The 57,289-nt window shown below is 59.6% G+C and carries 50 protein-coding genes (2 of these 50 running past the window's edge); 26 read left to right on the top strand and 24 right to left on the bottom strand.

Features of this window, described 5'->3' with window-relative positions; translation table 11 throughout:
• The 6 genes from I6G83_RS19350 to I6G83_RS19325 all read left to right on the top strand — a co-directional run.
• On the top strand, positions 1-680 hold the 3' portion of the coding sequence (locus I6G83_RS19350; protein WP_054307044.1) for an arabinose ABC transporter substrate-binding protein. 304 nt of this gene lie to the left of the window's left edge; 680 of the gene's 984 nt are visible here — the last part of the coding sequence; its start codon lies beyond the left edge, outside the window; it ends in the stop codon at positions 678-680.
• 60 nt (positions 681-740) lie between these two features.
• On the top strand, positions 741-2,276 hold the full coding sequence (gene araG, locus I6G83_RS19345; protein ID WP_054307045.1) for an L-arabinose ABC transporter ATP-binding protein AraG: 1,536 nt from the start codon (positions 741-743) through the stop codon (positions 2,274-2,276).
• Between the two features lie 17 nt (positions 2,277-2,293).
• Positions 2,294-3,277 carry an L-arabinose ABC transporter permease AraH gene (araH, locus tag I6G83_RS19340; protein ID WP_054307046.1) on the top strand — a complete coding sequence of 328 codons (984 nt, stop codon included), beginning with the start codon at positions 2,294-2,296 and terminating at the stop codon, positions 3,275-3,277.
• Positions 3,278-3,345: 68 nt separating this feature from the next.
• Positions 3,346-4,275 carry an arabinose operon transcriptional regulator AraC gene (gene araC / locus I6G83_RS19335; protein ID WP_015672490.1) on the top strand — a complete coding sequence of 310 codons (930 nt, stop codon included), beginning with the start codon at positions 3,346-3,348 and terminating at the stop codon, positions 4,273-4,275.
• Between the two features lie 79 nt (positions 4,276-4,354).
• Positions 4,355-5,395 carry an oxidoreductase gene (locus tag I6G83_RS19330; protein WP_054307047.1) on the top strand — a complete coding sequence of 347 codons (1,041 nt, stop codon included), beginning with the start codon at positions 4,355-4,357 and terminating at the stop codon, positions 5,393-5,395.
• A gap of 66 nt (positions 5,396-5,461) precedes the next feature.
• Positions 5,462-6,460 carry a bile acid:sodium symporter family protein gene (locus tag I6G83_RS19325; RefSeq protein ID WP_054307048.1) on the top strand — a complete coding sequence of 333 codons (999 nt, stop codon included), beginning with the start codon at positions 5,462-5,464 and terminating at the stop codon, positions 6,458-6,460.
• Between the two features lie 21 nt (positions 6,461-6,481).
• On the opposite strand, the gene I6G83_RS19320 is transcribed toward I6G83_RS19325, so the two are convergent.
• Positions 6,482-7,441 carry a LysR family transcriptional regulator gene (locus I6G83_RS19320; protein ID WP_054307049.1) on the bottom strand — a complete coding sequence of 320 codons (960 nt, stop codon included), beginning with the start codon at positions 7,439-7,441 and terminating at the stop codon, positions 6,482-6,484.
• A 128-nt stretch (positions 7,442-7,569) separates the two neighbouring features.
• On the opposite strand from I6G83_RS19320, the gene I6G83_RS19315 reads away from it, so the two are divergent.
• Complete coding sequence (locus I6G83_RS19315) at positions 7,570-8,274, top strand: SDR family NAD(P)-dependent oxidoreductase (RefSeq protein WP_054307050.1); 705 nt, start codon at positions 7,570-7,572, stop codon at positions 8,272-8,274.
• Positions 8,275-8,314: 40 nt separating this feature from the next.
• On the opposite strand, the gene add is transcribed toward I6G83_RS19315, so the two are convergent.
• Both add and I6G83_RS19305 read right to left on the bottom strand, forming a co-directional pair.
• Complete coding sequence (add, locus tag I6G83_RS19310; protein WP_054307051.1) at positions 8,315-9,313, bottom strand: adenosine deaminase; 999 nt, start codon at positions 9,311-9,313, stop codon at positions 8,315-8,317.
• A 147-nt stretch (positions 9,314-9,460) separates the two neighbouring features.
• Positions 9,461-10,216, bottom strand: a complete 756-nt coding sequence (locus tag I6G83_RS19305; protein WP_054307052.1) for a DeoR/GlpR family DNA-binding transcription regulator — start codon at positions 10,214-10,216, stop codon at positions 9,461-9,463.
• A 100-nt stretch (positions 10,217-10,316) separates the two neighbouring features.
• Between I6G83_RS19305 and I6G83_RS19300 the strand changes: the two genes are divergently transcribed.
• Together I6G83_RS19300 and I6G83_RS19295 are read left to right on the top strand one after the other, a co-directional pair.
• Positions 10,317-10,910: an NUDIX domain-containing protein gene (locus I6G83_RS19300; protein WP_054307053.1), complete on the top strand. Its 594-nt coding sequence runs from the start codon at positions 10,317-10,319 to the stop codon at positions 10,908-10,910.
• Positions 10,910-11,275, top strand: a complete 366-nt coding sequence (locus I6G83_RS19295) for a hypothetical protein (RefSeq protein ID WP_054307060.1) — start codon at positions 10,910-10,912, stop codon at positions 11,273-11,275. Before I6G83_RS19300 ends, I6G83_RS19295 begins: the two co-directional genes overlap by 1 nt.
• A 34-nt stretch (positions 11,276-11,309) precedes the next feature.
• Here I6G83_RS19295 and I6G83_RS19290 read toward each other — a convergent pair whose 3' ends face one another.
• Together I6G83_RS19290 and malX are read right to left on the bottom strand one after the other, a co-directional pair.
• Complete coding sequence (locus tag I6G83_RS19290) at positions 11,310-12,491, bottom strand: MalY/PatB family protein (protein ID WP_054307054.1); 1,182 nt, start codon at positions 12,489-12,491, stop codon at positions 11,310-11,312.
• The gene (malX, locus tag I6G83_RS19285) at positions 12,484-14,109 is read right to left on the bottom strand and encodes a maltose/glucose-specific PTS transporter subunit IIBC (protein ID WP_054307055.1); all 1,626 of its coding nucleotides are present in this window, start codon (positions 14,107-14,109) and stop codon (positions 12,484-12,486) included. The genes I6G83_RS19290 and malX overlap by 8 nt, the downstream gene beginning before the upstream one ends.
• A 195-nt stretch (positions 14,110-14,304) precedes the next feature.
• On the opposite strand from malX, the gene malI reads away from it, so the two are divergent.
• Complete coding sequence (gene malI / locus I6G83_RS19280) at positions 14,305-15,351, top strand: Mal regulon transcriptional regulator MalI (RefSeq protein ID WP_054307056.1); 1,047 nt, start codon at positions 14,305-14,307, stop codon at positions 15,349-15,351.
• Between the two features lie 154 nt (positions 15,352-15,505).
• The gene (locus tag I6G83_RS19275; protein WP_054307057.1) at positions 15,506-16,267 is read left to right on the top strand and encodes a M15 family metallopeptidase; all 762 of its coding nucleotides are present in this window, start codon (positions 15,506-15,508) and stop codon (positions 16,265-16,267) included.
• Positions 16,268-16,371: 104 nt separating this feature from the next.
• Here I6G83_RS19275 and I6G83_RS19270 read toward each other — a convergent pair whose 3' ends face one another.
• Positions 16,372-17,289: a LysR family transcriptional regulator gene (locus I6G83_RS19270; RefSeq protein ID WP_054307058.1), complete on the bottom strand. Its 918-nt coding sequence runs from the start codon at positions 17,287-17,289 to the stop codon at positions 16,372-16,374.
• A gap of 101 nt (positions 17,290-17,390) precedes the next feature.
• On the opposite strand from I6G83_RS19270, the gene I6G83_RS19265 reads away from it, so the two are divergent.
• Entirely contained in the window at positions 17,391-18,551 is a 1,161-nt protein-coding gene (locus I6G83_RS19265; protein WP_054307059.1) for a serine hydrolase domain-containing protein, read from the top strand.
• 35 nt (positions 18,552-18,586) lie between these two features.
• On the opposite strand, the gene I6G83_RS19260 is transcribed toward I6G83_RS19265, so the two are convergent.
• Together I6G83_RS19260 and manA are read right to left on the bottom strand one after the other, a co-directional pair.
• Positions 18,587-20,152 (bottom strand): YdgA family protein, encoded by a 1,566-nt coding sequence (locus tag I6G83_RS19260; protein WP_062778916.1) that lies wholly within the window; start codon positions 20,150-20,152, stop codon positions 18,587-18,589.
• Positions 20,153-20,329: 177 nt separating this feature from the next.
• The gene (manA, locus tag I6G83_RS19255; RefSeq protein WP_054305603.1) at positions 20,330-21,508 is read right to left on the bottom strand and encodes a mannose-6-phosphate isomerase; all 1,179 of its coding nucleotides are present in this window, start codon (positions 21,506-21,508) and stop codon (positions 20,330-20,332) included.
• Positions 21,509-21,678: 170 nt separating this feature from the next.
• Here manA and fumC point away from each other — a divergent pair, with 170 nt between their 5' ends.
• Positions 21,679-23,076, top strand: a complete 1,398-nt coding sequence (gene fumC, locus I6G83_RS19250) for a class II fumarate hydratase (protein ID WP_054305604.1) — start codon at positions 21,679-21,681, stop codon at positions 23,074-23,076.
• A 128-nt stretch (positions 23,077-23,204) separates the two neighbouring features.
• On the opposite strand, the gene I6G83_RS19245 is transcribed toward fumC, so the two are convergent.
• From I6G83_RS19245 to I6G83_RS19235, 3 genes are read right to left on the bottom strand one after another with little or no spacing between them, the layout of a single operon-like run.
• On the bottom strand, positions 23,205-23,465 hold the full coding sequence (locus I6G83_RS19245) for a hypothetical protein (protein ID WP_128144815.1): 261 nt from the start codon (positions 23,463-23,465) through the stop codon (positions 23,205-23,207).
• A complete protein-coding gene (locus I6G83_RS19240; protein ID WP_072186094.1) occupies positions 23,449-23,835 on the bottom strand; it encodes a hypothetical protein in 387 nt (128 codons plus the stop codon). The genes I6G83_RS19245 and I6G83_RS19240 overlap by 17 nt, the downstream gene beginning before the upstream one ends.
• Positions 23,835-25,169: a glycosyltransferase family 2 protein gene (locus I6G83_RS19235; protein WP_054305605.1), complete on the bottom strand. Its 1,335-nt coding sequence runs from the start codon at positions 25,167-25,169 to the stop codon at positions 23,835-23,837. The genes I6G83_RS19240 and I6G83_RS19235 overlap by 1 nt, the downstream gene beginning before the upstream one ends.
• Before the next feature lie 382 nt (positions 25,170-25,551).
• On the opposite strand from I6G83_RS19235, the gene I6G83_RS19230 reads away from it, so the two are divergent.
• Genes I6G83_RS19230 through I6G83_RS19220 form a run of 3 tightly spaced genes read left to right on the top strand, consistent with a single transcriptional unit; the run spans position 25,552 to position 31,570 of the window.
• Entirely contained in the window at positions 25,552-29,568 is a 4,017-nt protein-coding gene (locus tag I6G83_RS19230) for a non-ribosomal peptide synthetase (RefSeq protein WP_054305606.1), read from the top strand.
• Positions 29,565-31,121 (top strand): hypothetical protein, encoded by a 1,557-nt coding sequence (locus I6G83_RS19225; protein WP_054305607.1) that lies wholly within the window; start codon positions 29,565-29,567, stop codon positions 31,119-31,121. The genes I6G83_RS19230 and I6G83_RS19225 overlap by 4 nt, the downstream gene beginning before the upstream one ends.
• On the top strand, positions 31,118-31,570 hold the full coding sequence (locus tag I6G83_RS19220) for a toxin-activating lysine-acyltransferase (RefSeq protein ID WP_054305608.1): 453 nt from the start codon (positions 31,118-31,120) through the stop codon (positions 31,568-31,570). The genes I6G83_RS19225 and I6G83_RS19220 overlap by 4 nt, the downstream gene beginning before the upstream one ends.
• Before the next feature lie 554 nt (positions 31,571-32,124).
• On the opposite strand, the gene tus is transcribed toward I6G83_RS19220, so the two are convergent.
• Together tus and I6G83_RS19210 are read right to left on the bottom strand one after the other, a co-directional pair.
• Positions 32,125-33,063, bottom strand: a complete 939-nt coding sequence (gene tus, locus I6G83_RS19215; RefSeq protein ID WP_054305609.1) for a DNA replication terminus site-binding protein — start codon at positions 33,061-33,063, stop codon at positions 32,125-32,127.
• A 168-nt stretch (positions 33,064-33,231) separates the two neighbouring features.
• Entirely contained in the window at positions 33,232-34,518 is a 1,287-nt protein-coding gene (locus tag I6G83_RS19210) for an MFS transporter (protein WP_174545389.1), read from the bottom strand.
• A gap of 126 nt (positions 34,519-34,644) precedes the next feature.
• On the opposite strand from I6G83_RS19210, the gene I6G83_RS19205 reads away from it, so the two are divergent.
• From I6G83_RS19205 to bioD, 3 genes are all read left to right on the top strand, one after another.
• Positions 34,645-35,565 carry a LysR family transcriptional regulator gene (locus I6G83_RS19205; RefSeq protein ID WP_054305611.1) on the top strand — a complete coding sequence of 307 codons (921 nt, stop codon included), beginning with the start codon at positions 34,645-34,647 and terminating at the stop codon, positions 35,563-35,565.
• Between the two features lie 138 nt (positions 35,566-35,703).
• Positions 35,704-36,921, top strand: a complete 1,218-nt coding sequence (mlc, locus tag I6G83_RS19200; protein ID WP_054305612.1) for a sugar metabolism global transcriptional regulator Mlc — start codon at positions 35,704-35,706, stop codon at positions 36,919-36,921.
• A gap of 174 nt (positions 36,922-37,095) precedes the next feature.
• A complete protein-coding gene (gene bioD, locus I6G83_RS19195; protein ID WP_054305613.1) occupies positions 37,096-37,767 on the top strand; it encodes a dethiobiotin synthase in 672 nt (223 codons plus the stop codon).
• On the opposite strand, the gene clcB is transcribed toward bioD, so the two are convergent.
• The 6 genes from clcB to I6G83_RS19165 all read right to left on the bottom strand — a co-directional run bounded on the left by clcB (position 37,764) and on the right by I6G83_RS19165 (position 44,162).
• Positions 37,764-39,044 carry a voltage-gated ClC-type chloride channel ClcB gene (gene clcB, locus I6G83_RS19190; protein WP_054305696.1) on the bottom strand — a complete coding sequence of 427 codons (1,281 nt, stop codon included), beginning with the start codon at positions 39,042-39,044 and terminating at the stop codon, positions 37,764-37,766. The two genes, bioD and clcB, sit on opposite strands and share 4 nt — an antisense overlap.
• 117 nt (positions 39,045-39,161) lie before the next feature.
• Positions 39,162-40,532 (bottom strand): cytochrome-c peroxidase, encoded by a 1,371-nt coding sequence (locus tag I6G83_RS19185; protein ID WP_054305614.1) that lies wholly within the window; start codon positions 40,530-40,532, stop codon positions 39,162-39,164.
• Between the two features lie 206 nt (positions 40,533-40,738).
• On the bottom strand, positions 40,739-41,878 hold the full coding sequence (gene osmV / locus I6G83_RS19180; protein WP_054305615.1) for an osmoprotectant ABC transporter ATP-binding protein OsmV: 1,140 nt from the start codon (positions 41,876-41,878) through the stop codon (positions 40,739-40,741).
• Entirely contained in the window at positions 41,878-42,525 is a 648-nt protein-coding gene (gene osmW / locus I6G83_RS19175) for an osmoprotectant ABC transporter permease OsmW (RefSeq protein WP_015672467.1), read from the bottom strand. The genes osmV and osmW overlap by 1 nt, the downstream gene beginning before the upstream one ends.
• 9 nt (positions 42,526-42,534) lie before the next feature.
• Positions 42,535-43,434, bottom strand: coding sequence for a glycine betaine ABC transporter substrate-binding protein (locus tag I6G83_RS19170; protein ID WP_054305616.1), 900 nt, complete (start codon positions 43,432-43,434; stop codon positions 42,535-42,537).
• A gap of 11 nt (positions 43,435-43,445) precedes the next feature.
• Complete coding sequence (locus I6G83_RS19165) at positions 43,446-44,162, bottom strand: ABC transporter permease (protein WP_054305617.1); 717 nt, start codon at positions 44,160-44,162, stop codon at positions 43,446-43,448.
• Positions 44,163-44,676: 514 nt separating this feature from the next.
• Here I6G83_RS19165 and I6G83_RS19160 point away from each other — a divergent pair.
• Positions 44,677-46,164, top strand: a complete 1,488-nt coding sequence (locus I6G83_RS19160) for an MDR family MFS transporter (protein WP_054305618.1) — start codon at positions 44,677-44,679, stop codon at positions 46,162-46,164.
• Positions 46,165-46,201: 37 nt separating this feature from the next.
• Here the strand turns inward: I6G83_RS19160 and I6G83_RS19155 are convergent, their stop codons facing one another.
• Together I6G83_RS19155 and I6G83_RS19150 are read right to left on the bottom strand one after the other, a co-directional pair.
• The gene (locus tag I6G83_RS19155; RefSeq protein WP_054305697.1) at positions 46,202-46,501 is read right to left on the bottom strand and encodes a DUF1161 domain-containing protein; all 300 of its coding nucleotides are present in this window, start codon (positions 46,499-46,501) and stop codon (positions 46,202-46,204) included.
• Between the two features lie 90 nt (positions 46,502-46,591).
• Entirely contained in the window at positions 46,592-46,960 is a 369-nt protein-coding gene (locus I6G83_RS19150; RefSeq protein WP_054305619.1) for a DUF1283 family protein, read from the bottom strand.
• 150 nt (positions 46,961-47,110) lie between these two features.
• Between I6G83_RS19150 and I6G83_RS19145 the strand changes: the two genes are divergently transcribed.
• Positions 47,111-47,437: a YnfA family protein gene (locus I6G83_RS19145; protein WP_015672461.1), complete on the top strand. Its 327-nt coding sequence runs from the start codon at positions 47,111-47,113 to the stop codon at positions 47,435-47,437.
• Positions 47,438-47,471: 34 nt separating this feature from the next.
• On the opposite strand, the gene ydfG is transcribed toward I6G83_RS19145, so the two are convergent.
• From ydfG to I6G83_RS19130, 3 genes are all read right to left on the bottom strand, one after another.
• On the bottom strand, positions 47,472-48,221 hold the full coding sequence (gene ydfG, locus I6G83_RS19140; protein ID WP_054305620.1) for a bifunctional NADP-dependent 3-hydroxy acid dehydrogenase/3-hydroxypropionate dehydrogenase YdfG: 750 nt from the start codon (positions 48,219-48,221) through the stop codon (positions 47,472-47,474).
• A 107-nt stretch (positions 48,222-48,328) separates the two neighbouring features.
• Complete coding sequence (locus tag I6G83_RS19135; protein WP_054305621.1) at positions 48,329-48,853, bottom strand: GNAT family N-acetyltransferase; 525 nt, start codon at positions 48,851-48,853, stop codon at positions 48,329-48,331.
• Positions 48,854-48,993: 140 nt separating this feature from the next.
• A complete protein-coding gene (locus I6G83_RS19130) occupies positions 48,994-50,427 on the bottom strand; it encodes an MFS transporter (protein ID WP_054305622.1) in 1,434 nt (477 codons plus the stop codon).
• A gap of 618 nt (positions 50,428-51,045) precedes the next feature.
• On the opposite strand from I6G83_RS19130, the gene guaD reads away from it, so the two are divergent.
• The 5 genes from guaD to dcp all read left to right on the top strand — a co-directional run.
• On the top strand, positions 51,046-52,377 hold the full coding sequence (gene guaD, locus I6G83_RS19125; protein WP_054305623.1) for a guanine deaminase: 1,332 nt from the start codon (positions 51,046-51,048) through the stop codon (positions 52,375-52,377).
• Positions 52,374-53,798 (top strand): xanthine dehydrogenase small subunit, encoded by a 1,425-nt coding sequence (gene xdhA, locus I6G83_RS19120; protein WP_054305624.1) that lies wholly within the window; start codon positions 52,374-52,376, stop codon positions 53,796-53,798. Before guaD ends, xdhA begins: the two co-directional genes overlap by 4 nt.
• The gene (gene xdhB / locus I6G83_RS19115; RefSeq protein ID WP_054305625.1) at positions 53,791-56,193 is read left to right on the top strand and encodes a xanthine dehydrogenase molybdopterin binding subunit; all 2,403 of its coding nucleotides are present in this window, start codon (positions 53,791-53,793) and stop codon (positions 56,191-56,193) included. Before xdhA ends, xdhB begins: the two co-directional genes overlap by 8 nt.
• On the top strand, positions 56,177-56,950 hold the full coding sequence (xdhC, locus tag I6G83_RS19110; protein ID WP_054305626.1) for a xanthine dehydrogenase accessory protein XdhC: 774 nt from the start codon (positions 56,177-56,179) through the stop codon (positions 56,948-56,950). The genes xdhB and xdhC overlap by 17 nt, the downstream gene beginning before the upstream one ends.
• Before the next feature lie 95 nt (positions 56,951-57,045).
• Positions 57,046-57,289 carry the start of a peptidyl-dipeptidase Dcp gene (dcp, locus tag I6G83_RS19105; protein WP_054305698.1) on the top strand. Its footprint extends 1,958 nt past the window's final position, so only the first 244 of its 2,202 coding nucleotides appear in the window; the start codon lies at positions 57,046-57,048; the stop codon falls past the right edge of the window.

Raw genomic sequence — 57,289 nt, 5'->3', positions numbered from 1 at the left:
GCAGCTATGACCTGAAAGTGATCGCCGTCGACGATCAGTTTGTGACCGCCAAAGGCAAGCCGATGGACAGCGTGCCGCTGGTGATGATGGCCGCCAGTAAAATCGGCGAACGTCAGGGGCAGGAGCTGTGGAAGGAGATGAACAAGCGCGGCTGGAACGCGGCGGAGACCGGCGTGATGGCGATTACCGCCAATGAGCTGGATACCGCGCGCCGCCGCACCACCGGCTCGATGGACGCGCTGAAGGCCGCCGGCTTCCCGGAAAAGCAGATCTATCAGGTGCCCACCAAATCCAACGATATTCCCGGCGCCTTTGACGCCGCCAACTCCATGCTGGTGCAGCATCCGAACGTGAAACACTGGCTGATTATCGGCATGAACGACAACACCGTGCTGGGCGGCGTGCGCGCCACCGAAGGCCAGGGCTTCAAGGCGGCGGACGTGATCGGCATCGGCATCAACGGCGTTGATGCGGTCAGCGAACTGTCCAAGGCGCAGGCCACCGGCTTCTACGGCTCGCTGCTGCCAAGCCCGGATATTCACGGCTACAAGAGCATCCAGATGCTGCATGACTGGGTGGCGAAAGATGTCGAACCGCAGAAATTTACCGAAGTGACCGACGTGGTGCTGATCACCCGCGACAACTTTAAAACCGAACTGCAGAAAAAAGGCCTGATGTAACCCCTGAGCCGTCCGGCCTGCGCCGGGCGGCGTGTTTTCGCAAGCCATGAGGAACGCATTATGACCGCCAGCACGCCTTATCTGGCCTTCCGCGGCATCGGCAAAACCTTCCCCGGCGTCAAGGCGCTGGACGATATCAGTTTTAGCTGTCAGGCCGGGCAGATTCATGCGCTGATGGGAGAGAACGGCGCCGGCAAATCCACGCTGCTGAAGATCCTCAGCGGCAACTATGCCCCCAGCCAGGGGGACATCCTGCTGCAGGGGCAGCCGGTGCGTTTTAACGCCACCACCGAGGCGCTGGACGCCGGCGTGGCGATTATCTACCAGGAGCTGCATTTGGTGCCGGAAATGACGGTGGCCGAGAATATTTATCTGGGGCAGCTGCCCAGCAAGCGCGGCCTGGTGGATCGCAAACTGCTGCGCTATGAGGCGCGGCTGCAGCTGGAGCATCTCGGGCTGGATATCGATCCGGACACGCCGCTGAAATACCTCTCCATCGGCCAGTGGCAGATGGTGGAAATCGCCAAGGCGCTGGCGCGCAACGCCAAGATTATCGCCTTCGATGAACCGACCAGCTCGCTGTCGGCGCGCGAGATTGAACACCTGTTCCGGGTGATTCGCGAACTGCGCGCCGAAGGACGGGTGATTCTGTACGTCTCCCACCGCATGGAGGAGATTTTCGCCCTCAGCGACGCCATCACGGTATTTAAAGACGGGCGCTACGTGCGCACCTTCGACGATATGAGCCAGGTGGATCACGAGCGGCTGGTGCAGGCGATGGTCGGCCGCGAACTGGGGGATATTTATGGCTACCAACCGCGCGAGCACGGCCCGGTGCGGTTGCAGCTGGACAACCTGCAGGCGCCCGGGGTGAAAACGCCGATCAGCCTCAGCGTGCGCGCCGGCGAAATCGTCGGCCTGTTCGGGCTGGTGGGCGCCGGGCGCAGCGAGCTGATGAAGGGCATCTTCGGCGCCACGCGGGTCGGCGGCGGCCGGCTGACGCTGGACGGCGCGCCGCTGACGATCCGCTCGCCGATCGACGCCATCCGCGCCGGCATCATGCTGTGCCCGGAGGACCGCAAGGCCGACGGCATCATCCCGGTGCACTCGGTGCGCGACAATATCAATATCAGCGCGCGGCGCAAAAGCCTGCGGGCGGGCTGCCTGATCGACAACGCCTGGGAAAACCGCAACGCGCAGCAGCATATCCGCGCGCTCAATATCAAAACCCCCAGCGCCGAGCAGCTGATTATGAACCTCTCCGGCGGCAACCAGCAGAAGGCGATCCTCGGCCGCTGGCTGTCGGAGGAGATGAAAGTGATGATGCTCGACGAACCGACGCGCGGCATTGACGTCGGCGCCAAGCATGAAATCTATAACGTGATCTATCAACTGGCGCAGCAGGGCATTGCGGTGCTGTTCGCCTCCAGCGATCTGCCCGAAGTGCTGGGGCTGGCGGACCGCATCGTGGTGATGCGCGAAGGCGAGATCTCCGGCGAACTGGCGCACGACGAGGCCAGCGAAGAGCAGGCGCTGAGCCTGGCGATGCTGCGCACCCCCGATATTACCCCTGATGCCGCGGCGGCGGTGGCCTGACCGTGGAGGAGAAAAAGATGTCGACCCTAACGACCAATTCGGTAAAAAACCGCGGCAGCCTGGGGCTGTCGCGCATCTGGGACAGCTACGGCATGCTGGTGGTGTTTGCGGTGCTGTTCCTGGCCTGCGTGCTGCTGGTGCCCAACTTCGGCTCGTTTATCAATATGAAAGGGCTGGGGCTGGCGATCTCGATGTCCGGCATGGTGGCCTGCGGTATGCTGTTCTGCCTGGCCTCCGGCGATTTTGACCTGTCGGTGGCGTCGGTTATCGCCTGCGCCGGGGTGACCACCGCGGTGGTGATCAATATGAGCGAAAGCCTGTGGCTCGGCGTCGCCGCCGGGCTGCTGCTGGGCGTGGTCTCCGGCCTGATTAACGGCTTTGTGATTGCGCGGCTGAAAATCAACGCGCTGATCACCACGCTGGCGACCATGCAAATCTTTCGCGGTCTGGCGTATATCATTTCCGACGGCAAGGCGGTGGGGATTGAGGATGAACGCTTCTTCGCCCTTGGCTACGCCAATTGGCTGGGCGTGCCGGCGCCGATCTGGATCACCATCGGCTGTCTGATCCTGTTCGGCTTCCTGCTGAATAAAACCACCTTCGGCCGCAATACGCTGGCGATCGGCGGCAATGAAGAAGCGGCGCGCCTGGCCGGGGTGCCGGTGGTGCGCACCAAGATCGTGATCTTCGTCCTGTCCGGGCTGGTGTCCGCCGCGGCAGGCATTATTCTGGCGTCGCGCATGACCAGCGGCCAGCCGATGACCTCGATCGGCTATGAGCTGATCGTGATTTCCGCCTGCGTGCTGGGCGGCGTCTCGCTGAAGGGCGGCATCGGCAAGATTTCCTATGTGATTGCCGGGGTGCTGATTCTTGGCACGGTGGAAAACGCCATGAACCTGCTGAATATCTCTCCGTTTGCGCAGTACGTGGTGCGCGGGGCGATCCTGCTGGCGGCGGTGATTTTTGACCGCTATAAGCAGCAGGCTAAACGTACCGCCTAGGACGCGTTATCGCGTTGCCGGCGCGGGGCCGGCAACGCGGCAGGATAACCGAGTATTACGGAGGCCGAATGTACCATCGTATGGCGCAGGAATCTCAGTCGGACCCGCTGTTGCCGGGTTACAGCTTTAACGCCTACCTGGTGGCCGGGCTGACGCCGATTATGGCGGAGGGGCCGTTGGATTTCTTTATCGAGCGACCGGGCGGCATGAAGGGTTATATCCTCAACCTGACCATCAAGGGTCAGGGCAAGGTGTTTGACGGCGAGGAGACGCTGTACTGCAATCCTGGCGATCTGCTGCTGTTTCCGCCGAAGGCGGCGCACCATTACGGCCGTTCGCCGGACAGCGACTGCTGGCACCACCGCTGGGTCTATTTCCGCCCGCGCGCCTACTGGGCCGACTGGCTGGAGTGGCGCAGCAAAAACCACCAGGTCGGGCGGCTGACGCTGCCCGGCGGCCAGCTGCTGCAGGAGTTTGACCGCCTGTTCGCCAGTATCGAGCAGACCCAGCGCTCCGGCCGGCGGCTGGCGGAGGAGATGAGCATGAACCTGCTGGAGCGCCTGCTGCTGCGTGCGATGGAGGAAGACCCGCTCAGTCCGCAGAAGATTATGGATCCGCGGGTGATCGAAGCCTGCCAGTTTATTACCGGCAACCTGGCGGGGGAGCTGCGCATTGAGGAGGTGGCGCGCCACGTTTGCCTGTCGCCGTCGCGGCTGGCGCACCTGTTCCGTGAGCAGGTGGGCATCAATATTCTGCGCTGGCGCGAAGACCAGCGGGTGATCCGCGCCAAACTGCTGCTGCAGACCACCCAGGAGTCGATCGCCGCCATCGGCCGCGTGGTGGGCTATGACGACCAGCTCTACTTTTCACGGGTGTTCCGCAAGCGCGTAGGGGTCAGCCCCAGCGATTTCCGTCGCCGCAGCGTAGAGATTAACTATCCGGCGCAGCGGGGCCGCGAGCGGGCCTGGAACAACCCGGGCGTTGCGGCTGCGGATTAACATTTAATTTACTTCTTGTTCCGTCCGGCATCATGGTGTCAAATCACAGGGTGATAACTGGCCTTGCAGAGGAAACACCATGGCTGAAACTCTTCGCGTTGGGCTGGTGGGCTACGGCTACGCCAGCAAAACCTTTCATGCGCCGCTGATTGCCGGCACGCCGGGCCTGGAACTGGCGGCGGTGGTCAGCAGCGACGCCGGCAAGGTGCACGCCGACTGGCCGGCGCTGCCGGTGGTCAGCGAACCCCAGGCGCTGTTCAACGACCCTACGCTGGATCTGATCGTCATTCCCACCCCGAACGATACCCACTATCCGCTGGCGCAGCAGGCGCTGGCGGCGGGCAAGCACGTGGTGGTGGATAAACCGTTTACCGTGACGTTGTCACAGGCGCGCGCACTGCAGCAACAGGCGCAGCAGCGCGGTCTGCTGCTGTCGGTGTTCCACAACCGCCGCTGGGACAGCGACTTCCTGACGCTGAAAACGCTGCTGCAGGAAGGCTCACTGGGAGAAGTAGTCTACTTTGAATCGCACTTCGACCGGTTTCGGCCGCAGGTGCGCCAGCGCTGGCGCGAACAGGGCGGCGCGGGCAGCGGCATTTGGTACGATCTGGGGCCGCATCTGATCGACCAGGCGCTGCAGCTGTTCGGCAAGCCGCAGACGCTGTTTGTCGATCTGGGCCAGCTGCGGCCGGGTTCGCAGTCGGTCGACTATTTCCACGCGCTGCTGCAGTACGGCAAGCGCCGTGTGGTGCTGCACGCTTCGATGCTGACGGCGGCCGAAGGTCCGCGCTATATCGTGCACGGCACCCAGGGCAGCTACATCAAATATGGCCTGGACCCGCAGGAAGACCGGTTGAAGGCCGGCGACCGCCTGCCGCAGGCCGACTGGGGCTATGATATGCGCGACGGTGTAGTGACGTTGTCACGCGATGACGTGCTGGCGGAGCAGCCGCTGCTGACGCTGCCCGGCAACTATCCGGCCTACTATGCCGCCATCCGCGACGCGATTAACGGCGACGGCGCCAATCCGGTGCCGGCCGCCGAGGCGATCGCGGTGATGGAAATGATTGAGCTGGGGATTGAGTCGGACAAACAGCAGGCCGCACTGCCGGTCAGCTAATCCGCACCTATTTTTTCGTTACGGGCTCAGGCGCTGAGCCCGTTTTTTGGCAAGGAATTTTGATTGATGTCCTGGTTGCAACGTCTGCGTATCGATAAGTTTTTACTGGTTTTGATTTTGGTGGTGGCGGTGGCCTCGCTGTTCCCGTGTGAAGGGGTGTGGCAGGTATTTTTTGAGCGGTTGACCACCGCGGCGATCGCGCTGCTGTTCTTTATGCACGGCGCCAAACTGTCGCGTCAGGCGATTATCGCCGGCATGGGCCACTGGAAGCTGCATCTGGTGGTGTTTCTCAGCACCTTTGCGCTGTTCCCGCTGCTGGGGCTGGCGATGAACCTGCTGGTGCCGAACTTTATGACGCCGACGGTGTACCTCGGCTTCCTGTATCTGTGCGCGCTGCCGGCGACGGTGCAGTCGGCGATCGCCTTCACCTCCGCCGCCGGCGGCAACGTGGCGGCGGCCATCTGCAGCGCGTCGGCCTCCAGCATCCTCGGCGTATTCCTGTCGCCGCTGTTGGTCGGGGCGTTGATGCACACTCAGGGCGGCAATACCGACGTGCTGCACGCCATCGGCGCGATTATCCTGCAGCTGATGGTGCCGTTTGTCATCGGCCATCTGGCGCGTCCGCTGATTGGCAAGTGGATCGACCGGCACCGCAAGCTGATTAACCTCACCGACCGCTCCTCGATTCTGCTGGTGGTGTATACCGCCTTCAGCGCCGCGGTGGTAGAAGGCATCTGGCATAAAATCGACGGCATGTCGCTGTTGACGATCGTGGTGATGTCGCTGGTGCTGCTGACGGTGGTGCTGGTGATCAATACCTACGCAGCGCGCCTGCTGGGCTTTAACACCGCCGATGAGATCACCATCGTGTTCTGCGGTTCGAAAAAGAGCCTGGCGAACGGCATTCCGATGGCGAACGTGCTGTTCCCGGCCGCGGCGGTGGGGGCGATGGTGTTACCGCTGATGATTTTCCACCAGATCCAGCTGATGATCTGTGCGGTGCTGGCGCAGCGCTACGCGCGCAAAACGGCGCGTGAACAGCAGACGACGGCAGAGGCGAAATAAGCGCAACCGGCCGGCGGGGGATTAACGGAACCATGCCGGCCATGTGCGCTGAGCGGCGCGGTGCAGTTCGGCAGCCTGTCGGCGGCAGACCGTCAGCAGCAGTTGCCGCAGCCACTGATGCGCGGGGTCGGCTTTTCTGCGCGGGTGCCACATTTGGGAGACGGTGATCTCCGGCGTGGCGACCGGCAGCCTGAGCCCCTGCAGCCTCTCTCCGCCGCCGCGCATTTTCTGGATAAAAAACGACGCCGGCACCAGCGCCACCAGATCGGACTGGGCGGCGATGGCCAGCGCGGCGGAAAAATCCGGCGTCACGGCGGCGATGCGCCGCGTCAGCCCCTGTTCGGCCAGCGCCTTATCCACCGGGCCAGTACGCTTTCCCTGCCGCGAGGCGATCACGTGCTGACAGGCGGCGTAGCGCTCGGGCGTGACGGGCGTCTGTGCGGCCAGCGGATGTCCCTGCCTGACGGCGACAATAAAACGATCCCGGAACAGCGTCTGCAGATGAATCTCCGGCCCCATACCGTGTAATACCCCGACCTCAATATCAATATCGTCCTCGCGCAGCGAGCGCGGGCTTTTCTCCGGTTTCGGCACAAAGCTCAGACACACCTCCGGCGCCGCCTGCGCCGCCGCCGTCACCAGCGCGGCGCCGAACGTTTCGACAAACCCTTCGTTAGTCTGCAGACGGAACGTTTGCCGCAGCGTCTGCAGATCCAGCCCCGAGGCCGCGGGCAGCAGCAGGGCGCGCGCCTCGGCCAGCGTCTGCCGGGCGCGATCGCGGATCTGTTCGGCGTGCGGGGTCAGCACCATACTGCGTCCGGCTCTGACCAGCAGCGGGTCGCCGGTCACCTGGCGCAGGCGGCTGAGGGTCCGGCTCATCGCCGAGGCGCTCAGCCCCAGGCGGCGCGCCGCGCCGGCGACGCTGCCTTCGGCCAGCAGCGCATCGAGGGCGGCCAGTAGGTTAAAGTCCGGGTCGTTCATGATGGCTCCCTGATTTGGCATGGCGTCTGCTGCACTTTATCAATGCAAATGCTGCGTCTTCCGCCTTATATCATGGAAGCTTATATTGCCTGAACAGTTTTTAGCTACGACAACGACAGAGGTGAACGATGACGGACAACACACACCACGGCAGCCTATTGATCGTCGGCGCATCACGCGGCCTGGGCCACGCCATGGCGCAGGAATTTCTCCGCCATGGCTGGCAGGTGACCGGCACCGTGCGCGGTGACAACACGCCGCTGCACCAGCTGGCTTGGGAGTATGGCAAGCGCCTGCAGCTGGAGCGGTTGGATATCTGCGAAGAGACGCAGTTGGACGCCTTACGGCAGCGCCTGGCGGGCCGACGCTTCGATATGCTGTTTGTGAATGCGGGCATCACCAACCGCGATCCCACCCAGACGATTGGCGAGGTGAGCACGCAGGAATTTATGCAGGTGATGCTGACCAATGCGCTAGCGCCGATGCGCGTCATTGAGCGGTTGGCTGAACGGGTGGCGGACGACGGCCTGATTGGCGTGATGTCCTCCGGCCAGGGCAGCGTGGCCAACAACCATACGGGGCAGCGTGAACTGTATCGCGGGAGCAAGGCGGCGCTGAATATGTTTATGCGCAGCTTTGCCGCCCGCCAGCACGGCGGAGCCCGCGCGCTGGTCACCATGGCGCCGGGATGGATCAATACGGAACTGGGCGGTGCGGACGCGCCCTTGACGATTGAGCAGACGATTCCGCAGCTGGTCAGAGTGCTGCTGGCCAAACGGGAGCGGCCGGGGCTGGAATACCTGGACTACCTCGGGCGAACCGTGCCGTGGTAAAGGCAGCAGCGGCAGGACGCCGCTGCTGCGCTGAACCGGCTCAGCCGGCCACTTTGGCGCGCAGCGCCTGTTTTTCCTGCTCGCTGAGAAACGCCATGGTCAGGCCGTTTTCCTGCGCGCGGCGCATATCTTCCGGCGTCAGTCCCGCCTGCGGCGCGGCCACGCGGTATTCATGTTCAATCTCGATGCCCTGTACGGCGGGATCGTCGGTATTGATGGAGGCCGTCACGCCGTGGCGCAGGAAGGTTGCCAGCGGATGCTGCGCCAGCGCCGCGACGGTGCTGGTCTGGATATTGGAGGTCAGGCAGGACTCAATGCCGATGCCGTGCTCGGCGAGATAATCCATCAGCGCCGGATCCTCCACCGCTTTCACCCCGTGGCCGATACGTTCGGCGCCCAGCTCGCGAATCGCCTGCCAGATGCTTTCCGGCCCGGCGGCTTCGCCGGCGTGAACGGTAATGCGCAGCCCGGCGTCGCGCGCGCGGTTAAAGTGGGACAGGAACAGGCTGCCGGGGAAGCCCAGCTCGTCGCCGGCCAGATCCAGCGCGGTAATCGCCTCGCGGTGCGCCAGCAGGCCTTCCAGCTCTTGCAGACAGGCGGCTTCGCCGAAGGTGCGGCTCATAATGCCGATCAGGCGGATATCGATATCATGGTCGCGACAGCCGGCACGGATGCCGTCGGCTACCGCTTCAACCACGCCGGCCACCGGCAGCTGGTGCTGCAGCGCCATATAGTAGGGAGAAAAACGCAGTTCGGCGTAGTGCAGGCCGGCGTTGACCGCATCCTCGACGTTTTCATAGGCGACGCGGCGACAGGCGTCCAGTGAGCCAAGTACCGCCACGCCCCAGTCCAGTTTCTGCAGGAAGCTGACCAGGTCCGGTTCGGTATGGGTGATTTGCACGTGCGGGCGCAGGCTCTCCAGATCGTTCGCCGGCAGGTCGAGGTTGAACTGGCGGCCCAGCTCGAGAATGGTTTGCGCACGGATGTTGCCGTCAAGATGGCGGTGGATATCGGTAAGCGGCAGGCGTGGATCAATCATGTTGTGCACTCGCTGATGAAGGTAGGAAAAGTGCATATCAGTATAAAAACAATTTGATGAAAATAGCCATGCTGTTACATAAAAAAGTGATATAAATCACATTAATCCGCAATGACGGCCTGTTTCCCCGTTGCGACAGGCATGCCGTCAGGCCTTAATCACGCTGACGCCCGCCTGTTGCAGCGGAGAGATCAGCGCCTGATCGGTGTCGCGCTCGACAATAATGGACTGCGCCAGCGTAATATCGCCGATGGCGTATTGTGAGGCGGCGTTGAGCTTGGCGGCAGAAGCCAGCACCACGGTTTCCGCCGCGCGCGCCGCCAGGGCGCGTTTGATATAGGCTTCTTCCAGATCGCCGGTGCTGAGACCGGCGCTGGGGTGGACGCCGGTCACGCCCATAAAGTACAGGTCGGCGCGGATATGCGACATTGCCTCCACCGCGGCCGCGCCCACGGTAACGATCGAATGCTTGTACAGCCGGCCGCCGATCAGGATCACCTCGATCTGCGGGTGATCCACCAGCCCGACCGCCACGCTGGGGCTGTGGGTGACAATGGTGGCCTGCAAGGATAGCGGCAGCTGCTTCACCAGTTCGGCCGAGGTGGTGCCGCCGTCCACGATCGCCACCTGGCCCGGTAAAATCATGGCGGCGGCGGCGCGGGCAATGGCGCGTTTGGCGCCGGATTCCTGCTGGTTGCGCTCGGCAAACGGGGCGATGGCGGGAGAGACCGGCAGCGCACCGCCGTGTACGCGCTGGAGCAAACCTTCGCTGTCCAGTTCGCGCAGGTCGCGGCGGATGGTGTCTTCCGACAGCTCGAACATCTCGCTTAACTGTTTGGCCAATACCTGGCCTTCACGGGCGAGTTTCTCCAGGATAAGTTTTTTGCGCTGGCTGGTCAGCATAGGTTCCCATCAATTCTTTGTCTGCACGAATGATCTTGATCATACACGAAACTGCACGCTAGTATCAATGCAGGCCCTCAACCCTTTTGGAGCAGACAAGATGATCCCGACCAAAGATCGCGTACGTATGGTGGCAACCCAGGTGCTGTCCGATGATTGGTACGTGTTGAAAAAGAACACCTTTGATTTTCTGCGTCGTGACGGAAGCTGGCAGCGGCAGAGCCGTGAAACCTACGATCGGGGCGACGGCGCGGTGATTTTACTGGTAAACCGGACGGCGCAGACGGTGATCCTGACGCGCCAGTTTCGCTTTCCGGTATTCGTCAACGGCCACGACGGTATGCTGATTGAAGCGGCGGCCGGGCTGTTGGATAACGCATCCCCGGAACAGCGTATTCGTGCAGAGGCGGAAGAGGAAACCGGCTATTTCGTGCAAAACGTGCAAAAAGTCTTCGAGGCCTATATGAGCCCCGGCTCGGTCACCGAAAAGCTGTATTTCTTTATCGGCGAGTATGATGCTGCGGCGCGCGTGCATCAGGGCGGCGGCCTTGAGGAAGAAGGCGAAGATGTGGAAGTGCTGGAGATGCCGTTGCGCGATGCGCTGCAGGCCATCCGGCAGGGGACGATTGTTGATGCCAAGACCATCATGCTGTTGCAGTTTATCGCACTGAATCCGGATTGGGGGACGCGCTGATGAAGGCACAACAGATCCTGATTGCCGGGCCTTATCGCAGCGGCACCAACGGCGACGCGGCGCGCATCGCCGCCAACCTGCAGCGTCTGGAGCAGGCGGCGTTGGCGGTTTATCAGCGCGGACATGTGCCGGTGATCGGCGAATGGCTGTCGCTGCCGCTGGCCGCCGCCGCCGGTTCACGGCAGGTGGGGGATGAGATCGGCGAAGCTTACCTGTATCCGGTTGCGCACCGTTTAATTGCCCAGTGCCAGGGTATCTATCGGATCGACGGCGCTTCGCAAGGGGCGGATAAGGATGTGGAAGTGGCCGAGGCGTTAGGACTGACGGTTTACCGCCGGCTGGCGGAGATCCCCGTGGTGGCTTAACCGCTCACGGCGGGCGTTGGCCCGCCGCGGCGCGTCAGGCCTGCGTACTAACAAACCGCAGGCCGGCGATCAGCCGGTTCATGCCGTCCTCCAGCTTGCTGCGCGGGCAGCCGACGTTGAGCCGGACAAAGCCGCGCCCCTCTTCGCCGTAGGTAAAACCGGGCATGATCGCCACCTTTTCCCGTTCGATCAGCGCCTGTTGCAGCTCATGGTCGTCAATATTTAACGGACGCAGATCGATCCACGCCAGATAGGTGGCCTGCGGCGGCTGCCACGCCAGCTGCGGAAAGGCCTGATTGAGCCGCTCGGCGACGTAGCGCAGGTTGTCCTGCAGATAGCCGCGCAGGGCGTCCAGCCAGGGGGCGCCGTGGCGGTAAGCGGCGATATGCGCCACGATGGCCAGCACCGCCGGGGAGGAGAGCCCGTCGCGGCCTTTGAGCTGCTGCAGATAGGCGTCGCGCGACGCGGCATCGCTGATAAAGCCGTAGGCGCCGGTCAGCGCCGGAATATTGAAGCTTTTTGAAGCGGAGGTCAGCAGCGCCCACGGCGTGGCGGCCACCTGGCTCCACGGCAGGTGACGTTGCTCGCCCCAGGTCATATCCATATGGATCTCGTCGCTGATGACCCGCACCTGATGGCGTTCGCACAGCGTCGCCATCTGCTGCAGTTCTTCGGCGCTCCACACTTTACCGGTCGGGTTGTGCGGGCTGCACAGCAGCAGGATCTTGCTTTGCGGCCGGGCCAGCAGCGCCTCCAGATGGGCCATGTCGCAGCGCCACTGGTCACCGACCTTTTGCAGCGGGCAGGCCAGCAGTTGGCGCTGATTGCCGAGCACCGCCTTGTAAAAGGCGTCGTAGGCGGGGGTATGGGTGACGACATATTCCCCCGGCGCCGACCACTGGCGGATCAGCTGGGAAACCATATAAATCACCGATGGCCCGTACACGGCGCCGGCGGTGTCGATCGCCGTATTGAAGCGTTGCTGATACCAGTGACGCAGCGCGCCGAGGAAATCTTCATGCTGCCAGCGGCTGTAGCCCAGTACGCCGTGCTGCAGCCGCTGCTGCAGCGCATCCAGAATACAGGGCGCAGTGGCGAAATCCATATCCGAGATGGTGAACGGCAGCAGGTCGGCGCTGCCGAAGCGGTCGGCGATGTAGTCCCACTGGGTGCACCAGGTGCCGTGGCGGTCGATCGGGGTGGAAAAATCAAACATGGGTGGCTCCAGACAGTTCCGTGGCAGGCCGGCTTGCTGCTATTAATGAGTCTAATTCATCTTTGACCGACTGCACCTGCGGGCCGATCACCACCTGCAGGCTGTGCGCATTGAGCCGCACCACGCCGATGGAGCGATGCTCTTTCAGCGCCGCGTCGTTCACCTTGTCGATATCCGCCACCGACAGGCGCAGGCGGGTAATGCAGTTGTCCAGCGAGACGATATTGCCGGCGCCGCCCAGCGCGGCGAGGATGGCCGGGGCGTTATAGCCCGACTGACCAACCGTCCCGGCCGGCGCGTGTGCGCTGCTGCCGGCGGCGGCGTCGCTGTCGCGGCCCGGCGTCTTGATGTTGAAGCGCAGGATCGCAAAGCGGAAAATGGCGTAGTAGGCGGCGAACCAGACGGCGGCTACCAGCGGCACCAGATACCACTTGGTGGCGGTGCCGTGCAGAATGCCGAACACCACAAAATCGATGATATTGCCGTCGGTATTACCGATGGTGACCCCCAGCAGCGCCATCACGGTAAAGCCGAGGCCGGTGAGGATCGCGTGGATCAGGTACAGGAACGGCGCGACGAACAGGAACAGAAACTCGATCGGCTCGGTGGTGCCGCCCACCACGCAGGCGACCACGCCGGAGATCAGCAGCCCTTTGATCTTGTGGCGGTTCTCCGGCCGGGCGCAGTGGTACATCGCAAGCGCGGCGCCCGGCAGCCCGCCGAGGAAGGCCGGCATTTTGCCCTGCGACAGGAAGCGGGTGGCGCTTTCCGCAAAGCCTTGGGTGGTCGGACAGGAGAGCTGGGCCTGGAAAATGGTCAGCGCGCCGCTGACGCTGTGGCCGCACACGTCCAGCGTGCCGCCGGCGTCGGTAAAGCGGATCAGCGCCACCAGAATATGATGCAGGCCGAAGGGCAGCAGCAGACGTTCGCCGCTGCCGAAGATCATCGGGCCAAAGGCGCCCGCGCCGTTGATCACCCAGCCCAGGCCGTTGATGCCGGCGGCGAACCAGGGCCAGATCAGCGGCACCACCAGCCCGCAGACGCCGAGCGTCAGGGTGGTGATAATCGGCACAAAGCGCGTGCCGCCGAAGAACGCCAGCGCATCCGGCAGGCGGATGGTATGAAAACGCTCATGCAGCAGATAGACAATAATGCCGACCAGCACCGCGCCGAGAATGCCGGTATCAATCGACTGAATGCCGAGCACGTTCTGGATATTGTGGGCCTTGAGCACCAGCGGGTCGCTGCTGGGCAGTACGCCGCTGGCGGTCAGATAGAAATTGGTGGCCAGATTGAGCACCGCGAAGCCGACAAAGCCGGAGAAGGCGGCCACGCCTTTGTTATCCCGCGCCATGCCGAGCGGAATGGCGATGGCGAACATCACCGGCAGGAAGCTGAAGGCGAAAGAACCCACCTTGCTCATCCAGGTGAACAGCAGCTGACAGGCGGGATGGCCGAGGAACGGCAGCAGGGTGATGACGTCGCGGCTGCTGAGCGAACTGCCGATGCCGAGCATAATGCCGCAAAACGACAGCAGCGCGACGGGCAGCATAAAGGTTTTGCCCAGGCTCTGGAAAAACTCCCAGAGGGTGATTTTGGGTTTTTGGCTTGCGGACATTACCGGTGACTCCTGGCGAGTGAAGATGAGCAGGCAAAGCGCGCCCGCCTAAGGTAAAAATAAGATAAAACGTTTTACCTATTAAAAATGCGCCGTTTATCACAATTAAACGGTGAACTTTTCACCACTATGCGCCTGGCCGGTAAATCGTTTTACTGCATCGGGCGAATGGGTATACATTGACTGCCATGGCTATTGTTTGCTGAGGCTGACACCATCAAAAAAATCACCATCACCGATGTCGCGCAGCACGCCGCCGTTTCCGTCAGCACGGTTTCGCTGGTGCTGAGCGGCAAAGGACGTATTTCTTCGGCGACCGTGGCGCGGGTGCATCAGGCGATTGAACAACTGGGCTATGTGCGCAACCGCCAGGCGGCGACCCTGCGCGGCGCGGCCTCCGGCGTGATTGGCCTGATCCTGCGCGATATCGGCGATCCCTTTTATGCGGAGATGACCGCCGGCCTGAGCGAAGCGCTGGAAGCGCAGGGCAAGGTATTGTTCCTGACGCAAAGCGGGCGCGACGGCGCCGGGCTGATGCGCTGCTTTGACACCCTGCTGACGCACGGCGTCGATGGGCTGGTGTTGGCGGGCGGCGCGCGCGTCGCCGACGATCTGCAGGCGCAGGCGGCCGAGCAGGGCGTGCCGCTGGTGTGCGCCGCGCGCTCCGGCGGCGTGGCGGAGGTGGACGTAGTGCGGCCGGATAATATGCAGGCGGCGCAGATTGCCACCGAGTTTCTGATTAAGCGCGGCCACCGGCAGATTGCCTATCTGGGCGGGCGCAGCGACTCGCTGACCCGCGCCGAACGGCTGGGCGGCTTTTGCGCCACGCTGGTGCAGTACGGCTTGCCCTTCCGCAGCGAGTGGATAATCGAATGTGAGAGTCAGCAGCAGGCGGCGGCGCTGGCCGCTGAAAACCTGCTGCGGCAGCATCCCAATATCAGCGCCATGGTCTGTGACAAAGCCGCGGTGGCGCTGGGCGCCTATTTCGGCATTATCCGCAGCGGGCGCGGGATCGGTTCGGACGGTATCGACAGTTTTCTCAGCCAGCAGGTGGCGCTGATCGGCTTTGGCGACGCGCCGGAGGCGGCATTGAGCGAACCGCCGCTGACGCTGGTATCCACCTCGGCGCGTGAGGTCGGGCGTAACGCCGCCGCCCGTCTGCTGCAGCGGATTGAATCCCCCGATCTGCCGCCGCAGGATGTGATCCTGGCGGCGAAACTGATAGAGCGGGCGTCGGCGTAGCGGCCGCATAGCGTGCGGAGGAAAACGCGAACCGAGCTGTTATTCGCTACACTTTTCATTTTGACAATATTGGCAGTTGAATGTGCTCCGAAACGGGTGCCGATTGTCAACCGCTGCCAGTATCAATCTATTGATAAAATGAAAAGGAGAACCGATGAGGTTATGTTTGGCGTTTTTTTCGTTTTTTGCATTTTTCCCGGCGCTTGCGGATGAAGTGACTATTCAATCACAACGCCCGGACGATTTTGTCAATGTAGAAAGGCTAATACCCCAAATTCAGACCGATATACGGTATTTCTCTGCAAACAACTTTGTTGGAAGACGAGTAGAAGGCTATCAGGAGCCCGTATGTTTATTGACAAAAAAAACGGCGCTGGCGCTGAAAAGCGTCGTTGCATCACTGATATCCAGAGGGTTAACCATAAAGGTTTATGATTGCTACCGCCCGCAAGAAGCAGTGAATGATTTTGTCGAATGGGCCAAAGTGCTAAAAGACACAAAAATGCGTACGGAATTCTATCCCTCGGTGGATAAAGCACGCCTGTTTACCGATGGCTACATCGCTGCGCGATCCGGACATAGCCGGGGTAGCACGCTTGATTTAACCATTATTCCCCTTGGCAGTAAGATCCCGGCAGAAGATACAAAACGCACGCTGGAGAACTGTACCAAACCAAAATTACAACGCTCTCCTGATAACAGCCTGGATTTTGGCACGGGTTTCGATTGCTTCAGCCCGGTATCCCATCCTGATTATCTGGCCATATCTGCACAGGCCAGAGCAAATAGGCTATTACTACAGTTATTGATGGAGCATGCGGGCTTTAAACCACTTGATACTGAGTGGTGGCATTTTACTTTGATTGAAGAGCCTTACCCGAACACATATTTCGACTTCCCAGTCAAAAATCAATAGAGAATGATGACGGCGGAGAGACAAGAAAATGAGGCAAGTTTTATTATTACTTAGCCTCAGTCACAAACGTTGATTTCCGGCTGGAAAAGACAACAGCGAATCAGCTATCGGCCGTTTACCCTCAACGGGTAATCGCGCTTCTCACGCAGAAAATCGATAAATACCCGCAGCCGAGGGGGAATATAGCGGTTGGCTGGGAAATAGAGAAAGAAGCCGGCCGCTTCGCTGGCATGATCCGCCATGACTTCCACCAGCTGTCCGTTCGCCAGTTCCTGCGCTACCGTCGCGTGAAAACGCTGTGCGATCCCCAGCCCGGCCAGCGCCGCATCTTTTAACAGCCGATCCTCAGTGAAGATCAGGCTGCCGGTTACCTCCAGCGCCTGATGCGCGCCGCGATGCGTCAGAAACCAGGGCTCCAGTTTACCACTGCCGGGAAAGCGATAGCGCAGGCAGTTATGCTCGCGCAGCTGTTCCGGCCGTTGCGGGGTGCCGTGCGCAGCCAAATAGCCCGGCGCGGCAATCAGCACGCGCCGCTGTCCGCGGTCAAGCGGGACGGCGATCATCTCTTTTTGCAGCATGGCGTGCATGCGGATGCCGGCATCAAAATTGTTCGGCACCAGTTCCGCAAAGCGATCGTCGGTGCACAGCTCCAGCTGTATGTCGGGGTAACGCGCCTGAAACTCGCCGAGCAGCGGCATCACCAGCAGCGATGCGGCCAACTGCGGCAGCGTGATGCGCAACTGGCCGCTCGGCGTTGCCTGACGCGCCTGTAGGTCGTCGGCCGCGATGCCGATATCGCGCATCGCCGGCGCCACGCCGTGGTAAAAACGCTGGCCTTCCTCGCTCAGCCTGACCGAACGGCTGGTGCGGTTAAACAAACGCACGCCCAGGCGGCTTTCCAACGCCTGAATATTTTGCGATACCGCCGGCGGCGTGACCCCCAGCTGGTTGGCGGCCCGGGTAAAACTGCCGAGGCGGGCGACGGCCTCAAAGAAGGGCAGCAAATGCAGGATCGCGCTCATCAATCATTAACCTGTGCTTTATGATGCATTAAATTTTAGCGTATTTAATTTTATGTTGAACGCCCTAGACTGGATTTCTCATCCATTCAGGAGCTTTTTTCATGGCGGGTAATAATCAGGCGGTTATCCAACAGTTACAGCAGGTCAACCAACGGGCCGTGGCGCAGGGCAGGATTGTCGGCAGCGTGGTGCTGGTGGCGCAGCATGGCAAAACGATCGCCGCGCTGGCCTGCGGCGAGGCCGATCGTGAACGGCGACGGCCGATGCGGCGCGATGCGCTGTTCCGTCTGGCGTCGGTGTCTAAACCGTTTATCACGCTGGCGGCGCTGCGGATGGTCGAGCAGGGCAAGCTGACGCTGGACGATGCGGTGAGCCGCTGGCTGCCGTGGTTCAGTCCGGCGCTCGGCAACGGTGAGAGGCCGGTTATTCTTATCCGTCATCTGCTGACGCACACCGCCGGGCTGGATTACCGCTTTAAACAGCCGGCGGACGGGCCGTATCATCAGCGGGCGGTGATGGACGGGCTGGAGTTGTCGACGCTGACGCTGGAGCAGAACCTGCGGCGGCTGGCGGATGTGCCGTTAGCGGCGGAACCGGGCAGCCGGTTCAGCTATTCGCTGTCGATTGACCTGCTGGGCGCGGTGCTGGAGCAGGCGGCAGAGATGCCGCTGCCGCAGCTGTTCAACCACTGGGTGGCGCAGCCGCTTGGTCTGGAGGACAGCGGGTTTGTCGCCCGCGACGCCGGGCGGCTGACGGGAGCCTACTACAATACCGACGCCGGTCCGGCGGTGATGCAGGATGGCTTGCGCGTGGCCCTGCCGCCCGAATTCGGCTTTGATGTCGAATTTGCGCCGTCGCGTGCGCTGGATGCGGCGGCGTACCCGTCGGCGGGCGCCGGCATGGTCGGTTCGGCGGATGATGTACTCAGGCTGGTGGAAACCTTGCGCGCCGGCGGCAACGGCCTGCTGCAGCCGGCGACGGTGGCGCTGCTGCAGCGGCCGCACGTCAGCGCGGCGGAGGAAGTGCAGGGGCCGGGCTGGGGATTTGGCTTTGGCGGCGCGCTGTTGACGGATGCGGAACTGGCGTCGACGCCGCAGCATAACGGCACCTTGCAGTGGGGCGGCGTTTACGGACACAGCTGGTTCTGCGACCCGCAGGCGGGGCTTAGCGTGGTGGCATTGACCAATACGGCGTTTGAAGGCATGTGCGGCGCGTACCCGCAGGAAGTGCGCGATGCGGTGTATGCCGGCCTGGCGAGGTAAATAAAAAAGGGGGCTGAACAGCCCCCTTGGTGTGATTATTGTGCCGGAGCCGGAGCCGGAGCCGGAGCCGGAGCCGGAGCCGGAGCCGGAGCCGGAACTGGCATTGGCGCCGGCGGCACGCCCTGTTCCGGGCCGGCCAGCAGGCCGAACATGCCGAGGAATTCCTGCAGCGACATCTTGTTGCCGTTCAGCTCCACCTGGTTATCGGCATAGTGGAAGCGGGAAGCAATCACGTCGTCCTTCAGCGTGGCCAGCTTAAACATCTGCCCCATGGCCGCCAGACCCTGCACCTGCTGCTGCGCCAGTTTCTGCGCTTCTTCGGCGTTATAGCCCTGCAGTTTGGCGGTTTGCGCGGTGGCTTCCGTCGCCATCGGCACCGGAATGTTCAGGCTGGCGTCGATCTTCTTCACCGCACGCGCCAGCAGCAGATCGGCCGGTTCCTGCGCAGCGGCGTCTTTCGCCGGATCAACCAGGTCCAGGTTCAGCGTAAAGGTGCTTTCACCTTTGCTGTTTTTCCAGCTCAGCGGCGCGATGTTGATGGTCGGGTTGCCTTTCAGCAGCAGCGGCAGGTTCTGCATCACGATGGCGCTGGCCTGCTCCTGATAGGCTTCCGGCGGCAGAGACTGGCTCTGCTGCAGCAGGGCGGTCATCTGCTGGTTGTAGCGGTCGGCGAACTCTTTCAGCGATTTACCGTCCAGCTTGTCGATTTTCATCGTCAGCTTGCCGGAGCCGAAGTCGGCGCCCTGCAGCTTCAGCGCATCCATGGTGTAGTCGATCTGGCCGTTCAGGTTACCGTCCTGCTCGCCAAATTTGCTCGCCAGATTGAAGCCGTCCAGCGTCAGCGCCTCTTTGTTATCGACCGTGACTTTCAGCTGCTTGATGTTCAGCGCCTGATCGCCCAGGCTCAGGTCGAACTGGCCGTTGCGGGTGTCGGTTTTCAGCGTCATGCCCTGCAGGGTGATCTGTTCGGTCTGGCCGAACTCGGTGCGGCCGGACAGCGTGGCGCTGTCGCTGCTGCCTTCCACCTGCACCGCCTTCAGATCGCGGGCGACGTCAATGGTCAGGTCGGCGCCGGCGAAGTTCAGCGTGTTGCCGTCTTTCTGATAGTCCAGCGGCAGCACGTTGAGCGCGGTGGAGGTATCGCCGTTATAGGCGATGCGTGAATCGGCGATAAACGGCGATTTACCTTTGGCGATCTCGAACAGCGTTTTCACCGCCGGCGTATTGGCCAGCTCGGTGCGCACCGACGCCATGCTCGGGATCAGGTTCAGGCGCTTAAGCTGGGCGAACGGGAAGGGACCGTGGTCGATCACTTCCTGCAGCACCACCTCTTCACCCGGCTGCAGCGCCGCTTGTTCGCCGCTGGCGGTGCCGTCCGGACGGATGACAAAGCGCAGATGGCTGCTGAACAGGCCGCGCTGATAATCTTCATAGCTCAGTTTGATGCCGGCCTGCGGCAGGTAGCTCTCCAGCTGGCTGTTGGTGCTGTTCACCACTTCGCCCATGCGCTGCTCAATGAGTTTGCCGGTGTACCATGAAGCCCCGGTCCATGCTGCGCCAAGAATCGCAATAACGCCGACGGCGACGACTGACTTTTTCATCGTTCTCTCATCCTGTTGTAAAGGGTTTGGCATTCCTGTGGCGCTTAACGCTGCGCGTAAGCGGTGGCTGCACGGTCGCAAGGGCGAACAGGGCCAACAAAAAAACGCCCGCAGGCGTTTAATTGTGAAGGCATGCGCCCGCTTTTAGCAACCCATTTGCTGAAATTTACCAAATGGTTACGGCAAAAGGTTATAAACCCGCGCGATGCGGCCGCTGCCGCTGACGCTCACCGGCGACTCGCAGGCGGGGATAAAGCAGGATTCGCCCGGCTGCAGCCGCAGCTGCCGATCCTGTCGTTCCAGGACGGCTTCGCCGTCCACGCAGAACACGATGGCCGCGCTCTGCTGCGCCAGCTGCTGCGGCGCGGCGGACAGCGCATGCAGCGAAAAGGCGAAATCGTCTACCGGGATCGGGAAGAACAATTCGTCGCCGCGCGGCTCCGGCCGGGTCAGCAGCGCGTCGGCGGACTGCGGGCGGAACTGCAGGTTGGCCAGCAGCTCCGGGATATCGATAAACTTAGGCGTCAGGCCGGCGCGCAGCACATTATCCGAGTTGGCCATGACCTCCAGCGCCACCCCTTGCAGATAGGCGTGCGGCGTTTCCGCGTACAGGAACATCGCTTCGCCCGGCGCCAGCTGCACCACGTTCAACAACAGCGGTGAGAACAGGCCGTTATCGTCCGGGTAAAAACCGGCGATAAAGCGGATAGTGTTCCAGGGTTCGCCCTGCTGATTGTTGAGCGCCGCTTTCAGCACGCCCAGCGCCCGGGCTTTTTGTTCACCCTGCATGCTGAGCAGGCCGGCGAACAGCTGGGCCAGGCGTTCGACGCTCGGCTGCTGCAGGAAGGCGGCAATATCATGGTGGGCGGCGGCGACGGGCTGCAGCAGGGCGGCGATATCGTCCAGCTGACGGAAACCGTTCATCGCCAGGAACGGCGTCAGGGCAAACACCAGCTCCGGCTTATGGTTCGGATCCTTGTAGTTGCGCTCGGCGGCATCCAGAGGGATGCCGGCAGCGTTCTCTTTGGCAAAGCCGGCTTCCGCGGCGGATTTGCTGGGGTGAACCTGGATCGACAGCGGTTGATCGGCGCACAGCACCTTAAACAGGAACGGCAGCTCGCCAAAGCGCTCGGCAACCTGGCGCCCCAACTGCTGCTGCGGGTTTTCATCAATGACGTCACGCAATGAACGCAGCGCGCCCGCGGCATCCGTTACCTGCGAGCTGCTTTTAGGGTGCGCGCCCATCCACAGTTCCGCCATCGGTTTTCCCTGCGGATTGGCGATGCCGTACAGTTTGGTCAGCGCGTCGTGGCTGCCCCAGGCGTAGTGTTGTACCGCATTGGTCATTTTTTGCATGATGACTCCCTGAGTAAGAAATAAATTGCCGCAAGTAAACAACGCCGTTCGAGGGCTTGCAAGCGGATAAGTCACAAAGCTGGCCGACATCATTCGCCAAATGCGAATAATTATTATATCGCTATACTGGAGTGGTGAGTTTTTAGGCGATGCACAAAGGAGAGAAGGTAATGGCAGTCATGCGTAGTGAAAAAGACTCGATGGGGGCGATTGAGGTTCCGGCCGATCGCCTGTGGGGCGCCCAGACCCAGCGCTCGCTGGAACATTTCCATATATCGACGGAAAAAATGCCGACCGCGTTGATCCACGCGCTGGCGCTGACCAAGCGCGCCGCCGCCGAAGTTAACCGGCAGCTCGGCCTGCTGGCGGACGACCGCGCCGCGGCGATTATTCAGGCGGCGGACGAAGTGCTGGCGGGGCAGCATCCCGATGAATTCCCGCTCTCCATCTGGCAGACCGGCTCCGGCACCCAGACCAATATGAATATGAACGAGGTACTGGCGAACCGCGCCAGCGAACTGCTGGGCGGCGAGCGCGGCGAGGGGCGCCGGGTGCATCCCAATGACGACGTCAATAAAAGCCAAAGCTCCAACGACGTATTTCCCACCGCGATGCACGTCGCCGCCGTGATTGCGCTGCGCCAGCAGCTGATCCCGGCGCTGCAGACGCTGCAGCGCACGCTGAACGATAAGGCCGAAGCGTTTCACGACATCGTTAAAATCGGCCGCACCCACCTGCAGGACGCCACGCCGCTGACGCTGGGGCAGGAGATCTCCGGCTGGGCGGCGATGCTGGCGCACAGTCTGCGGCATATTGAAGCCAGCGTGCCGCATATCGCCGAACTGGCGCTGGGAGGCACCGCCGTCGGCACCGGGCTGAACACCCATCCGGAATATGCGGTGCGGGTTGCCAAAGCGTTGGCGGAGCTGACCGGCGAACCGTTCGTCACCGCACCGAACAAGTTTGAGGCGCTGGCCACCTGCGACGCGCTGGTGCAGGGGCACGGCGCGCTGAAGGGGCTGGCGGCCTCGCTGATGAAAATCGCCAATGACGTGCGCTGGCTGGCCTCCGGCCCGCGCTGCGGCATCGGCGAGATCGCCATCCCGGAGAACGAACCGGGCAGCTCGATTATGCCGGGAAAGGTCAACCCCACGCAGTGCGAGGCGATGACCATGCTGTGCGCGCAGGTGCTGGGCAATGATGTGGCGCTGAATATCGGCGGCGCATCGGGGAACTTTGAGCTGAACGTCTTCCGTCCGCTGGTGATCCACAACTATCTGCAGTCGATCCGCCTGCTGGCCGACGGCATGAATGGTTTCAATACCTACTGCGCTGCCGGCATCGAGCCGAACCGCGAGCGCATCGCACAGCTGCTGAACGAATCGCTGATGCTGGTGACCGCGCTGAATACCCATATCGGCTACGACAAGGCGGCGGAAATCGCCAAAACGGCCCACAAGGAGGGACTGACGCTGCAGGCCGCGGCGCTGAAGCTGGGCTACGTGACGGAGCAGCAGTTCGGCCAGTGGGTGCGGCCGGAAAATATGGTCGGCAGTATGAAGCCGTAGTCATTGTTGAATTGTTAAATAGTGGCTCGTTGTGAGAGTAGAACACCATTTACATTGTATGGAGGTTTAATCATTGTCGGGAGGAATCCCGTAGAGTTTTTATCAAACTCTACGGGATTATTGTAGTATTAACTACCTCGATTGGCCATGGCCGAAGAACTAGAGATAAAACCTCCTACACAGGTACCTGCTCCAGTTGGTGTCGGGTTACTTGGGCCATAAAACCCACCGGGGAAAGAACAACTAAAACCCAAAGCTCCCATGACACCTACATAAATCTCACCGGCACCTGTTTCCCATTGTCCAGTTCCACCATTACCACCAAATATTGAGAGTAACCCAACATCGTTAGTAATGTCTCTTAAAATCACCTCATGTTCTTTTTTCATTACAAAACTCCTTTATCTTTTTTATGACCGGGTTAACATTATTAGTAATATACTCCATCATGCTTAGGTAAATGATATCCTCCTTGTTAAAACCGTTAGTGTAAAATTGGAATCGAAGTCCGGGCGTGCAGACTAATATGTCTGCTCCTTGATTAATTAATTTTTCGATATTTGATTCAGTGTTGTCAATATCCACACTCCAATCTATATTTTTTATCTTTAATTCTTTTTGCAAGCATGAAACATATGTTTCCTCTTTGTAAAATCCAAATAGCCCCCCTCCCATACCGTGAAAAGGGGAGCGGCCAAGGATTTGTGATGGCTTTGAAATCAAATAAATCTTCCCAATGCTCAATTTTCTACCTCCCATTATTCCTGATGTTTTGCATTTAGAGAATATAGGTGAGTTAATTCAGATGAAAACCCACTCCTTTGAACGCTTTCCAATAATTCTTTTGCCTGAGTTAATAACCCAACTTCATAAAGGTAAAATGATAGGGCTGCATCAATATGCAGTCCCTCTGAATTTATCATTCCATCATGGTATTGCTTTCTATTCTTTTTGAAAGAAAAAATATCATTTATTCTTTTTTTTGCCTTGATCTTCCATTTAAAAATATCATAAATCAATTCGTAGTAAAATGAATTGCTATTGAAAGGGATCAATTCGCTCATAATATTTATTATATTGTGAAAATCTGAATCCCCGCACATTGATTTTAACTTTGCTCTTGCCATTAAGTCTAGTATTCCGAATGTGTAAAGATCATTTCTTATATTCTTTGTGCTTATTTTGTTTTTTTTGTCTATTACTATTTCACTATAAAGTGATTGGTATATTTTTTTCGGGGGGAGATTTTCAAATGAGTCCCGGAAGTGGAAGAATATCCACCTAAGGTTTTTGGGTTCGGCATCTAAGTTTTTTAAATTTAAATTTTCATTTCTTTTTTGCTTGTCTTTTGATTTTATTATTTCTTTTTTATATCCATCGTGCTGTATGGTTATTTTAATTTCCTTATCTATTATTTTTTTATTTCCCTTCCTTCTTAGCTCCTCATGAATATAGCCAAAATAATAAAATTCACTACAGTTTATGAATACTCTTCGAATGTTTTTTGTTATATTGTTTTCGTGATCTTTTATTATTGGACTGTAAGCGTATGCATCATTGTTCCTTGTGTTGTTTATTTCATCTATTCTTTTAAGTTCACATGTGAACTCTGTGATGTCGGATGAAATGTATTCGTCAGCATCGATGAAAAATATATATTTGCAATTGCACTTTTTCATTGCTTCATTTCTTGCTTTTGCGAAATTATCCTCCCAGTTTGAAAAAAATATTTTTATTTTTTCGTCTTTGTAATCTCTTATTATTCTGATTGTGTTGTCTGTGGAGCCAGTATCAAGAATTACAACTTCATCAAATAGTGGTAGTAGGCTATCAATACAACGAGCGATGCAACGCTCTTCGTTTTTAATAATTATTGCGGCACTTATGGTTATACCCATGCCATAATCACCATGTTCTTTTTTGTTTCTTTCTTTTCTTATGTTTTTTAGTGATTTATTGGTGTTTGTTAAGTTATATGATTCTGTGTGGGTAAGCATATGTTTGCGTGCGCGTGTGTTATCTGCTGATTTAACATCTAGCATGGATGAATAGTGGTTTTCTATTTTTAATGATTTATTATTTTGCTGTTTCATAAGTCTTCCTTATTTTATTTTTTATGTGAATTTCTTCAGTGAAGAGATCATTTTTATGAATGTTTTTTGTGTGTTTGTTTAACGGCTAATGGGGTAAACGATAACTAAATAATGTGTAACTATGCGATGGTTTTTACTTGACTTTATTAAAAACCTAAGGCAAATATTTATCAAATGCAAGTGATAACTATTCTCTGTTCTGAGGCTGAACTTCATTTTTGTGATGTCGATGCAAAATATTTCAGGTAGCCGCAGTGTTTTTGGGCTTCTTTCCATGCGGGCAGCGGGAATTGCTTTGGATGGGTTATGATTTAATCCTAAACATCATCCAGGGTAATAGTTTTGCCTGTGTTTGAACCATCACCTTTAAGGATGCATGCAAATGGATTGTTGTTCTCCCGAATTAATTCCCCTGACAGATGCCCAGCAAGGTATCTGGTATGCCTCTCAGACTGGCCGTTCTTCCAGACTTTATGCAACGGGGCAGGCCCTATACCTGCGCGGCAGTCTCGAACAGACTCAACTACTGCGCGCGATTGAACGTGCTTTGCAGGAGTTTGAGGTACTTAATCACAGATTCGTTGATGTACAGGGGGTACCGTCTTTTGGAGAACGGACGCCTAAAGGCAGTGTCATACTGTGCGATCTGAGCTTTCAGGAACAGCCCGAAACCCTCGCCATACGTGCTATGGAGCAAATTATTCATCAGGAATTGGGGCCGGACTCCCTACACCAGAATGAATATCGGTTGTATATATTGAGTGAGCATGAGGTGATATGGTTTTCCTGTATTCACCATATCGCCTTCGATGCCTATGTGTACCATTTGCTTTATCAGCGTGTTGCTGAGCACTACAACGTCCTGTTGCGTGGTGGGGAAGCGACATCTTGCCGGTTTGCTGCACTCCGCACTCTGTATGTAGAAGACCAAGCATATAAAAATAGTCCGCAATATGCCCGCGATCGGGATTATTGGCGGTATCGCTGTGCGCAGATGCCAGCGCCGACTTTTATTGGTGCATCGGTGCAGGAAACAACGGTGGATATTATTCAGGCCGACGCGCGTATTGATGATGAAATCTGTTTGGCGCTGGATGCCTTTTATCAACAAAGCAGGATCGCTTTGTCCGATCTATTGATTGGTGTATTCGCCAGCTATTTTTCATCCTGTTTGGCGGGGGAACGCCAGTTGTTGTTCGGACTCCCTTGCATGGTCAGGCAAGACTCCCTTGGTGCTCAGGCGGCGGTGACTCGCAGTAATATTTTGCCTTTGCTGCTAACGTTGCCACAGGATGCCAATTTTCAGGACGTTTGCGCCGTTGTGGCAAAGAACAGACGCGAATTGCATCGGCACCAGCGCTATCGCAGCGAATGGATTAGCAGGGACATTGGACGAGTCGGCAATGCGTTACCGCTTTACGGTATTGAACTGAATATATTGCCCTGTTTCCCTTCCCCAGATTTTACTGACTTAGATGCTTCGGTTCGACATATCGCCACGGGGCCCGTGCGTGATATTAACGTGCATCTGGAGCTCGGGGCGGATCTACGCCCGCATACACTCAGGTTACTTGCCCACGCGTCACGACACAATCAGTCCGAATTACAGCTACACGTGCGTCGTTTACTACATTGGATGAAACAGTTGATTGCGTCGCCGTCCGCGCCATTGAGGATGTTGCCGTTGGCTATGCCGACGGAATTGGCGCAAATTACTCGATGGAATGACACCAAACATGAGCTGCCGAAGCACGGCATTCTTGAACTATTTGAACAGCAGGTACGGACTGCGCCGCAGCAGATTGCCGTGATGGATGAAAGCGGCGTGTTGACATACGGCGAACTGGAACTCCGCTCGCGCAGGTTTGCATGTGCTCTCGACGACTATCTGCAAGGCGCTGGTGGAAAGGTTATCGGAGTGGCACTGGAACGCAGTATAGAGTTGGAGGTGGTGTTGCTGGCAATCCTGCGTGCCGGCGCCGTTATTTTGCCACTGTCGTTGGATCTGCCCGAATTACGGTTGCGAAAGATGCTCAACCAGGCGGGAGCCTGTCTGACGATCACCTCCTCTGTAGGGCAAGAAGGGTTGCCAACCGGACATCCGAGTTTGGATCTTGTCACGTTGACGCAGATCGCAGAACTTTTGAATGCTGAAACGTCGCCACCTAAGTCAGCAGGGCAAGACGCAGGCGTTCCTGCCTACATTCTGTTCACGTCAGGATCCAGCGGCGAGCCGAAAGGCGTGATGGTTGGGCATCTGGCTTTAGCCAACCGGTTGCAGTGGATGCAGGCTGAGTATGGTTTGCAGCCGACGGACCGAGTGTTACAGAAAACACCGGCGACTTTTGACGTATCAATGTGGGAGTTTTTCTGGCCGTTGATCGGTGGCGCTACATTGGTAATGGCACGTTCAGGCGGGCATGCTGAACCAGAATATATTATTGATTGTATAAGGTATTTTGATGTTACCACCGTGCATTTTGTACCGTCTATGCTGGCGTTGTTTCTTGATGAAATTGAGCGTCAGCCTGGGCCGCTGAAGTTGCGCAGGGTTTTTGCCAGCGGAGAGGCGTTGTCCTCGGAGCTGGCCCAGCGTTATCGACGGCTGCTGGTTGCGCCATTACATAATCTTTACGGTCCGACTGAAGCGGCGATTGATGTCACTTATCATGCGGTCGGTTTGGGAGTAGAAGGGCGAGGCGTACCAATTGGTCGGCCCATTTGGAATACGCGAATTCACATTCTCAATGCCGAAGGGCGTTGTACGCCGATCGGTATGGCAGGAGAACTACATATTGAGGGAATTTGTCTGGCTGATGGTTATGTCGGCCAGCCGTCCTTGACCGCAGAACGTTTCGTGATGCGCGATGATGGCGTGCGTCTCTACCGTACCGGCGATCTGGCTCGTTGGCTCCCGAATGGTGAGATTGATTACCTTGGTCGTATGGATCAGCAAATAAAAATTCATGGGCAACGGATTGAATTAGCAGAGATTGAAACGGTTATTAGTGGGCATTCTCAGATCCATCGGGCGTGCGTAACTCTGTTTGAAGGAGAGCTTATTGCTTATGCCGTAGCGAATGATATCAGGCCGACTGAGGATATATTGGTCGCGCATTGTCGTGAGCATCTTCCTGGCTATATGTTGCCGCAGCGCTGGGTATGGCTGGCGGAACTGCCGTTAAATAGCAATGGCAAACTGGATCGTAAGGCGCTACCGGAGCCGGTAAAACGGTTGCGGAAAGACGTCAGCGCGCCGTCGAACCTGACCGAACAACGACTATGCGAATATTTTGCCGATGCATTACAGTTGTCCAGTGTAACGCCTGAAGAAAATTTCTTTGAGCTGGGTGGTAATTCCCTGAGTGCCGTTGATGCTGCCGCCAGAATTAACACTGGTCTGGGTTGGCATATTACGCTTGCCAACATTTTCGCCCATCCTTCTCCCAAAGCGCTGGCCGGATATGGTCAGCATGACGACGTGGACATGCTGGATACCATGTTGCTTTTGCGGCCTGTTCGGCATTCTGTCCGCGGTCGGTTGCCGACGCTGTTTTGCATTCATCCGGCTGGAGGCATCGCCTGGTGTTACAGTGGACTGGCCCGCTTTCTCAAAACGCCGTGTGAAATTGTCGGCATACAGGCGCGGGGACTCACAGCGGGCAGTCGCATTACACCATCAATGGATGAGATGGCTGAAGAATACGCTAAACGCATACGCGCTCATCAACCTCAAGGTCCGTATTGGCTGCTCGGCTGGTCCGTGGGAGGCATGATCGCCCATAGCGTTGCCGTACATCTGGAGCAACAGGGGCAAACGGTGGCGCTGTTGGCTATGATGGATTCCTATCCCAGCGATCTATGGCGATGTTTTGCTGCTGAGGTGTTGAACGCTAGGGAAGAGGAGACCATGGCGCTGGCCGCCTTGCTCTTTATTGCCGGAATCGCTTTGCCTTTTGACCAAGGGTTGCCATCTTTGCTGGTACCGAAAGGTCAGGTGCTTGAACGTTCGCAGACTATCGGATTATTGAGAAAGCAGGGCAATGCGTTAGCCTGCCTCGACGACCCGACGTTGGATCGGCTGATCGATGTGGTAATCAACAGTCGTCGGCTGGTAGGAAGTTCAAACCATGATGTTTATCACGGCGATATGCTGTTCTTCACGGCAGCGGCGCCGAGGGTTGAAACGTGGCTGGATAGGGCGGCGTGGCGTCCTTATGTGAGTGGGCAGATCCATAATATTGATATTGATTGCGATCATCCCGCGATGGCCAGAGCGGAGACGCTACGTGAAATTGCCGGACATCTGGACTGTGCCTTTACAGCACTGACTGGATATTTACCGGCTGTTCCGCAGAGCATTGACAGGGAGGATACAGTACAGGAGGTTGAAAGATGAGTGAGCGCCCAACTTTGACGGATCTTACTGCAAACCTGGTTCCTTTTACTGCCCATCAGGTAAAAACTTCGCTGATCTGGAGTACTGCTGATGAGGGAGATGGGGAAGTATTACGCGATGCTTGCAGTTATTTGGTCGATTCTGATGACACCTGTGCAGCTAAAGTATTTCTGGCTGAGCGCTATGGCGGCAGCGGTATTCAGCGCAATGGCGGCGGTGCCCGCTGTGGTTTTGATGGCCGCTATCAAATTAAAGGGATCGGTGCTAATCCTCTGGTGGGGCAGGGATCAGACTGGCATCACTCTAACGGTGCGCTCGGCGCCGGCCAGGCGATTTATGAAGCCTTATGGGGAGATATTCTGGCGCAGATATTGCCCTATGGTGCTGTAGCTACCCGGGCCATTTTACTTACTGACAATTATATCGATATCGAGTTTGAACGCAGCCGAGGACGTTCCCGACGCGCGTTGTTGATCCGTGAGCCAGTGATTCGCCCGGCCCACTTTGAGCGGGCACCATATTTTCGGCCTCAGTCGGCATATACCGGGCAACTGATGCACGATGCTCAAAGAGTCAGAGCGGTGATTGGTCATCTACCGGCTTGTTTGCCGACTCCTTCGGACGGTTTCAGCACCGAAGCCCGATGCGATCCGCGCACTTGGTGTATTGAAGGATTATGTGAATTGGCGCGCCGTCAGGCTCAGCAGATGGCCTATTGCCAGACCCGGTTCCTGATGTTGACCACATCCCCCTCCAACATTGCGATGGACGGCAGGGTGTTGGATTTCAACGGGCTTAACTGTCTATTTCCCAGCGATCATCGCGATGATTTTGAATATCGCCTTAAAACCGCTCAGTTGATAGGTGAACCGGCGATCCTTCAACAAGGTTTGTCTGATTTATGCCTGTATCTCGGCAAATACATGTTCGAGCCGACTTTCACGCAGCTTGCTCGACAGCAGGTGACGGCCTGTTTTCAGCGCGATTTTCAACAGGCTTGTTATCACGGCTATGCGACGTTGCTTGGGATACCGGTCGAACTTTTGCAGCGGGGGGGGCCGGCGTCACTGGAAAGGCTGGTGGACAGTTTTATGCGATTGCTCAACAGCCGCAGGGGCACTTTGTACCATGCAGACAATGGAGAATCTCCGCTGGAACGGCTGGTTGTTACACTGATTCATCGTAGCTGGGGGCTGCCGGTTCATGACGATGCCTGTATGGCAATGGATGTCCGTTTTGCGCACACGCAGGAATTGTTTAATGAGGTCATGCATTGGGCTAATACTACTTGCCGCGTCGAACAACGAAATTCGTTCGCGTTCATGTCAGAAATCGAGACGCAGGCGCGTGAGAGGCTGAAGCCCAGAAGGTGTTTAGGCAAAGTGCAAATGCTGCGGGAGATTGATGAGTTACTGGAAACTTGTAAGGACGATGAGAGGCAACTGCGGTTAGCACTGGCGGAAATGAAAACTAGAGTGCTGGCGTTTGCCACGGTTGCACTTGGTTGCCAGCAGACTATCGGCCACGGAGCTGAAAACAGGGGAAACGTATGACGCATTATATCAAAGAGAGCGCGAACGGCCGTAGGAGATGGTCGGCCCAGGAGCAGATTGGTTTTGCTGTCAGTTGTATGCTTTACAACCGTAATTACAGCCTTTATCCGGTGTTGAGTATCCAGTATTGGACTGAGTTTGCGATACAGCATGATCAAATAAAATTTCTCTTCGATACGCGTGGTCATCCATTAGCCTATGTGACATGGGCCTGTCTGGAAGAAGATACCGAAGCGCGTTTAATTAACGATCCGGAGTTTCGGTTGCATCCTGCTGAATGGAATGAAGGTGACAGGATTTGGATCCTTGATTTTTGTTGTAAGCCTGGGTTTGGGCGCGAGGTGATCGCGCGCTTTATCCAGCTCCGTCCCTGGGGGAACACGAGAGAGGTGCGTTGGCTAAGTCGCAAAAAGCGAGTGTTATGTTTGCCATCGTCTATTTCTCGGTGAGGCAGAGATGTTTATCCGTACGTGAGTATCCCACTGTAACGTCATTGATATAGGATGAAGTCAGAAGGGGTATGCAATAAAGGTGGTGTATTCATCATTCTGATGATGATCTATTGAGGATCGGAATGAATATTAACTCAGCTTTTTTATTAGCAGTCTCTATGTATTTAAATTGTTCGGGCTATTGTCGTTTTTATTACAAATGGAACGATGATGCCTCATGATACCATTAACTGATAATGAGTGTTATGGTACGCCAAACGTTGACATGGTTGACTTTCCCCGGCTATTTCTGGCGTTGTCTAACGGGATAAATAATCGAAAGGAATTAAATAATGATATTGATTTTTTCTTCTTTCGTGGTAACGATGGCTTTCATTTTCTATGGATGTAACTGCAATAAGGGTGATATCGAACCCTATTTTTTGTGTAACGGAATTTTCATAAATTTTTACCGTGGGTGATTGGTACGTCCGGTATGAGAAATAAAACATCGGTGACTGCTTTGTATTACGATGCATGCGCGGCATGCCCGCCACGAACGTGCATTTTTCTCAACGCGTAGGCGCATCGGTATACAGGTGTAGACGCTTGACCACCAGCCGCAGCGGTTTGGCCTGCGGCTTGTGCTTATGCTTCACCGCGTTGGCGTCATAGTTGAGCAGCTCGCCGATCTTCGGCACCGTGGCGCCGCGCTCCTGCTGACACAGCGCCAGCAGCGGCAGCGGGCAGGGGTGCTGCACCTGTTTTTGCTGCTGCTGATACCACACCCGGGCGATGGGCTGCACCTTGACCGGCCGCTTAATCTTCAGCGTCGCCTGCGGCGGCAGACGGCTGACGTCATCAATTTCCCGCTCGACCAGCTCCGCCCACTGCTGGCGGTTATACGGCGGCACCGCACGTCCGGCCTTCAGGCTCTTTTCCAACTGCTGCAGCACGTCGTCGCGCTTAACCTTCTTGATAATATGCTTATTGGCCCAGCCGAACCGCACCGAGTCGGGGTTGGTGAGCAGGGTGAGGGTGCGGTAGGCGCTGAGGGTGATCAGCCCGTGCAGATGGGTATGGACGAAGTCGAAGCGCTGTTCCGGCGCCAGGCCGGACTCGACGGTGATGATATGCTCCAGTTCTCCCTTCAGGTGGTTGATCAGCGCGACCTGCTGCTGCAGGGCGCTATACTGTGCCGGTTCCGTCGCCAGGCAGAGCACGCCGGGCAGCCGCACCGCCGCCTTGCTGCTGACGTGCTGTTTATGGTGATGAATAAACAGCCGCTGATAGTGCTCCAGCGCCAGGTCGCGCGCCGCCTGGCCGAGGTGCTGCTCAACGGCGATCTGCTCGATGGCCTGATGCTCTTTGCCTTTTTCAATCTCCGGCAGGCTGAACACCCGCGCGGCCAGCAGCCGCAGCGGCACTATCTGCTGGTGGAGTTCCGCCAGCGCCGCTTCCAGCTGGTTAAAGCACTGGTTCATACGGCCAATCAGATCGTAGTTACCCATCACTGCCTCCCATTTTAGTTACAACATCCATTGTAGGACAGGCCAACCAAGGGGGCAACCTCAGCAACGGTAAATAGGGGAGATAACGGTGTAGTCCAGGCCAGACAGGACAGACAGGACAGACAAGGTGAGGCAGGCGCGGCGAGGGTCGCGCCCGCAACGGCAGGGTTAAACGCGCGCGGCCTCCGGCAGTTTGCGCAGGTAGTGCACCACCAACAGCGACAGCAGCAGCATCACGCCGATAAAGGCCACCACGCCGCTCCAGCCGAAACTGTGCCAGAACACGCCGCCGAGCGTACCGGCGACGCTGGAGCCGGCGTAATAGCTGAACAGATACAGCGAGGAGGCCTGGCCTTTGGCGCGGCGCGCCCGGCGGCCGATCCAGCTGCTGGCCACCGAATGGGCGGCAAAGAAACCGGCGGTAAACAGCATCATCCCGATGAAAATAACTGCCACCGGCGCCAGCGCGGTCAGCAGAATGCCGCTCAGCATAATCAGAATCGAGCCCAGCAGCACCGGCCCGCGGCCAAAGCGCGCCGTCATCGCGCCGGCCTTCGGCGAGCTGTAAGAGCCGGTGAGATACACCACCGACAGCAGGCCGACAATCGCCTGGCTCAGGTGGTAAGGGTTCGCCAACAGCCGATAGCCGATGTAGTTGAACAGGGTGACAAAGCTGCCCATCAGCAGAAAACCTTCGGCAAACAGCAGCGGCAGCCCTTTATCATGCCAGTGTAGCTTGAAGTTGATCATCAGCGTGCGCGGGCGCAGCGAGCTGGCGCGGAAATGTTTGGAAGCAGGCAGAATACGCCAGAACACAAAGGCCGCGATCAGCGCGAACAGGCCAATCACCGCCAGCGACACGCGCCAGGAGAAGAAGTCGGTCAGCACGCCGGTCACCAGACGGCCGCTCATGCCGCCGATGGAGTTGCCGCTGATATACAGCCCCATGGAGAACGCCACAAAACTGGGGTGGATCTCTTCACTCAGGTAGGTCATGCCTACCGCCGCCAGTCCGCTCAGCGACAGCCCGATCAGCGCGCGCATCAGTAAAATACCGTGCCAGCTGGTCATCACCGCGCAGATCAGCGTACACACCGCCGCCAGCAGCAGCGCCACCACCATCACCGATTTACGGCCGATGGCGTCGGAAAGCGGGCCGGTAAACATCAGGCCGATCGCCAGCAGACCGGTGGAGAAGGAGAGCGACAGGCTGCTTTCCGCCGGGGAGATGCCGAAGTCCTGCGACAGCACCGGCAGGATCGGCTGTACGCAATACAGCAGCGCGAAGGTGGCCAGCCCGGCGGAAAACAGCGCCAGCGTCACGCGCATAAACTGCGGCGTACCGCGTTCAATATAAGGGAGTTTGTTCAACGAAGAGCGTTGGGTTTTTGGCGCAGCGGCCGCCGTTTCGTCATTGGCGGCCCGCGTCGACGGCGTCTTGGCCGCAGAACGCATTGGGGAGTTCACACAGGTTCCTTACCGGACTTCGGAAATACACAGCGATGGTTACTGCATAAAATCATAGGGAGCGGCGATTTTTTTGTCTAATATATTAATAATTAATATTGAGACGTTTAAGATATGAATATTGAACTGCGCCACCTGCGCTACTTTATCGCCGTTGCGGAAGAGCTGCACTTTGGCCGCGCCGCCCAGCGGCTGCGGATTTCACAGCCGCCGCTCAGCCAGCAGATTCAGGCGCTGGAAGAGATGGTCGGCGCGCGGCTGCTGGCGCGTAACAACCGCAACGTCAGCCTGACGCAGGCCGGCGAGATGTTTCTGAAAGAGGCCTGGCAGGTGATCGACCAGGTGAACCGCGCGGCGGAAAAGGCGGCGCGGCTGGAGCGTGGCGAATCGGGGGAGCTGACCATCGGCTTTACCTCGTCGGCGCCGTTTATCGGCGCGGTGTCGCGTAATCTGCGCGCTTTCCGCCAAAGCCATCCCGACGTGCATATCAAAATGCGCGAAATCAACACCAAACAGCAGTTGGAACCGTTACTGAACGGCGAACTGGATCTGGGGGTGATGCGCAACACCCGGCTGCCGGAAGCCTTACAGCACACGCTGCTGCTGCGCGAGCCGATGCTGGCGGTGGTGCCGGAAGGGCATCCGCTGGCGCAGCTGGCGCCGGACGCGCTGCGCTTCCACCATCTGGCGCAGGAGCCGTTTGTGTTTTTCTCGCGTGAGGTCGGCACCGCGCTGTACGATGAAACGCTGCTGCTGCTGGAAAACGCCGGCATCACGCCGTATATCACGCAGGAAGTGGGCGAGGCGATGACCATTATCGGCCTGGTGTCCGCCGGGCTGGGGGTCTCCATCCTGCCGGCCTCATTTGGCCGGGTGAAGCTCGACGGGGTCAAATACCTGCCGCTGGCGGAACCGCAGGCGCAAACCGAAGTCTGGCTGGTGCACCATCGCCAGCGGCCGTTGACCGCCGCCGCCCGTACGCTGATGCAGATGATGCTGACCGGATCCGCAGCGGCGGTTGAAACGGCGAAATGACGCTGAACCGCACGGAAATAAACAGGAATTTGTGCTGCTAATCACATAACGAATCAAATAGTTGACGCTTTATTATAAAAGCTCCACCATACCCTTTAGTCTTTATTTAGCAGCGCGAAAAATAGTAGGAGCCGGTTTGTGATAGCGGACGCTCAGCCTGGGCATATTGATCAAATCAAACAAACAAATGCAGGGGCGGTGTACCGACTGATCGATCAGCACGGGCCGATTTCGCGGATTGAACTGTCAAAGCGCGCCCAGCTGGCGCCGGCCAGCATCACCAAAATCGTGCGCGAGCTGTTGGAAGCGCATCTGGTCAGAGAAACCGAATATCAGGAAATTGGCAGCCGCGGCCGTCCGGCGGTCGGACTGGTGCTGGACACCGAAGCCTGGCACTACCTGTCGGCGCGCATCAGCCGCGGCAGCATCACGCTGGCGCTGCGCGATCTCAGCAGCAAAATGGTGGTGGAAGAGCAGCTGCCGCTGCCGGCAGAGCATGACGAACCGCTGCTGACGCGCATACTGACGGAAGTGGACCAGTTTTTCAGCCGCCATCAGCGCCGTCTGGAGCGGCTGACGGCGATTGCCATCACGCTGCCGGGCATGATTGACGCCGCCAACGGCATCGTCCACCGCATGCCGTTTTATACGGTGGAGGATATGCCGCTGGGGCCGGCGCTGTCGTCGCGCACCGGCCTGCCGGTGTTCCTGCAGCATGACATCGGCGCCTGGACCATGGCCGAAGCGCTGTACGGCGCTTCGCGCGGCTGTCACAACGTCATTCAGGTGGTGATCGACCATAACGTCGGCGCGGGGGTGATTACCGGCGGACGGGTGCTGCACACCGGCAGCCAGCGGGTGGTGGAGATTGGTCATACTCAGGTCGATCCCTACGGCAAGCGCTGCTACTGCGGCAACCACGGCTGCCTGGAAACGGTGGCCAGTACGGAAAACATGCTGGAAATGGCCCAGCAGCGCCTGCAGGTCTCGCTGAACTCCACGCTGCACGGCCAGCCGCTGACGGTGGAAACCTTGTGTGACGCCGCGCTGACCGGCGATCAGCTGGCAAAAGACATTATTTTAAGCGTCGGACACAGCGTCGGGCGCATTCTGGCGATTATGGTCAATCTGTTTAATCCGGAAAAGATCCTGATCGGCTCGCCGCTCAACCGTGCGGCGGAAATACTGCATCCCGCCATCGTCTCCTGCATTCAGCAGCAATCCTTACCAATTTACAGCCAGGCGTTACAGGTGGAATCCACGCAGTTTTTTAACCAGGGCACCATGCCCGGCGCGGCGCTGGTGAAAGAGGCGCTGTATAACGGTTCGCTGCTGGTAAAACTCTTGCAGGGCTAACGCTTTGGCCGCGGTTTTGCCGGTTTGCATCAGAACTTGTTATTGTTTAACGACAAAATATTGAGCTATCTCAAGCTGCCCGCATGTTGTATCCCCTAGAATTTCACCGTTCTACCTTCCGCCGCCGTGGTGGCATTTCTTTTGGTTAACGGAGCATTCCGGGGCATTTTATTCATGTTAAAGCGTTTATTTGTTACAGGTACGGATACCTCAGTGGGTAAAACGGTGATTTCCCGCGCTTTACTGCAGGCTTTCGCCGCGCAGGGGCGCAGCGCCGTAGGCTATAAGCCTATTGCGGCAGGGTGTCAGGAAACCAGCGAGGGCATTCGCAATAAAGACGCTTTGGTGCTGCAGGCCTCTTCCTGCGTGCCGCTGAGCTATGAGGAAATCAACCCGATTACCTGCCTGGATGAGGTTTTTCATGCCCACGCCAGCGACGGCGTCGACTACGCGGTGATGAGCCGCGGCCTGACGCAGATTGCGGAAAAGGCCGAGGTGGTGGTGGTTGAAGGCAGCGGCGGCTGGCAGGTGCTGATGAGCGATCTGCGTCCGTATGCCGACTGGGTGGCGCAGGAACAGCTGCCGGTGGTGTTGGTGGTGGGCATCAAAGAGGGCTGCGTCAGCCATGCGCTGCTGACCGCGCAGGCGATTGCTCACGCCGGTCTGCCGTTGCTGGGCTGGGTCGCCAACCGCATTAATCCGGGGCTGGCGCACTACGCAGAAACCATCGATGCCTTGCAGCAGCGGATCGCTGCGCCGCTGCTGGGGGAAATTCCCTACCTGCCGCGCGCGGAGCAGCGCGATTTGGCCCATTATCTGGACATCAGCACGCTGCTCGAGCGCTAAGCGTTGTGGTAGACCGAGACCGGGCGCAGCCCGCGGGAGATGGTGGTGGCGATCACGCAGGCCAGCAGGATGCCGGGCAGCAGAGTGTATTCGCCGGTCATCTCAAACACCATCAACGCCGCCATAATCGGCGCATGGGTGGTGGCCGCCAGCAGGGTCGCCATGCCGGTCAGCGCCATCAGCAGCGGGATGGCGCTGCCCAGCTCCGGCCACAGGGCGCACAGCTGACCGACCAGTGAACCGAGCGCCGCGCCGACGAACAGCGTCGGCGTAAATACGCCGCCGGGCGCGCCGGAGCCGCTGCTGGCCAGCACCGCCAGTAATTTGCAGATCAGAATCGCGCCGACCAGCAGCACGCCCGGCGGGGCGCTGAGCAGCGCCTGCACCACGCTATACCCATTCCCCCATACTTCAGGAAACAGCAGCGACAGCAGCCCGACGATCAGTCCGCCCAGCGCCAGCTGCAGCGGCGGCGGCAGGCGTAACGAGCGGAAGGCGTGGCCGGTGGCGGACATCGCCGACAGAAACAGCGGCCCGCAGATGCCGGCCAGCACGCCAAGCAGCGCCATCAGCAGATATTGCAGCGGCAAAGGGGCCGGCAGCGGTTCGACGATATACAGCGGCGCCTGGCCGCCGCTCAGCAGGTTGGTCACCAACAGGGCGCTGACGGCGGCGATCACCACCGGCCCCAGCGACGCCAGCATCAGCGTGCCGAACAGAATTTCCGCAATAAACAGGCTGCCCGCCAGCGGGGCGTGGTAGGCGCTGGCCATACCGGCGGCGGCGCCGCAGGCCACCCACAGTTTCCATTCGCTTTCGCGGGTAAAGCGCTGGGCGAACACCGACGCGATCAGCGCCGCCAGCAGGATCATCGCCCCCTCGCGGCCGATGGCGCTGCCGCTGGATACCACCAGCAGCGAGGCCAGGCACTTCACCAGGCTGGCCTTAACGTCCAGCCGGCCGTCGCCGGTTTCAATCGCTTCCATATAGTCGGTCGGCGCGGCGGGGTGCTGATGCTGATAGCGCTGATAGATCCACAGCAATAAACCGGCCGCCAGTCCGCCCAGCGCCGGCGTCAGTACGCGCCGCCAGGCGGGCAGCGCGGCGGCGGCGGCCACCAGGCTGCCGTCTTCATGGTCGAGCAGCAGCCATTCCAGCCCCAGCATGGCGCGATGAAACAGCCAGACCACCAGGGCGGCGGCAATACCGAGGAAGACCGCAATGAACAGGCGGCGCAGCAGGGCGCGGTAGTGGCGCAGATGAACCAGTCTTTTCATGCGTCCGTCAAAATAAAATCGTGAATAAAATGAATGAGGCAGGAGGGCATTGTGCTTGTCTGACGGCGGGAAAACCAGCGAATCTTTGCAGATCCGCTGGTAAGGCGACATTCGTGCTTAGTTCGCCGGCGGGGCCGACGGCTGATATTTGCCGGTCATGCCGTCCAGCAGCGCGACCAGGTCGTCGACGTCGCTGTCAGGCAGCGTTACGCCGACCTGGTACTTCAGCATATCCTTCACCGCCTGGTGCAGGCTGGTGACGCTGCCGTCGTGGAAGTACGGGGCGGTCAGCGCGACGTTGCGCAGGCTAGGCGTCTTGAAGCGGTGGCGATCGGCTTCATTTTTAGTGACATTGTAACGACCGTTGTCGGCCTCGGTCAGGTTGCCGCGGTCGGCGAAGTAGTCGGCTTTCAGACCCATCACTTCATACGACTGGCCGCCGAGGTTCTCGCCGGTATGGCAGGTGCCGCACTTGTTGTCGCGGAACAGCTGATAACCGCGCTTTTGCTGGGCGGTCAGCGCGCTGTCGTCGCCTTTCAGGTAGCGGTCGAACGGGCTGTCCGGCGTCAGCAGCGTTTTTTCAAACTCGGCAATGGCGTCGGTAATGTTATCGCCGGAGAAACCGTCGGCGTAAACGCGTTGGAAATCCGCCTTCAGGCGCGCATCCTGGTCCAGCTTGCCGATAATCTGCTCCCAGGAGGTGGAGGCCATCTCGATCGGGTTGAGCGGCGGTCCGCCGGCCTGCTGCTGTAAATCCGCGGCGCGACCGTCCCAGAACTGAGAGAAGTTCAGCGCGGCGTTAAACACCGTCGGCGCGTTGATCGGGCCATGCTGATCGTTGACCCCGAGCGAGGTGACGCGGCCGTCAACGCCGCCGGCGCCCAGCTGGTGACAGTGGGCGCAGGAGATGCTGTTATCGGCGGACAAACGCGGGTCGTGGAACAGGCGGAAGCCCAGCGCCACCTTTTGCGCGTCGGTCGGCAGCGATTCCGGCAGCGGCTGCAGCGCCTGACCGCGCAGCGCTTCCGGCGTGCCCGGACGCGTATAGAAGCGTTCACGCTGGGCGCGGATCCAGTTCAGCAGGGTCTGCCGGTCGGCATCGCCCAGCTCACCGGACCAGTGCACCGCTTTATAGCGTAGCGGCGGCATTTCGCCGCTTTGCAGCACCGCTTCCATTTTCGCCAGGTCCACTTCCGGCACCGCACCGTCCTGGCGCAGCGCGTTCAGGGTCGGGTTCAGGTCGAAATGACGCGAACCGGTTTTGATATCGTACTGCATCAGCTGCTTGGCCACCGGCAGGCTGGCGTAGAAGGGCAGTTCGGCGGATTGGGTATGGCAGTAATCGCAGCCGTGTTTGGTGAGAATGGCGTTGATGTCACTATCGGCAGTTGCCGGCTGGCGCTGCTGATCGTAGTGATAGATATAACCGACGATGCCAAGATACCCCGCGATCGCCAGGATCGCACACCCCAAAATAATTTTTTTCATCTTGCTCTCGCTCCATTGAGTTTGCTTACAGTGATTGCCGCGCCAACCAACGGGATGGCGAAAAAAACGGCAGTCTGGATTGTCGGAGGACGGGCGCGGATGATACTTGATTGATATCAAGCAATTATATAGTAATCGGCTATCGCTGAGATAGGTTTTGGCAATGGTTCAGGGATATGGCGGCCGAAGCCGCCAAATTTCAGAATTTACTGAGGATTCAAGGCTCTACGGGTGCGGCCGGAACTCAGATAATCGGCGATGTAATCTTGCGAAATCTCCCCGCTGTAGCGGCCGTCTTCATCGACGATCGGCATCCATGAGGTGTTGTGCTCATACAGCTTCGACAGCACCACGCGCAGGTTCTCTTCGGCTTTGCCGTGCACGCGGAAGTGGTGAATGGCGTCGGCGCAGACGCCCTCTGCGCCGCGCGCCTCGCGGCGTTTGACGTAGCCCAGCGGCTTGCCGTCGTCGTCCACCACGGTCACCGAACGCGCATCGTTATCATCCATCAGGGCAAACGCGTCGGCCAGCGAGGTGGATTTACGCACCGTCACGGTCGGCTGCTGGTCGGTGACGTCGCCGGCCTGCACCAGCAGCAGACGCTTCAGCGTGCGGTCCTGGCCGACAAACGAGGCGACAAACTCATTGGCCGGGCGCGCCAGCAGCTCGTCCGCGCTGGCGTTCTGCACGATTTTGCCCTGGCGGAACACGGCGATGCGGTCGCCCAGTTTCAGCGCCTCATCAATGTCGTGGCTGACCAGCATCACGGTTTTTTTCAGCTGGCGCTGCATGTCGAGAAACTCATTCTGGATAGTTTCGCGGTTAATCGGGTCGACGGCGCCGAACGGTTCATCCATCAGCAGCACCGGCGGATCGGCCGCCAGCGCGCGGATCACCCCGATACGCTGCTGTTGGCCGCCGGACATCTCTTTCGGGTAGCGGCTGAGAAAACGCTTCGGGTCCAGCGCCACCATGCTCATCAGCTCTTCGGCGCGCGCGCGGCAGCGCTGTTTGTCCCAGCCCAGCATGCGCGGCACCACGGTGATGTTCTCCTCAATGGTCATATTGGGGAACAGGCCGATTTGCTGGATCACATAGCCGATATTGCGTCGCAGGGTGACGGTGTCCAGCCCCTCGGTGTCCTCGCCGTTAATCAGGATTTTACCGCTGGTCGGCATAATCAGGTGGTTGATCATCTTCAGCGTGGTGGTTTTGCCGCAGCCGGAAGGGCCGAGCAGCACGCAGATTTCGCCGGCCGGCACTTCCAGATTGACGTTATCGACGGCGTTGAACGCTTTACCGTTCTTCTGCACGAACTGTTTGGTCAGGTTTTCTAATTTAATCATCAGCGGATCCCCTTGGGCGTGAGGGCAATTTGTAAGCGGTGCAGCAGCCAGTCAAGCACGATCGCCAGCAGGCTGATCATGACGGCGCCGGTAATCAGTTGGCGGATGTCGCTGCCGCTGATGCCGTTAAGCAGCAGCAGGCCGAGGCCGCCGGCGCCGATAACGGCGGCAATGGCCATCACGCCGATATTCATCACCACGGCGGTGCGGATACCGCCGAAAATCACCGGCAGCGCCACCGGAATTTCCACCCAGCGCAGCCGCTGCCAGAAGGTCATGCCGATGCCCTGGCCGGCCTCACGCAGGCCGCCGGGCAGGTTGTCCAGCGCGGTGTGGGTGTTGCGTACAATGGGCAGCAGCGAATAGAGGAACACCGCGGTGATCGCCGGCAGATAGCCGATACCGTGACCGATCAGCGAAAACAGCGGAATCATCAGGCCGAACAGCGCAATGGACGGAATGGTCAGCACGATGGTGGCCAGGCTGAGGATCGGCGTCGCCAGCCACTTATAGCGCACGATCAGCACGCCGAGCGGGACGCCGATCAGGATGGCCAGGCCGACGGCCAGCCCGACCAGCATCATATGTTCCAGCGTCAGACCGGCGATGTAGCCCCAGTTCTGCCATACATAGATTAAGGTTTGCATCATCTCTCCTTAAATCAGGCCCCGCTGCTGCAGGAACTCGCGGGCGACCTGCTGCGGCGTCTGATAGTCGATATCAACCTTGGCGTTCAGGCTGGTGATCACCGGGTTGGTCAGCTGCTGCGACAGGGTGTTGAGTGCTTTTTCCAGCCCCGGGGTGTTTTTCAGCACGTCGGCGCGCACCACCGGGGTGACCGCGTAGCTGGGGAAATAGCCCTTGTCGTCGTCCAGCACCTGCAGATCGAAGCCTTGCACCCGGCCGTCGGTGGTGTAGATCAGGCCGGCGTCGACAAAGCCGTCGCGGATGGCGTTATACACCAACCCCGGATCCATCTGACGGATCTGAGGGCGGTCGAGCGGCATGTTATACAGCGCCTGCAGCGGCTTCAGGCCGTCGGAGCGCCCGGCAAACTCCAGGTCCAGTCCGAGCAGCCAGTTATGATCGGGGTCATCCCGTCGCACCTGCTCGATTTTGGCCACCAGCTGCGACATGGTATGGATATTTTCCTTTTCGGCGCGTTTACGCTGCATGGCGAAGGCGTAGGTGTTGTTCATATCCGCCGGCTGCAGCCAGACCAGGCCGAGTTTGGCGTCGAGCTTTTTCACCGTGTCGTAGGTCTGCTGCGGCGTCATGCGCTCCTTGATATGGTTAAAGATAATCAGCGAGGTGCCGGTGTACTCCCAGGTCATATCGATCTGCTTATTGATCATCGCGTTGCGGGTGATGGTCGTAGCGAGGTTGGTTTTCGGCTCCACCTGGAAGCCTTTTGCACGCAGGTACTGCACCGTGATTTCCGACAGAATGCGCTGTTCGGTAAAGTTTTTGCTGGCCAGCACCAGCGGGGCGCTCCAACCGGCGCCGCTCAACAGCAGCAGCGTGCCGAGCAGCGCCGCTTTCAGCCAAGGGGTCATGGTGTTCTCCTTCAGGATGCGGTGTGCGGACTGAGCCAGCGGCCCAGTCCGGCCAGCGCCAGATCGAGCAGCAGCGCAATCAGCGCGGTGGCGGCGGCGCCAAGGATCAGGGTCGGGAAATCGTTGAGATAGATGCCCGGGAAGATCAGTTCGCCGTAGCTGCTGGCGCCGATCAGGAAGGCCAGCGGCGCGGTGCCGACGTTAATCGCCATTGCAATGCGGATACCGGCCATGATCACCGGCAGCGCGTTGGGCAGTTCAACCCGGCGCAGGCGCTGGGAGGTCGTCATGCCGATGCCGTTGGCCGCCTCCAGCAGCGGCGCCGGTACGGAAATCAGCCCGGAATAGGTATTGCGCACGATGGGCAGCAGCGACGCCAGAAACAGCGCCACCACCGCCGGCTTGTCGCCGATGCCGACGATCACCATCGCCAGCGCCAGCACCGCCAGCGGCGGCAGGGTGTTGCCGACGTTGAAAATCTGCATCACGTATTCGGCCCAACGGCGGGCGAAGGGGCGGCTGAGCACAATGCCGCTGGGAATGCCGACCAGCAGCGCTAGCAGCATGGAGCAGAACACCAGGAACATATGCTGCTCGCCGAGATAGATCAGATCGACCTGACGCGCTTTTATCGTCTCCCAGCCGATGCCGTAAATCAGCAGGGCGATCACGGTCAGCAACAGCAGGCCGCCGAGAACAAAGCGCCGTTGGTGCGCTGAGGTAGTCATGTGGTGCGTCCTCCGTAGTGTGTAACGCCGGTAATAGGGCGCAGTGACGCGCGAGTGCGACCCACACGACGGTGGGGTGCCAAACGGGCGTATCGCATTAAAAATGGTGTTATTGGGCAGAAGGCGGCCTCGTCCATGCATTACGCAGAGTGCTGTCCCAATAAGGCTTTAAAATCAATTGCTAATACTGATTTTAAACATTACGAAAGTTGCCGGGACGCGCGGCGTCCGGCTGATTCAAGGTATAACATCCTGTTGTTTTGCTTGACAAGTTTTGCCAGCGAAATCAGGCGATTGAATTTAACAATTTTTTTACCTTAGCCCGCATGACAGCTAGCCGCAGGCGTTAATGAAAAAAATTACTCCGGTTTATGTTACGCTGTCACAAAATGTCCAATTGATGCCTTTTTGACCCACCGAGATCGCAGAGCTGACAGCCCGCCGGCGGGTTGACGTTTTGCGCTGATATACTTGACCCTTATTGCCTCACACTTGCGGATTGACTGACTGAATAATGACCAATGACCTCTTTGCCACCAGAGTGGCGCACCGGCCGCTGATTCTGATCGCCTGTATGCTGGCGATGTTTATGTCGGCGATTGAAGCCACCATTGTGGCGACCGCCATGCCGACCATTATCGCCGATCTGGGCGGCTTCTCGCTGCTCGGCTGGGTGTTTGCGGTTTATCTGCTGACCCAGGCGATCACCATTCCGATTTATGGCCGGCTGGCTGACCTCTACGGCCGCAAACGGGTCTTTTTCTTTGGCGCCGCGCTGTTTCTGCTGGGCTCCATCCTGTGCGGCTTCTCGCCGAATATGTACTGGCTGATCGGCTTCCGCCTGTTGCAGGGGTTGGGCGCCGGGGCGGTGATGCCGATTGCCACCACCATCATCGGCGATGTCTACGGCCCCGACGAGCGGCCGAAAGTGATGGGCTACCTGTCCAGCGTGTGGGGCTTTTCCGCCATTATCGGCCCGCTGCTGGGGGCGTTTATCGTCGAACATCTGCCGTGGGCGCTGGTGTTCTGGGTCAATCTGCCGATCGGCCTGCTGGCAATGGCGCTGCTGGCGCGCTATCTGCCCTCCGGCGAGCGGGTGCGCAACCATGCGCTGGACTGGGCGGGCACCGCCTGGATGACGCTGTTCGTCGCCAGCCTGCTGCTGGCGCTGCTGCAGGCGGATACACTGGGGATCTGGGTGGCGCCGATGCTGCTGCTGGCGGCGTTGTCGCTGTGGCTGCTGGTGCGTCAGGAACGGCGCGCGCCGGAGCCGCTGTTTCCGCTGGCGCTGTGGCGCAGCCGGGTGATCGTCGCCGGCAACGTCGGCGGCCTGGCGATCGGCGCGGCGATGATGGGCATCAGCGCCTTCCTGCCCACCTTTATTCAGGGGGCTATGGGCGGCTCGCCGCTGCAGGCCGGCACCACGCTGGCGCTGATGTCGATAGGCTGGCCGCTGGCCAGCACCTTCAGCGGCCGGCTGATGCTGCTGACCTCCTACCGCACCACGGCGCTGCTGGGGGCCGGGCTGCTGGTTGCCGGCGGGGCAATTTTGCTGCTGCTGCAGCCGGACGGCGGCTTGCTGTGGGGACGGGTGGCGGCATTTATGGTCGGCGCCGGGATGGGGCTGTGCAACACCACCTTTCTGGTGTCGGTGCAAAACGCCGCACATCACAGCATTCGCGGCATCGCCACCGCCTGTACGGTATTTACCCGCATGATGGGTTCGGCGATCGGCACCGCGATTCTCGGCGCGACGCTGAATATCAATCTGCAGCTGCGTCTGCCGCAGGTGGCCGATCCGGTACAGCAGCTGATGGATCCGGCGCGGCGGGCGGCGCTGGATGCCGAGGCGCTGGGGGCGTTAAGCCATCAGGTGGCGCTGTCGCTGCACTGGGTATTTCTGGTGTCGGCGCTGGTGTCGCTGTGCGCACTGGGCGCCGCGCTGCTGGTGCCGGCGCATCAGCGGCCGCAGAGCGAAGAGGGAGAGGTGGAGCAGGTATAACGGGAAGCGGGCGCAGCATGCCTGCGCCCGTAAGCGGTTATTGCGGTGCGTTGGCATCCTGGCTGGTGCCGGTGGCCGCCGCATCGCTGCCGTCATCGCCGTTGGCGAGGCGGGTGTAGACAATTTTCTGTGTGTCGTTTTCGCAATGGCCGACTACCTGACCACCGGCCTGGTCAGCCTGATCGTTAGGGACGATATCCAGCTTGAAGCCGGATTCCGGTACGCCGTTGGCGATAATTTTCTGCGAAATTTCCGCCTTCACGCTTTCGCATGAGGCAAGGGCCGCCAGCGGTGCCGAGGCCAATAACAGTGCACTCAGTATCAGCGCTTTTTTCATCATTCTGTCCTTGGTTGAGAATGAATTTCCTTTATCAGGATAGCAGTTGCCGCTGCGAAACTTAACGCCTAACCCGCGGTGGCGGGCGGTTTAAGGATTAATCCGACGGCCGGTGGTGCGGTCAAGGCATTTCAGCGTTGACGGCTCCCAATAGGCGTTGACGTTCAGGCTGTCGTTGCAGCGGTCTTCATCGTCCGCCGCGCGGTCCAGCTTGTCGAAGTCTTTCTCCACGCGGGTATTCACCTTATGGCGCAGGCTGCGGGTGTCGTTCCACTGCTCTTTGCTCTGGCGTGCGTTTTCGTTGGACATGGCGGTGCCGCCGTTGCCGTCAACGGTGACGCAGGTACTGCCCTGGGTGCAGCTGGCGGCCAGCGCCGGCAGTTGCCAGGCGCCAGCCAGCGCCAATGCCGCGACCGGCAGCATCCTGCGCAGCAGTCGTTGGGAGAAAAGTGATTTCATCTTGTTATCCTTATGAGTTAGTGTTGCGACGCCGGGCGATCCGGCACCTGACACGCGCTCGATGAGCGTTTGGTTAATAATAACACTGCGCGCTTGTCAGACACCAGCCAGGCGCACTTTTCGTTTACCTTTCGGAGAGCTCAGCACGCCATGTTAAAAACCACCTTGCTCTTTTTCGCTACCGCGCTGGCGGAGATCGTCGGCTGCTTCCTGCCGTATTTATGGCTGAAAAAGGGGGCGAGCGCCTGGCTGCTGCTGCCGGCGGCGCTGAGCCTGATGGCCTTCGTCTGGCTGCTGACGCTGCATCCGGCGGCCAGCGGCCGGGTGTATGCGGCCTACGGCGGCGTATACGTGGCGACCGCGCTGCTGTGGCTGCGGGTGGTGGACGGCGTAAGGCTGACGGCGTTCGACTGGCTGGGAGCCGGAGTGGCGCTGGCGGGGATGCTGATTATCGTGGCCGGCTGGCGGGCGGCCTGAGGAACGGCGGCAGGCAGCGCCTGCCGCGTGAGGATCAGGCGTCGCGGTGGACGCTCAGCCCGGCGAAGGACTGGCTGACCGGCATAATTTCCAGCGTATTGATATTGACGTGGGACGGCAGCGTCGCCACCCAATACACCGAATCGGCGATATCCTGCGGCGTCAGGGCGTTGGCGCCCTGATAGGTGCGGTCCACCTTGTCATCGTCGCCTTTAAAGCGCACGTTGGAAAACTCGGTGCCGCCCACCAGGCCCGGCTCGATATCGGTTACGCGCAGGCGCGTGCCCTGCAGATCGGCGCGCAGGCCGAGGCTGAACTGCTTGACGAACGCCTTGGTGGCGCCGTACACGTTGCCGCCGGCATACGGCCAGTTGGCGGCGACAGAACCGATATTGATCACGTGGCCGACGTTGCGCTCCACCATCGCCGGCAGCAGCTCACGGGTCATATTGACCAGCCCTTTGGTGTTGGTGTCGATCATGGTTTCCCAGTCATCGGCGTTGGCCTTGTGCGCCGGCTCCAGACCCAGCGCCAGCCCGGCGTTATTCACCAGCACGTCCACCTGACGCCACTGCGGCGGCAGGGCGGCGATGGCCTGGTGGATGGCGGCGCGGTTGCGCACGTCAAGCTGTACGATATGCAGGGCGTCGCCCAGCTCATCCTTCAGGCTTTCCAGCCGGTCGATGCGGCGGCCGCTGGCAATCACCTGATGGCCTTGTTGAACAAATTTACGTGCAATCGCCTCGCCAAAACCGGCGGTGGCGCCGGTAACAAAAATAATCATCCCACTGTTCCTCAACTGTTTTTACCCATGTCTGTATGTATGATTAGCATATTCCACACCGCCGCGGCAAAGGAAGATGACGCGATGGCGTGCCGCCGGGCAGCGCATTATTCGCTGGACGGCGGGATATGGTAGACCAGACAGTCGTACTTGATATTTTCGCGGCGGCCGTTGAGTTGGCCGCCCAGCGATTCGGCCAGTCGCCGGCTGGGGAGGTTTTGCTCCGCCACCGGATAGATAAAGTAATGGGGCCGGTAGCGTTCGCCGGCCCAGCGGGCGATCGCCTGCAGCAGTTCGCGGCCGTAGCCCTGATGGTGCTGGTCTTCTTTGATCCACAGACCCAGCTCCGGCGTCGGCGAGCGCAGATTGTGCACACCGCCCATGCCGACAAAGCGCTTGTCTTCGCGCCGGCGGGCGACAAAAAAGATCTCTTCCCCTTCACGCATCAGCGGCAGCCAGCCCTGCCAGACCTCGGCAAACGCCTCGGCGGAGGGTTCCGGCTCAAAACTCATAAAGCGGGTCAGGGTCGGTGTAATTGCCTGGTAAACCTCATCGGCGTCGGCTGCGCTAAAAGGGGTAAGCAACAGCCGTTCGCTGTTTACGCGGCACTGAGAAAGGTCACTGTGAATCATTATTCTTACCTCGCTTTTCAGGCCTGAATGGCAAACAATCCGCCGGGCTGACGCCGGGCGGATCGTCGATACTACGTGGATTATCAGCCGATGCGAACCCTTTTTGACCGGCGCCGGGAAAAAGGGCACAAAGCGTGCGGTTAACCGCGTTTGGCGCTCTCCGGCGCCGCAACGGGCGGCGTTTGCCGGCGGATTTCATTACCGGCTTCGGCCGTCAGGCCGAAGCTGTCGACCACCGACAGCAGCGCAATGCCGCCGATCACCACAAACGCCAGCTGGAAGTTGGCCAGCGGGATCGCGTCGCCCGCCGGCGGGAACCAGATCTCCGCCAGCCGCAGAACCAGCGCTCCCACCGCGATGCCCAGCCCGCCGCCCATCTGCTGCGCCACGTTGAACAGCGTATTGGCGTCGTTCATCTTGCTTTGCGGCACTTCAGAGAACGCCAGCGTATTGAGCGCGGTGAACTGCATGGAGCGCGTCAGGCCGCTGACGAACAGCAGGGCGATAATCAGCCACACCGGCGTCGTCGGCGTCAGCAGCGCGCAGCCGAAGATGGCGGCGGCGTTGAGCAGGCCGTTGACCATCAGGGTGGTGCGGAAATTGAAGCGGTACAAAATGGCGGAGGTAAAGGGCTTCATCGCCAGATTACCGGCAAACACCGCCAGCACCAGCAGGCCGGCCTCAAAGGCGCTCAGGCCGAAGCCGATCTGGAACAGCAGCGGCAGCAGGAAGGGCACCGCGCCGATCGCCAGCCGGAACAGCGTGCCGCCCCAAATCGTGACGGCGTAACTTTTTACCCGCATCGCCCACAGATTGATCAGCGGGGCGGCGTGTCGTTTGGCGTGGCGCACCGCCAGCGCGCCGACCGCCAGGCTGGCGGCGATGCACAGCAGCGGCACCAGCCAGGACAGCTGCGGATGGTTGATCAGATCCAGGCCGAACATCAGGCCAAAGCAGGCAATGCCGGTCAGCACAAATCCCAGGCCGTCAAACGGCGCGCGCGTCTGCTGCGCCTCATCCGGGATCAGCCGCCAGGCCAGCGGCAGCGCCAGCAGTCCCAGCGGCAGGTTGAGGATAAAGATCCAGTGCCACGAGGCGTAGGTGGTAATAAAGCCGCCGACCGGCGGCCCGAGGATCGGCGCCACCAGTCCGGGCCAGGTAATGGTGGCGATAGCTTTAATCAAACCGCTTTTGTCGGTGTTGCGCAGCACCGCCAGCCGGCCCACCGGCACCATCAGCGCACCGCCGAAGCCCTGCAGGATACGGGCGGCGGTAAAGGTAATCAGGTCCGCGCTCAGCGCGCACAGCACCGAGGCCAGCGTAAAGATGACAATCGCCGCCGAAAAGACGCGGCGCGCGCCAAAGCGGTTGGCGATCCAGCCGCTGGCGGGGATAAACACCGTCAGGGTGAGGATATAGGCGACAATGCCGATATTCATATCCACCGGTTGTACGCCGAACGCGGTCGCCATCTGCGGCAGCGCGGTGACAATCACCGTACCGTCGAGGTTCTCCATAAAAAATGCGCCCGCCACCAGCAGCGGCAGTGCGCCGACGCGTGAAAAAGCGCTCATGGCAGAGCATCCTGAGTAGAACTGCGGTGATTCGGCATAACGACAACCCAGTGGCGTAGACATTGGTACAGACAAGAGGGTGAGCATAGCGCAATGCGCCATTGTTAAAAAGTGGTTAATAAAATGAAGGCATCTTTTGAGAATTACCGTAAATTCGCGCGCAGGATTGCCGATGGACAAGCGCACGGGGAGCCTGCCTGCGCCAACGTTTTGGCCTCTGCCTGCTGATGGTGCAGCACGGTGTGAATCGCGGTTGACTGAGCAGAAACGTTAACGCGTCGGATAAATGACAATACCCGGAGCCGCTGGCCGCACGGTGAGAATAATGGTTGCGCAACAATGGTGCAGAGCAATATTTAACAAATAAAGGCAAACGGTTGCTATTTAACCGCAACCGTTTGCCTGGGCGGGTGATATTTAGACCGTTTTTTCATGCAGCATTGGAGTTAATTTAATTGATTGTTTTATATGCTTTTATTCTATTTTCGGCATGCTGGCATGGCGATTGCTATCTTTAATTTATCGCCTGTAATTGATGATAAATGCGCCATGTATTAACCGGTGAAATACTTTTGCCGCCGGTTGCGCCGTGCGCGCCAGAAAAATAGGAACGGCATTATGAGCATGCAATTTACCCACGCCATTCGTGGCAATTTTTTCGATATCGCCGCCTGCGTGGAACAGCCGGATCAACTCGCCCCCCAGCTGCGGCACCGGCCGGACGGCCTGCTGCTGCTGAATCAGGGGCGCATCGCGTGGTTCGGCGAGTGGCAGCAGGGCGCAGCGCTGCTGCCGGCCGGCACGGCGGTGACGGATTATCGCGATAAACTGGTGGTGCCGGGGTTTGTCGACTGCCACATTCATTACCCGCAAACTGAAATGATCGGCGCCTACGGCGACCAGCTGCTGGGCTGGCTGCAGCGCTATACCTTCCCGGTCGAGGGACGTTTTAGCGACGCCGAGCATGCCGAGAATATCTCCGCATTCTTCCTGCAGCAGCTGTTAAGCAACGGCACCACCACGGCGCTGGTGTTCGCCACCGTGCATCCGCAGTCGGTCGACGCGCTGTTCAGTCAGGCGGCGGCGCTGAATATGCGGCTGATTGCCGGCAAGGTGATGATGGATCGCCATGCGCCTGAGGGGCTGCTGGAAACGCCGGAACAGAGCTACCGGCAAACCCGGGCGCTGATCCGCCGCTGGCACGGCAGGCAGCGGCTGGGCTATGCCCTGACGCCGCGTTTCGCGCCCACCTGTTCCCCGCAGCTGCTGGCGCAGGTGCAGCGCCTGCGCCAGGAGTTTCCCGACGTCTGGCTGCATACCCACCTGAGCGAGAACCGCGATGAAGTGGCCTGGGTAAAAGAACTGTTTCCGCAGCATCGCAACTATCTGGATGTTTACCACCATTACGGGCTGACCGGCGAGAAAAGCGTCTTCGCCCACTGCCTGCACCTGGAAGACGCAGAGTGGCAGTGCCTGTGCGATACCCGTTCGTCGATCGCCTTCTGCCCGACGTCCAACCTGTTCCTCGGCAGCGGGCTGTTTAAGCTGCAGCAGGCCTGGCGGCGGCGGGTCCGACTCGGCATCGGCAGCGACGTCGGGGCCGGCACCACCTTTAATATGCTGCAGACGCTGGGCGAAGCCTACAAGGTGGCGCAGTTGCAGGATTACAAACTGGCGGCCGGCGAAGCCTTCTATCACGCCACGCTGGGCGGCGCGCGCGCGTTGGCGCTGGACGACCATATCGGCAACTTTGACGTCGGCAAAGAGGCGGATTTCGTGGTGCTTGATCCGGCGGTGTCGCCGCTGCAGCAGCTGCGCTATGCCAACAGCCGCACGCTGGATGAAGTGCTGTTTATGCTGATGACGCTTGGCGACGATCGCAACCTGTATCGCACCTATGTGGACGGCAAGGTGGTGTTTCAGGCGCCGCAGCGGCAGGAGGCGGCATGATCCAGTTTCTGCTGAACGACACGCTGAAAAGCGAACGGCTCGATCCGAATACCACGGTGCTGCAGTATCTGCGCCGCCATCTGCGGCGCTGCGGCACCAAAGAGGGCTGCGCCTCCGGCGACTGCGGGGCGTGCACCGTGGTGCTGGCGGAGGCCGACGGCGAGCGGCTGCGCTACCGCAGCGTCAACGCCTGTCTGACCTTTGTCAGCGCGCTGCACGGCAAACAGCTGCTGACCGTTGAGGATCTGCGCGAGAAGGGACAGCTGCACGCGGTGCAGCAGGCGATGGTGGACTGCCACGGCTCGCAGTGCGGCTTTTGTACGCCGGGGTTTGTGATGTCGCTGTTCTGTCTGCAAAAGAACAGCGACGGCTACCGGCGCGAGCAGGCCCTGCAGGCGCTGGCGGGCAACCTGTGCCGCTGCACCGGCTACCGGCCGATTATGGCGGCGGCGCAGCAGGCCTGTACGACCAGCGCGCCGGACCAGTTCGACGCCCGTCAGGCAGCAACGCTGGCGCGTCTGCGGCAGATCCCCGCCGCCGCGGAGACGGTCTGCGGCGGCAAACGCTGCCTGATGCCGCAGACGCTGGACCAGCTGGCGCAGTGCTATCAGCAGTATCCGCAGGCGAAACTGCTGGCCGGCGGCACCGATCTGGCGCTGGAGGTGACGCAGCGCCACCAGGATCTGCCGCTGATCATCGCCATCGGCCAGCTTGCCGAACTGCGACAGATTGAACGGGGCGAGCGGCTGCGCATCGGCGCCGGCGTTACGCTGAGCGAACTCTACCGGGCGCTGGCGGAGGAACACCCGGCGCTGGGGGCGCTGCTGCAGCGTTTCGCCTCGCAGCAAATCCGCAATCAGGGCACGCTGGGCGGCAATATCGCCAACGCCTCGCCGATCGGCGACGGCGCGCCGCTGCTGCTGGCGCTGAATGCGGTGCTGACGCTGCGCCGCGGCGCGCAGCGGCGCGATCTGCCGCTGGACGATTTCTTCCTCGGTTACCGGCAGACGGCGCTGCAGCCGGGGGAGTTTATCGAAAGCATCCAGCTGCCGGCGTCGTTCCCGGCGGATCTGCGCGTCTGGAAGGTCTCGAAGCGGCTGGAAGATGATATCTCCGCGGTGTGCGGCGCCTTTAACCTGCAGATTGAAGACGGCAGGGTGCGGACGGCGCGCATCGCCTTCGGCGGCATGGCCGCCACGCCGAAACGGGCCGCAGCCTGCGAACGGGCGCTGCTTGGCGCACGCTGGGAGCACAACAGCGTGGAGCGGGCGGCGCAGGCGCTGACGCTGGATTTCACCCCGCTGAGCGACTTCCGCGCCAGCGGCGCCTACCGCATGTTGGTGGCGCAAAACCTGCTGCGCCGCTATTTCATCGCGCTGAGCGCGCCGGCCACCGCCATTGAGGTAACCAGCCATGAGTAACCGATCCCAGACAGAACGCAGCCAGGCCGAGCTGGCCGCACTGTTCGCCGGCGCGGCGCGCGGCGGCGTTGGCCGCAGTCAGCAGCACGAAAGCGCCGACAAGCACGTCAGCGGCGAGGCGCAGTACATTGATGACCGGCTGGAGTACCCGCGCCAGCTGCATCTGGCCGCGCGGCTGAGCGACCGCGCGCATGCGAAGATTCTGGCGCTGGACAGCAGCGCCTGCGCGCAGTTTCCCGGCGTGGTGCGGGTGATGACCTGGCAGGACGTGCCGGGAGAGCTGGATATCGCCGCGCTGACCGAGGGCGACCCGCTGCTGGCCAGAGATCGGGTCGAATACGTCGGTCAGGTGGTGGCGGTGGTGGCGGCGGAGGATGAAGAGACCGCCTGGCGCGCGGCGCAGGCGATCGTTATCGATTATCAGGATCTGCCGGCGCGGCTGGACGTTGAGCAGTCATACCGCAATGGCTGGTTGGTGCAGGAGAGCCACTGCCACCGTCGCGGCGACGCGGAGGCGGCGCTGGCGCGCGCCCGGCACCGGCTGCAGGGCGAGCTGCGTATCGGCGGCCAGGAGCATTTTTATCTGGAAACCCAGATCTCCGCGGTGGTGCCCGGCGAGGACGGCGGCATACAGGTCTACTCCTCCACCCAGAACCCGAGCGAAGTGCAAAAACTGGTGGCGTCGGTGCTGGCGCTGCCGCTGCATAAGGTGACGGTCGATACCCGGCGCATGGGCGGCGGCTTCGGCGGTAAGGAGACGCAGGCCGCCGGGCCGGCGTGCCTGTGCGCGCTGGCGGCGCACCTGACCGGCCGGCCGGCGAAGATGCGCCTTAACCGCCGCGACGACATGATGATCACCGGTAAGCGCCATCCGTTCTATATTCACTATGACGTAGGGTTTGACGATCGCGGCCTGCTGAGCGGCATTAAAATCGACCTCGCGGGCAACTGCGGCTATTCACTCGATCTCTCCGGTTCGATCGTCGATCGTGCGATGTTCCACGCCGATAACGCCTATTTTCTGCAGGACGTGGTGATCACCGGCCACCGCTGCCAGACCCACACCGCATCCAACACCGCCTACCGCGGCTTTGGCGGCCCGCAGGGCATGATGGCGATTGAGAACATTATGGACGTCATCGCCCGCCATCTGGCGCTGGACCCGCTGACGGTGCGCAAAACCAACTATTACCGGCAGAAAACGCGCAATGTGACCCACTATCAGCAGCCGGTAGGCCAGAACCTGCTGGCGGAGATCACCCGGCGGCTGGAGCACAGCGCCGACTACCGGGCGCGCCGCGCGGCGGTGCGGGAATTCAATGCGCGCAGTCCGCTGCTGAAGAAGGGACTGGCGCTGACGCCGGTGAAGTTCGGCATTTCATTTACCGCCAGCTTCCTCAATCAGGCCGGGGCGCTGCTGCTGATCTATACCGACGGCAGCATGCAGCTGAACCACGGCGGCACGGAAATGGGCCAGGGCCTGAACACCAAGGTGGCGCAGATCGTGGCCGAGGTGTTCCAGGTGGATATCGCGCGGATTCAGATCACCGCCACCGACACCGGCAAAGTGCCGAACACCTCGCCGACGGCGGCTTCGTCCGGCACCGATCTGAACGGCAAAGCGGCGGAGAACGCCGCGCTGACCATCAAACAGCGGCTGATTGACATGCTGGTGCAACACTATCGGGTGCCGGCGCGGCAGATCGCATTCAGCAACGGCCAGGTGCGGGTCGGCGAGCGCTATTTCAGTTTTGAACAGGTGGTGCAGCTGGCCTATCTGCAGCAGGTTTCCCTGTCCAGCACCGGCTATTACCGCACGCCGCAGATTTTTTACCATCGCGAGGCCGGCGTCGGGCATCCATTTTATTATTTCGCCTACGGCGCGGCCTGTTCAGAAGTGTTGATCGATACGCTGACCGGCGAATATCAGCTGCTGCGCGCCGATATTCTGCATGACGTCGGCGACTCGCTGAACCCGGCGATTGATATCGGGCAAATCGAAGGGGGATTCGTGCAGGGCATGGGCTGGCTGACCTGCGAGGAGCTGGTGTGGGATGAGCAGGGACGGCTGCTGACCAACGGGCCGGCCAGCTACAAGATCCCGGCGATTGGCGACGTGCCGGCCGATCTGCGGGTGTCGCTGCTGGAAAACCGCCGCAATCCGCAGCAGACGGTCTTTCGTTCCAAAGCGGTGGGCGAGCCGCCGTTTATGCTGGCGATATCAGTCTGGTGCGCCATCAAGGATGCGGTCGCCAGCCTGAGCGATTACCGGCGTCAGCCGGATATCGATGCGCCGGCCACGCCGGAGCGGGTGCTGTGGGGCGTACAGCAGATGCTTTCAGGTGACAGTGTCACTCAAAATCGGCGGGAGGGCGACGATGGAACACTGGATTGATGCGTTGGCCGCGCTGCGGCGGCGCGGTGAACCCTGCGTGCTGGTCACCGTGATTGATGAACATGGCTCCGTACCGCGCAACCGCGGTGCGAAAATGCTGGTGACCGCCGAACAGGCGCTGGACACCATCGGCGGCGGCCATCTGGAGTTTCAGGCGCTGGAAATTGCCCGCGCCATGCTGCAGCGCGGCGAATCGGCGCTGCGGCTGGAAAGCTTCCCGCTGGCCGCGCGGCTGGGGCAGTGCTGCGGCGGCCACGTCCGCGTGCTGTTTGAGCCGCAGAACGCGGCGCGGCCGCTGGTGGCGCTGTTTGGCGCCGGCCACGTCGGCTGCGCGCTGGCGCAGATCCTGGCGACGCTGCCGCTGCAGGTACGCTGGCTCGACAGCCGGGCGCAGCAGTTTCCGCCGCAGGTGGCCGCCAATATTACGCCGCAGCCGTGTGAGGATCTGCCGGCGGCGGTCGATGACATGCCGCCGGGTTGCCTCTATATTGTGATGACCCACGATCACGGCCTGGATCTGGCGCTGGCGGAGCGTATTCTAAAGCGTAACGATGCGGCCTATTTCGGCCTGATCGGTTCCCTGACCAAGCGCAGGCGTTTCGAGTATCAGCTCGGCATGCGCGGCGTAGCGCCCGCGGCGCTGGCGCAGATGCGCTGCCCGCTGGGGCTGTCGGAGGTGAAGGGCAAACTGCCGGCGGAAATCGCCGTGGCGGTGGCCGGCGAAGTGATCGCCCATTACGCCAGTGCGCAGCGCTAATCAGTTGTTTTTGCTGAATCTGCCAACTGCGCCTAAGCTTGGATGGCATTGGGGAAGTATGCTTCCCCGCACCCTACATGGAGGAGTTTGAATTGATGCGTTTATCCACATTAGTGTTAGCGATGAGCATGGCGTTAGGCACGCAGGCGCAGGCCGAGGAGAGCAAAACCACCTCTGAACATGCGGCGCTGCCGAGCGGCCAGGCGAAGGAGGCGACGGTGACCGGCGAAGCCAACCAGCACGAGAACCAGAAAAGCGACAACCCGTTCTTCTACCAGAGCCGTCTGCCGTATCAGGCGCCGCCTTTCGACCGGATTAAGGAAAGCGACTACGCGCCGG

The sequence above is a fragment of the Serratia rubidaea genome (genome assembly GCF_016026735.1).
In the GTDB taxonomy this organism is placed as follows: Bacteria; Pseudomonadota; Gammaproteobacteria; order Enterobacterales; family Enterobacteriaceae; genus Serratia_B; species Serratia_B rubidaea.
The sequence above is the reverse complement of the archived record's forward strand: the minus strand, read 5'-3'. Positions and strand labels throughout refer to the sequence as shown.

Excerpts from the sequence above, each read along its gene's own strand:
- araG (WP_054307045.1), top strand. The coding sequence starts at position 741 with ATGACCGCCAGCACGCCTTATCTGGCCTTCCGCGGCATCGGCAAAACC.
- araH (WP_054307046.1), top strand. The coding sequence starts at position 2,294 with ATGTCGACCCTAACGACCAATTCGGTAAAAAACCGCGGCAGCCTGGGG.
- araC (WP_015672490.1), top strand. The coding sequence starts at position 3,346 with ATGTACCATCGTATGGCGCAGGAATCTCAGTCGGACCCGCTGTTGCCG.
- I6G83_RS19330 (WP_054307047.1), top strand. The coding sequence starts at position 4,355 with ATGGCTGAAACTCTTCGCGTTGGGCTGGTGGGCTACGGCTACGCCAGC.
- I6G83_RS19325 (WP_054307048.1), top strand. The coding sequence starts at position 5,462 with ATGTCCTGGTTGCAACGTCTGCGTATCGATAAGTTTTTACTGGTTTTG.
- I6G83_RS19320 (WP_054307049.1), bottom strand. The coding sequence starts at position 7,441 with ATGAACGACCCGGACTTTAACCTACTGGCCGCCCTCGATGCGCTGCTG.
- I6G83_RS19315 (WP_054307050.1), top strand. The coding sequence starts at position 7,570 with ATGACGGACAACACACACCACGGCAGCCTATTGATCGTCGGCGCATCA.
- add (WP_054307051.1), bottom strand. The coding sequence starts at position 9,313 with ATGATTGATCCACGCCTGCCGCTTACCGATATCCACCGCCATCTTGAC.
- I6G83_RS19305 (WP_054307052.1), bottom strand. The coding sequence starts at position 10,216 with ATGCTGACCAGCCAGCGCAAAAAACTTATCCTGGAGAAACTCGCCCGT.
- I6G83_RS19300 (WP_054307053.1), top strand. The coding sequence starts at position 10,317 with ATGATCCCGACCAAAGATCGCGTACGTATGGTGGCAACCCAGGTGCTG.
- I6G83_RS19295 (WP_054307060.1), top strand. The coding sequence starts at position 10,910 with ATGAAGGCACAACAGATCCTGATTGCCGGGCCTTATCGCAGCGGCACC.
- I6G83_RS19290 (WP_054307054.1), bottom strand. The coding sequence starts at position 12,491 with ATGTTTGATTTTTCCACCCCGATCGACCGCCACGGCACCTGGTGCACC.
- malX (WP_054307055.1), bottom strand. The coding sequence starts at position 14,109 with ATGTCCGCAAGCCAAAAACCCAAAATCACCCTCTGGGAGTTTTTCCAG.
- I6G83_RS19275 (WP_054307057.1), top strand. The coding sequence starts at position 15,506 with ATGAGGTTATGTTTGGCGTTTTTTTCGTTTTTTGCATTTTTCCCGGCG.
- I6G83_RS19270 (WP_054307058.1), bottom strand. The coding sequence starts at position 17,289 with ATGAGCGCGATCCTGCATTTGCTGCCCTTCTTTGAGGCCGTCGCCCGC.
- I6G83_RS19265 (WP_054307059.1), top strand. The coding sequence starts at position 17,391 with ATGGCGGGTAATAATCAGGCGGTTATCCAACAGTTACAGCAGGTCAAC.
- I6G83_RS19260 (WP_062778916.1), bottom strand. The coding sequence starts at position 20,152 with ATGAAAAAGTCAGTCGTCGCCGTCGGCGTTATTGCGATTCTTGGCGCA.
- manA (WP_054305603.1), bottom strand. The coding sequence starts at position 21,508 with ATGCAAAAAATGACCAATGCGGTACAACACTACGCCTGGGGCAGCCAC.
- fumC (WP_054305604.1), top strand. The coding sequence starts at position 21,679 with ATGGCAGTCATGCGTAGTGAAAAAGACTCGATGGGGGCGATTGAGGTT.
- I6G83_RS19245 (WP_128144815.1), bottom strand. The coding sequence starts at position 23,465 with ATGAAAAAAGAACATGAGGTGATTTTAAGAGACATTACTAACGATGTT.
- I6G83_RS19240 (WP_072186094.1), bottom strand. The coding sequence starts at position 23,835 with ATGGGAGGTAGAAAATTGAGCATTGGGAAGATTTATTTGATTTCAAAG.
- I6G83_RS19235 (WP_054305605.1), bottom strand. The coding sequence starts at position 25,169 with ATGAAACAGCAAAATAATAAATCATTAAAAATAGAAAACCACTATTCA.
- I6G83_RS19230 (WP_054305606.1), top strand. The coding sequence starts at position 25,552 with ATGGATTGTTGTTCTCCCGAATTAATTCCCCTGACAGATGCCCAGCAA.
- I6G83_RS19225 (WP_054305607.1), top strand. The coding sequence starts at position 29,565 with ATGAGTGAGCGCCCAACTTTGACGGATCTTACTGCAAACCTGGTTCCT.
- I6G83_RS19220 (WP_054305608.1), top strand. The coding sequence starts at position 31,118 with ATGACGCATTATATCAAAGAGAGCGCGAACGGCCGTAGGAGATGGTCG.
- tus (WP_054305609.1), bottom strand. The coding sequence starts at position 33,063 with ATGGGTAACTACGATCTGATTGGCCGTATGAACCAGTGCTTTAACCAG.
- I6G83_RS19210 (WP_174545389.1), bottom strand. The coding sequence starts at position 34,518 with ATGCGTTCTGCGGCCAAGACGCCGTCGACGCGGGCCGCCAATGACGAA.
- I6G83_RS19205 (WP_054305611.1), top strand. The coding sequence starts at position 34,645 with ATGAATATTGAACTGCGCCACCTGCGCTACTTTATCGCCGTTGCGGAA.
- bioD (WP_054305613.1), top strand. The coding sequence starts at position 37,096 with ATGTTAAAGCGTTTATTTGTTACAGGTACGGATACCTCAGTGGGTAAA.
- clcB (WP_054305696.1), bottom strand. The coding sequence starts at position 39,044 with ATGAAAAGACTGGTTCATCTGCGCCACTACCGCGCCCTGCTGCGCCGC.
- I6G83_RS19185 (WP_054305614.1), bottom strand. The coding sequence starts at position 40,532 with ATGAAAAAAATTATTTTGGGGTGTGCGATCCTGGCGATCGCGGGGTAT.
- osmV (WP_054305615.1), bottom strand. The coding sequence starts at position 41,878 with ATGATTAAATTAGAAAACCTGACCAAACAGTTCGTGCAGAAGAACGGT.
- osmW (WP_015672467.1), bottom strand. The coding sequence starts at position 42,525 with ATGCAAACCTTAATCTATGTATGGCAGAACTGGGGCTACATCGCCGGT.
- I6G83_RS19170 (WP_054305616.1), bottom strand. The coding sequence starts at position 43,434 with ATGACCCCTTGGCTGAAAGCGGCGCTGCTCGGCACGCTGCTGCTGTTG.
- I6G83_RS19165 (WP_054305617.1), bottom strand. The coding sequence starts at position 44,162 with ATGACTACCTCAGCGCACCAACGGCGCTTTGTTCTCGGCGGCCTGCTG.
- I6G83_RS19160 (WP_054305618.1), top strand. The coding sequence starts at position 44,677 with ATGACCAATGACCTCTTTGCCACCAGAGTGGCGCACCGGCCGCTGATT.
- I6G83_RS19155 (WP_054305697.1), bottom strand. The coding sequence starts at position 46,501 with ATGAAAAAAGCGCTGATACTGAGTGCACTGTTATTGGCCTCGGCACCG.
- I6G83_RS19150 (WP_054305619.1), bottom strand. The coding sequence starts at position 46,960 with ATGAAATCACTTTTCTCCCAACGACTGCTGCGCAGGATGCTGCCGGTC.
- I6G83_RS19145 (WP_015672461.1), top strand. The coding sequence starts at position 47,111 with ATGTTAAAAACCACCTTGCTCTTTTTCGCTACCGCGCTGGCGGAGATC.
- ydfG (WP_054305620.1), bottom strand. The coding sequence starts at position 48,221 with ATGATTATTTTTGTTACCGGCGCCACCGCCGGTTTTGGCGAGGCGATT.
- I6G83_RS19135 (WP_054305621.1), bottom strand. The coding sequence starts at position 48,853 with ATGATTCACAGTGACCTTTCTCAGTGCCGCGTAAACAGCGAACGGCTG.
- I6G83_RS19130 (WP_054305622.1), bottom strand. The coding sequence starts at position 50,427 with ATGAGCGCTTTTTCACGCGTCGGCGCACTGCCGCTGCTGGTGGCGGGC.
- guaD (WP_054305623.1), top strand. The coding sequence starts at position 51,046 with ATGAGCATGCAATTTACCCACGCCATTCGTGGCAATTTTTTCGATATC.
- xdhA (WP_054305624.1), top strand. The coding sequence starts at position 52,374 with ATGATCCAGTTTCTGCTGAACGACACGCTGAAAAGCGAACGGCTCGAT.
- xdhB (WP_054305625.1), top strand. The coding sequence starts at position 53,791 with ATGAGTAACCGATCCCAGACAGAACGCAGCCAGGCCGAGCTGGCCGCA.
- xdhC (WP_054305626.1), top strand. The coding sequence starts at position 56,177 with ATGGAACACTGGATTGATGCGTTGGCCGCGCTGCGGCGGCGCGGTGAA.